The organism is Bacteroides sp. 3_1_13 (assembly GCF_001185845.1).
In the GTDB taxonomy this organism is placed as follows: domain Bacteria; phylum Bacteroidota; class Bacteroidia; order Bacteroidales; family Bacteroidaceae; genus Bacteroides; species Bacteroides xylanisolvens.
Map to the genome: position 1 here is coordinate 1,642,678 of NZ_KQ236956.1, position 57,671 is coordinate 1,700,348.

Here is a 57,671-nt window from a genome sequence, read left to right on the forward strand (position 1 = left end):
CTTTTTCTTTTGCCATAATCATTCTTGTTAAAGGTTACGGCGCAAAGATATGGCGGCTAACAACTTATGTCAAGGCGGAAAATAGAATGGTTACTTGCTTTATTTGCTCTTTCCAATATTTATCAATAGGTTTACTTATGTACTCAAACCATATCTGACGAATAGTTTTGTGTCCTACCCAATGATAATACGGACTATCAAAATGCTTAGCAGGAATAAAATCCACTTGATTTCCTGCCAGTACTTGCAACTCTTTTAAAATCAATTTATAAAGATCTAAATAGGAAGGAGCTATAAATAATATTCTTTTCATATTATAACCAACGTTTATTTACATTTTCTCTTTCATTACGATGCCATCCACACTAATATATACATTTCCCCCCCCCTGTTGTTGCCAATCAATTGGTAATTGATAGAAACCCGGATTCCAATAGTACTTAGAATTACTATAAATGTTTTTTTTGAAAAATAAAAAATGTAAATAAGGAAGCTCTAATCCATCATAACGATATACTTTGTTTTTATCAAAATCATATTCCCAATATTGACCTAAAGTCGGATTAGGACTAGTGTAATATTCGACAAAAGATCTACGAGTAAAACGATTACAAAACAATCGGTTAATTAAAGCTAAGTATTTGAAGTAATGTAAGCGAAATATCGGCTTAAAAACATAACGATACAGCCTACGTACCAATTTAATCTCCGGATAAACCATATCACTCCATATACCTTCATCTATTGCATAATTCTTTGTATCTAATATCAAAGACTGCCAATTTGGAATTTTCAAACACAACTTAGTAAATTTAGATTCCTTACGAATTACTGTAAAGTGACCGGCAATATGATAACTATGCGTAGTGAGTAATTCATATTTTTTAAGATTTCGGGTATTTGTTATTATATTAAGATTACCAAAGATAAGATCATTATCACCAAAAGCCCAATAATCATATCCTCTTAAATCTTCAGCATGAATCAATCCATAGAAAACCTTTAAATCACATAACTTATAGGCTTGTGTTGGTCGAAAATCAACATGTAATACTCGAGAAACATGCTTACAATATGTTTCAAAAGAGAGTGTTGTAAAAAGAGTGTTAGGATATACAGTCGCAGGCATCAAACAATCTGTAAAAAACAAAAAGTCTACTTGAGGATTCTTGCTACAGGAGTATAAATACAAATCCATCCATTCCGGCCATTTACCGAAGTAAGGCACTATCATTGCTATTTTTGCTTGCATATAAAAAAACTTATTAAAATCGAAGTAATTTCCTGGCTACAGGAAAGCATCCTAAAGCAAGGGCTATATATCCCACTTTCCAACGAATGCTTTTTGAATTGAAAAATGCAGCTTTTTTATTGTACATCCACAATAGTTTCCACGCTTCAATATTACTAAGAGCCCTATGCATATAACCTTCAACAAACACACTAAGGCGAGCATTTTCCAACTCCTTTTCAAAACCTATTGAAGGTAAATAGTTACAAAGTTGATTATAAAAGGCACAACGTACTTGATAAGTTTTACGAGTATAATTATGAGTGATAGAAGTCTCATTCATCACATAGTGATAATAAGCCTTATCTACATAGGTTATCTTTATTTTGGGGTGCTGCAGTAGCTGTACCCAAAAAAGAAGATCTTCACAATAATTTATCCCTTTTGGAAAATGACATCCATATTGACTATAACATGATCGTCGTACAAGCTTGTTCCAACAACTGCCATGTAGCCGCTGAAACATAGCGCGAAGTACCATTTCAGGACTAAAAGAAGGAGGTTCTTGCTTTCTATATACACTATTACCATTACTTTCCACGTAGTAATCACAAAATACCACATCTGCATTAGTTGATACAGCTTTTGCATAAAGATCCTGTAACATATCTGATTCTATCCAATCATCGGCATCTGCGTGGATTACATATACACCACTTGCTGCTTCTATACCAGTTTGACGAGCAGCACTAACCCCTTCATTTTGTTTATGAATTACCTTAAAACGATGATCCTTATCCGCATATTCTTCACAAATAACACCTGACTCATCCGTGCTACCATCATTTATCAGCAAAACTTCAAAATGACTCCACGTTTGTAATAATAAGCTATCTAAAAGGCAACGTATTTGGTGCTCTGCATTGTACACAGGGACCACAACCGATATTAAAGATTCGTTCACTGTCTTTTTATTTATTATAAGTTACAATCAGTATGCTATCTATATAATAATAGCTCATATTATTTTAAAAGGCTTAGTTTTGTCAATTGTCGCTTTACAATAACTCTAGTCTCATCATCTAAACCAATAGAATATAAAATAGTTAATGTACATATAACAGATAATGAACAAACAACAAGGAAACGTAACCATCCGATTTGCATTTGCTGCTGAACTAGCCAAGGAATAATAGTTGCTAAGAAAATAAGCATCAAGTTTTTCAAAAACACCATCACTATATATCTCATAGCAGGAAAATCGTAGTATTTGTGTATAATATAAAGATTCAATCCCATCGCTATGATTAAAGGAACAGCCGATACCCAATATACAGTTATTGGTCCAAACCCCATTTTTAAGAAAAAATAAGCTAACGGAAGAGTTAATAGATAAAGGGGCGCAACAAACAGATTTAATTCTTTAACACGTCCTATTGCCACAACACCTTGATCTACAAACTTATTAGAATAAGAAATAAAAGAGACAATCAATGAAATTCTTATAAATGAAGAGGTATAATCCGGTACTTCTGTCAACCATAGCGCAAGAACAAAATCAATCTCAAGTAATACAGGCGTAATAAAGACAGCAAGAAGAAACAAAGTATACTTACTCACATTGAAGATTAAACGATGAAATTTCTCTTTCTCACCGGCACCATACAGCTTTACCAATTGAGGTTCAGCAGCCATAACAAAACTGCTAACCAACTGATTTATAGTAAAAATGACAGTACTAGCTAATCCACGCGCAGCATTCATTATTGTATTAAAAAAAAGATTAATTAAAATAGACATACCTTGTCCATTGAGCACTGCAGACAAGTGACCTATTGTAGACCAACCAGAAAATTGTATCATCTCTCTAAAACTCAATTTGTCTATACGCAAAGAAAACGCACATTCTTGAAAATGCATAAAACAATACCACCGATAAACCACCATAACAATCAACCCAATAAGCATTTGTATTAATGCATAGATGATAAGTTTATCACCTGGTATAAATGTGAGTAATAACAACATAATGATACGACCAACAATATCGAAAATACTCATAAAAGCATAAATATTGAAATGTTCATGAGCAGTAACCGCAGCTGTAAAAGGAGTTTGCGTAATAGCCATCACTACACTAACAATAGAGCATTGAAAGACCCAATTTGCAGCCGATAGTCGTTCTTGATCAATATTAAGTTTATGATTAACAAAATAAAGTCCAATAGTTTCAAGAAGAATAAAGACGATTATAGCTATGCCTAAATGAATCACAAAAGCAGTAGAAAATGTATCTTTCAATTTTGAACAATCTCCTTCACCAATACGTAAAGCTAAAAATCGACGCGTTCCTCCTTGCAAGATACTATTCAGCACAGTAAAGAGTGACACAAATCCCCCCACTACATTATATACACCATAATCTGATGCACCTAACTTTTCAAGTACAATACGAGTGACAACGAATCCTAAAACCATTGTCACCATCATGCGTATATACAAATACGCTGAATTTTTTACGATTTTTCTATTATTTTCGTCCATAAAATAATAAATACAACAGTGTTATACTATTGATTTCTTATTAAAAAGCTTATTTAGTAGTACATTAAATAAAGCCTTGACTTTAAAAAGAAAAGTTATTTCTTTTTTATAATAGGGTAATAACTCTATAAGCATATCATCATGCTTAAAAGTACCATTTAGCCACATTCTGCGCAAGTATACCTTTTTATTATGCTTATAAAATTCTATATCAAAAACCGCATTATACTCATCGATTACACCAAGTGCGTCTAAAGTCAACAAAGTTCTTATACATTTAAAACACGTGTTATCATTTCCATCCCGAGGAGGTTTATTAACACAAACATTCAAATACTTCTTAGAAGGTTGATATAAGCTTACTACTTTTGTCTTTTCAAATCGACTTCTCTCACCACCTGTAGAATAGAAACGAAGAGTATCGGTAGAAGCCATAGAAAGTAACAATAAATCATATTTGGCCACAGTAAAATCATGTCCCGCTATTTTTTTTAATGAGAATTCTTCATAAGAGTAACCAGACGAATAATAATAAGTTGATATAGCACCTTGAAGATGAAGCATACAAAAAAGAGCCATATAAGTATGATTTTCGATGTGAGAATAAGGCAAATACTTATTCATCACCAAATGCAAATTAGTCTCTATATCAATAAAGTCAAATCCATACTCCTGGGCAAAACTCTTTGCATGAAGATAACGTCCTTTAGTGAGATCTGAATGTTGCTTATTACCAGGAGAACTACCCGCATTAAAGTATGCTAACGTATTTATTTTTCGACACTGTGGGATATACGAACCAGTATGAGTAGCGACAGTATATAACGAATCGACTCCACATGAGATACCAGTAGCTATACGATTACCCCTATTTTGTATCACCTCAACTAAAGGTGCTTTTATACGTATACGATGCAAGAAATTATTAGCAGAAACAATCGCATCAATAAAATGATATTCCAAATTATAATACAACTGATCAGATATTGGTAATTCGGAAACAATATCATAACCACCTTTCATTGCAAAGTACAATAAACCACAAACAAAAGCATCGATCCTATCAGCAACCACATTCACTCCAAATGAACAATTTATTGTTGTTTCTATTGTTTCATTGTATCCACCAATATTAATTAAAGAAGTGACTCTCCTCCCAGAAAATTGAATACTATTTATATATATTTCTCTCATTACTACTAATTGTTTTTTAAATAAATATTAAATGGAGCAGAATTAATAAGAGGATTCAAATCAATCGATCCTTTTTTATAACTTGATAGAGCAGCCATTATTTCATTCAAACTCATTCCCTCCTTAACAACATATGGTTGGGGACGATCTTGATCCATAGAAAGAAAAAAATCATGAAATTTAAAATGCCCTCCCATTAATTTACCTGAAAGTTCAATCCATAAATTGGGGATATCATAAGCTTCAGACATAATTAGCCCATGTAATGACGAAGAAGCTATATATTCACAACTACAAATTTGATCTAGTACTTCTAGCCAGTTTTTGTATCCTTCCATCTTTATCATAAGTACTTTAGGATCATTTTTAAATCCAACGAGAGCTGGATGATCGAAGTCGTCAAAATGAGGAATAATGCCTAATCTATACTTTTTTATAACATTAGGTCTATACCAATACTGCAACAAAAGAGCTGGATCGCCATAAACAGGTGCAACATCTACTCCATTATTTAGCAAATACTGGCGTGTCAGCGGCCCCCTTACAGCCAAAACTTTCAAAGGTTTAGCAGGTAATTCACTGTTACCATCAATAACACCAGCTCCCCATATAATAGTTTGTGAGTTACACAGTTGGTCAATGGTTGATCCAATCATTAAATAATTTATAGAATTCCTTCTCATTGAAAGAGAAGAATTATAGAGATAAGAGATTTTACGCCTAAATATGCATTCTATAAAGAAATAATTAATATCATCACCCCAATTACGATGAACTAACCTACCATAGGAATAAAATAAACAGGCATTAACCAATATAGGATTATGAAATAGATCAATCCACAATGTTTTTAGTTTGGTTATTATCCGATTAAAAAACGAATAGTTATATTTTTGCATACATTTTAGAATTCACTTAATCTCAATGGATTAAGCTTCTCTGATAATCTATTAATAACAATAGATTATCTCAATTATTATTTAATATTATATCCAGCATCATTCATCACTCCTACACAATTGAGAAAGTTACGAACAATACGTTTTGTTCTCCCCCACGCTGTCATTTGTTCAAAAATGGGGAATTTATACTCTTTCCAATCAGTCATAAGAAGATATCTTTTGTATAATATTTTATAAGGATGTTGACAATCGCGAAACCAAGGTTTAATAGGACAAGCAAAATGAATAATACCTGGAGCTTTTCGGGCATCAATTAATTGAGGTAGATATTTATTAAAAATCTTGGGTTGTCGCCTAAAATAAAAAGTGGTCATATTCCACTTGATAGGTAAACTAGTTATCTTTCCTTTAAAATACATTGCTATCACGTCTTGCTCATTGTTTATCTTATCAGCAACAGTACGAACAAATTCAAAGATAGGACGTTGTAATTCCATAGCCCTCCACTGTAAAAGGTCACAAACCATAACCCCTGAATTTATATAAAGATCTTCTACCTGTAAATGTAACCTAGGCTTATAAGTGACACAATCGGGGATATCCTCTGCTGCTGCTAGCACTTTGTTCTGTAAATCTATCTCATAAAGAGATTTAATATCGGCATTAATTATCATATCTACATCTAAGAAAAGACATCGTTCTACTTCGAGAGGTAGCACATGAGGTATAAAAAGTTTAAGATACATAATAATATTCCACTGCCCTACAGGTAAGTCGATAATATCATTAGTAGCACAGTTCCTGATTATAAATGTATTGCCATAATTACTACACAAAACAGAAAGTTTGCAAGCAGACTCTTTTAATATTCCTGTAGTTAAGAAATATACTTGAAACGATTTGTCGCGATTGGTCTCAAAAAGTGAGCACAACATTACAGCTGTATGCTGTACATAATCTTCATTGCTAACGCAAACGATATAATATGGATTTACCATTATGAATTACTAATTTGTTATCGTACGATGTTTTGGTAAATACTTAATCACCTTCACCATATAAAACTCGAAAAAACAATTCATAGCTATAAACTAAAGTATAAGGTTTAAAGATTTAGACTTTTTGCACATAATATCAAGACACGAGATCACAAATATCTATTTAAGCGTTAAAACTCCAGTTAGAGTCTATCAAGATAGTTTTAAGGGAATCTACTCTACAATTTAGCAGTTCTTATTACATAATTATATATCCCCATCATTATACATCTCTGCTAAGATAGAATAAATCCTCACCTTTTAGACGTTCATTCTTCCTTTACTCTATGTTCTCCATAGCCGTAACCGTAGCCATAACGTTTGCCATAGCCATAATACTTGCTATACTTACCGTAACCATAGTAGTAACCATACTTTTTCTTTTGAAGATCCAAACCATTAATTACAGTACAAAGATTAGGAAGTTTATTATTATCTGCCAGTTCATTGATCAAAGTAAACTCTGCTTTTCGAGTATAATCTGCACGACATACATAGACAGATAAGTCTGCAATACGACCTATAAGCAAAGTATCAGTCACCATACCAACTGGAGCTGTATCTAAAATTACATAGTCAAATTCTTTTCTCAATATAGCAATAGCCTTATCCAAGCCATCTCGAGCCAGTAATTCCGTAGGATTAGGTGGTACTGTCCCCCCTGGAATAATATACAAATTTTTACTTACATCTGAAGATTGAACAAAATCCATCAAATTCTTTTCCGGATTTGATAAATATTGAGTAATCCCCATCTCTTTTCTGGGAATATTAAAGATTTTATTCAAACCTGGCTTACGAATATCAAGCCCCACAATCACGACTTTTTTTCCCAACAAAGAAAGACTGATAGCAAGATTTGCTGATATAAACGATTTACCCTCACCACTGACTGTTGAAGTCACCAAAATTACTTTCTGGCTACTTTCAAGCATAAACTGTAAATTAGTACGGACATTGCGGAAAGTTTCACTCATTAAAGTATTCTGATTCTCAAACACAGTAATAGAACCTGTTTTTTCATCAGTCAATGGTACATCACCCACAATAGGTAACCTTGTTAATTTCTCGACATCACCACGCCCCTCTATTTTAAATTTAGTCAAACCGAGCAGAAAGATAAAACCAACAGGCAACCCCAATCCTACTGCTAAAGCAACCATATAAATCATTTTAGGTTTAGGAGAAACTGGTCCACCTTCAGCTGCTGGCTCATCGATAATCTTAGCATTATTTGCAGTAGCAGCCAAAGTAATAGCATTCTCTTCACGCTTCTGCAAAAGCATCAAATAAAGTCCTGCCTTAATTTCCTGCTGACGCGCAATACTTACATACTGACGTTCTTGGCCTGGAGCATCACTGATACGACGAGAGAAGCGACTAGCCTCACGATCCAAATCAGCCTTCACGATAAGCAAACCTTGCAAAGTCCCATCAATAGCTGCTTTCACATTCGCTTTCATGGCACGAATGCTCGTATCCAAATTCACAATCATCGGGTTATTCTCTGTAGAAGTGCGAAGTAAACGCTTGCGTTCAAAAATCAATTCATTATAACGATCTATCTGAGTAGTCAAACCATTATCAGATAAGCCTATATTAGCAGGTAACACCTCATACTCATTCGACGGATTATTAATATATTTGGTAAGATCACGAATCAAATTGATTTGAGTTCCATTCTCTACACGCTTTCTTTCATATTCTGCATTCCCTTCAACAGCTAATTGGGCATCACTGCCAATATTAGTTAATCCAGCATTTCTTTTAAATGCTTCCAGTTTATCCTCTGTACTTCCGAGTTCTTCATCAATTATTTTAATACGTTCATTGATAAACTCTCTAGTTTTCTTTGCAATCTCATTTTTATCATTATTCGTATTATGGTTATACATTTCCATCAACTTATTGATAAAATCCTGGCCACGCTGTATATTCGTATTCATCAGTGAAACAACAGCTACAGAAGTCGTTTTAGAAATTGGTTCAATATTTAATGCCCACTGATAACCTTTTGCCACTCCAAATGGTTGACTAACCACAGCACTGATATTTCGTACTATATTTTGTCCTTCTATCCTTCCATTTAACAAAGAATCTTTCAATGTAAACCCAAATGTACCTGCATCTGTAGGCAATACCGCTGGGAGCTTATCAAAATGTTTACTGTATTCGCTCAAACCGATCTTTAGATTTACATCCAAACTACCCTCTGGAGTTAGCTTCATATCAATCAAAGCTGCGCCCGGCAATTTATCAGCCTCTTGAGTTGTCAAATTCACGATTACCGGAGAGGTTTTATACAACTCTTTTTTAGGAAACTCATCCTCATCATAGTAAGTAATATAAAGTTCCAGATCATTAACGACCTCTTTCAGTATTGTTTTTGAGCGTATCACTTCTATTTCATTATCAATACTCTGCGTAGAAGTAATCACTCCACCTAATCCCAAACTTTCCAAATCAGTATTATTTCCACCACTATTCTTTTTATCATCCTTTATCATGATAGAAGCAGAAACCTGATACACAGGAGTCTGAAAATGTAAATACACCCAAGCGCTAATCAAACAAGCTAAAACCGAAGCAACAAACCAAGGCCAATGAATTATATACTTAAAGAGAAGTTCCTGATAATTTACTTTTTCTTCATCTAGTTCATTCATATTATTGTCGTACAAATTTTCTTTCATTATTGATCACTATTTTAATAAAATTACCAATATATTTGCAAGTGAAACCAGAATAGAGGTACTAGACAGCCATAATCCCGTATTAGTTCCTATATCCGAATTCTTAGCCTTAGTCTTATTAGGTGTCACATAAATTATATCATTCTGCTGCAGCTGATAATAAGGAGACAGCATCGTTTCAGTCTTATTCAAGTCCATAGTAATAATTTCCTGCTTGTTATCTTGCCCTGTCCGGATTAATTTCACATTGTCACGCATACCATAAATAGTTAGATCACCTGCCATAGCGAGTGCTTCCAGCAAATTAATCTTCTCGTTAGAGACTACAAAGCTACCTGGCTTGGTGACCTCCCCCAATACCGAAATTCGATAATTAACAATACGTACAGTTACAAGCGGTGCTTCTTTCAAATAAACCTTTAACTTGTCTATAATCAGGTTTTCTATTTCCAGTTTTGTCAACCCACCTACATGAATCTCGCCCAATACCGGAAAATTGATATTTCCCTGATTATCTACCAAATATTGCTGTAGAGCAGATGACGCAGTTCCTTGTCCCACCGTATTTCCCTCTACTCCACTAGCAGTACCCGAATTTACCAAATTAAAAGGTGCAGCCAGTTCCGGAGTAGAACAAGACACGGCAATCGTCAACAAATCCTTGGGCATTACCTTCACACCTGCCTGACGAACATTCTGTTCTGTATTATTCACAAAAGCTGTATCTTGTAAATAAGGTACTTTCTTGTATGATTGGCAGGATACCAGCAAAAAAGCAAGTAGCACACCCAAAGTCAATCGTTTCAGATTTCTCATTTTTTAATCTTTAATTTTTAATTTCTTAATAAGCCTCTTTATCTCCACGGATTACATTATACACAGTCTTATACATGATATATAAATCCAAAAGAAACGTCCAATGCTCGATATACCAGATGTCACGTTGCACACGTCCTTCCATCTGCCAAAGTTCCTTCGTTTCTCCACGAAAACCTGTCACTTGTGCCCAACCTGTAATACCAGGCTTTACAAAATGACGAACCATATATTTATTTATTAAATGAGAATATTCTTCTGTGTGCTTCAACATGTGTGGACGGGGACCCACTAAAGACATATCCCCTTTCAGTACATTAATAAATTGAGGAAGTTCATCCACATTTGTCTTGCGAATCAGGTTACCAATGCGCGTCTTACGAGGATCACATTCCGTAGCCTGTAACGTATCACATTGAGCATTCACCCGCATCGAACGGAACTTATAACACCAAAATTCACGACCATCTTCACCACTTCGTTTCTGTTTGAAAAAGACAGGTCCAGGAGAACTTATCTTTATAGCCAGTCCCACAATGATATATATAATCGGGAAAAAAGTACAAAGGAATAACAGGGAGCAAACTATATCAAAACCACGCTTCAAAATTCGATTCTCCTGAAGCTCTAGTGGCTCACGACGGATAGAAAGTACCGGAACATTACCTAACATTTCAAAATGCATCCTCCGTTTCAAATAATTCCGGACATTCGGAACACTGAAAAAACGAATCAGATGATTCTCACAATAGTTGATAATCGGTACAATTTCAGCACTACGGGCGGAAGGAAGACTACAATAGAGCTGGTCTACCTTTCCCGCATTACGGGCCAAATAATCAACGACTTCGCACGGCTGTCCCAAATAAGCAATATTCATAGGATAGCGGTCTGATGGAAAATCTTCAAAATATCCTAGTACACGATATCCGGATGTCGGATCATCCGTCATGGAATGATAAAGTTCCTGCATATTTTCATGGCTACCCACCAGCACTACCTTCCGGACATTTTCTCCGCTTTTACGATAAAGCTCCAAAATGTAACGGAAAGTCAAGCGGTAAGAAATAATGACAACAATGAGAACTACATAAAAAACTCCTAACTGACGCAGATTAACACATTCAAAATGGAAAATATACGAAAGCCCCAATACCATCAATACAAAAGGAATCATATTCCGGGCCACTCGAAGCATTATCTGTTCCGGGCGGACTACCGGACGATGAAGGATCACTCCAGAACGGATATTGCAAACCAGATAACATAAAGTCATTAGAGCCATGTTCTGGAAGAGAGACATAGAATACTCCGAGGAAGACTGATTATCCCCCCAAAAAGCAAACACCCATAACAGCAAGTTCAATAAGATAATGTCCCCTAGAAGGACAAAAGATTTTAGGACTTTATTGAAACGTTGGACTTCCTGCATAAAGCTATTTTTATCCTTGATTCATTTGTGACTTCATGTGGAGTTTTTCTACAAACTTCATATCATGAGCCATCATAATTTTTACTAACTCTTCAAAAGATGTTTTCCTAGGATTCCATCCTAATAAAGTTTTCGCCTTTGTAGGATCACCCAATAACTGGTCCACTTCAGAAGGTCGGAAGTATTTAGGATCTACTTCAACAAGTACTCTTCCGGTAGTAGTATCAACTCCTTTCTCATTTACCCCTTCACCTTCCCAACGAAGTTCAATGCCGATTTCTTTAAAAGCAAGTGTTGTAAACTCACGTACTGTATGATATTCACCTGTAGCAATTACAAAATCCTCCGGAGTTTCATGTTGTAGAATCAGCCACATACATTCCACATAGTCCTTGGCATATCCCCAGTCACGAAGAGAATTCAAGTTTCCCAAATAAAGTTTATCCTGCAAGCCTTGGGCTATACGTGCCGCCGCTAATGTTATCTTACGAGTTACAAAAGTTTCGCCACGGCGTTCACTTTCATGATTAAATAAAATGCCATTTACGGCAAACATCCCGTAACTTTCGCGGTAATTCTTGGTTATCCAGAAACCATATTGTTTAGCTACACCATACGGAGAGCGGGGATAAAAAGGAGTCGTTTCCTTTTGAGGTACTTCCTGAACCAAACCAAAGAGTTCGGAAGTTGAAGCTTGATATATCTTTGTCTTTTTCTCCATGCCCAAGATGCGTACGGCCTCCAACATACGGAGTGTACCTACAGCATCCGATTCTGCGGTATATTCAGGCACATCAAATGAAACTTTCACATGGCTTTGTGCTGCTAAGTTATAAATCTCATCAGGTTGCACTTGCTGGATGATACGAATCAAAGAACTACTGTCAGTCATATCCCCATAATGAAGATTCACTAAACGTTCTTTTTTCATATCACGTACCCATTCATCCAAATACAGATGCTCTATACGCCCCGTATTAAAGGACGAAGAACGGCGAAGAATGCCATGAACCTCATATCCCTTTTCTATTAAAAACTCTGCCAAAAATGAGCCATCCTGTCCTGTAATTCCCGAAATTAGTGCTACTTTTTTCATAATATGCTGTTATATTTATCTAATCATTGTATACTATTACTCTTCTACCAGTTCACCGGTATAGTTTCGTCATTTATTTATCATTGTTAGCAAGTTCCTCTTTCTTCTTTTTCCTGTATCGAAGATACATCAATGCCCACTTTTCTATTTTTTCAAGAATCTCTTCGTCGGTAAAAGCGTCACAATAGAAATCAAGGATACCTTCGTAATATTTCAGATGTTTATCAGAGCCCCCCTTAAATCAGAGCAAGTAGTATGCCCCATGTGCAACTCATCACACATTGCCATAATATTCACCTTCGCACGTCTCAACTCCTCCTCAATCAGGATTCCTAAAGCCTCGTGGCGAATTTCGTTTCGCATGTCCATTTCTTTATTTATTGTTAAATATGTAAGTTTCACGTTAATTATTTTCACATTGTTCCCGACATGTCAGGAACAGCACTTTAAAATCTTTCCCGATCTTCGCACACGCTTTTGAAAGACAAAGCAATTATTGAATTAAAAACTTAAAAAATTAAATGATGACAAACGATTTTAGAATGTCTTATTTCATGCCTCCCATTGCTCCCATCAAAAATGAACAGGGACGGATTGTTACTCCTGCAACACTGATTCCCTCCTGCGAAGTCTCCGTAGAACAAGTTTTTCAAATGATAACCTGCAACGAGAATCTCAAAATTCTGACCGAACAAGTACGCAATTCCGGAGATATACGGACAGCAAAAGCATCACTATTGCCTTATGTGACTCCCTGTGGTACGTTCTCGCGTCGCAACAGCAAATGTTTCGTAGCTTCTTCACATCTGGTGGTGGTAGATATCGACCATCTCGATTCCTATCAGGAGGCAGTGGAAATGCGCAGTACATTGTTTAATGACCACCTTCTGCATCCTGTACTCACGTTTATCAGTCCCAGCGGACGGGGTGTGAAAGCATTCGTACCCTACGATCATTTACCCATGGCTAACGACACAAACAGTATCATCGAAAATATGAAACTGGCAATGATGTTCACTGTGTTGCTCTATGGCACGGAAACACCTCCTCCATTCGGAGAAAAACGCAAAGGGGTAGACTTTTCCGGTAAGGACATTGTTAGGTCTTGTTTTCTTAGTCATGATCCGGGAGCGTTGTTTAGAAACAACAAATAATTAGATATTAAAAACTATAAATTAAAATTATGGACGAAATTGAATCGTTATGCCGCCTCTGTGAGGCGGTTGAAACTGCAGGAGCGGATATTGCCCCTACGTATGCTGAATATGTACAACTGGCGTTCGCCATCGCAACGGATTGCGGAGAAGCGGGACGCGAGTTTTTCCATCGGTTGTGCCGGGTGTCTGCCAAGTACGAACGGGAACATGCCGAACGGATATTCTCCAATGCACTTACTACCCGGCATGGAGATGTCCATCTGGGCACTGCATTCCATCTTGCTGAAAGGGCGGGTGTGACTCTCTGCAAAGAGGGAGTGATGAACCACCGGAAAAATGCAAAAAATGCAGGAAATGCACCGTCCAAAAATCTCACACACACGCACGTGTATAATAAGGTGGACAATGAAGAACCGGACGAATCCGAAGAGCTGCAGGACGGGAGTGACCCGAACCAGCCATTGCCCTCTTTCACCGAAGCGGACTGGCCGAAAATCCTGTCGCTCATCATGAGTTATGCCACCAGCCCCACACAACGCGATGTCATGCTGCTCGGAGCATTGACCGCCATAGGTGCCAGCATGGAGCGATATGTGAGATGTCCATACGCCGGCAAACTCCAGTCTCCTTGCCTGCAAAGTTTTATTGTAGCCCCTTCCGCCTCGGGTAAGGGAATTCTTTCGTTCATCCGGCTGCTTGTAGAGCCTATTCATGACGAGATCCGCCAAAAAGTAGCGGAAGAGGTCAAGGCCTACAAAAAAGAGAAAGCCGCCTATGATACCATGGGAAAGGAGCGCTGCAAAGTGGAAGCTCCTCAAATGCCCAAGAATAAAATGTTTCTCATCTCGGGCAATAACACCGGAACTGGTATTCTGCAAAATATCATGGATGCCAACGGCACAGGACTTATCTGCGAAACCGAAGCGGATACCATCTCCGCTGCTATCGGTTCTGAATACGGACACTGGAGCGATACACTCCGCAAAGCATTCGACCACGACCGCCTGTCGTACAACCGGCGCACCGACCAGGAATACCGGGAAGTAAAGAAAAGCTATCTCTCCCTCCTGCTTTCCGGCACGCCCGCACAAGTAAAACCACTCATTCCCTCGACAGAGAACGGTCTTTTCTCGCGCCAGCTGTTTTATTATATGCACGGTATATGGACATGGATCAACCAGTTTGAAAGTGGCGAAACCGATCTGGAAGCCATCTTCACAGGCATAGGCCTGGAATGGAAAAAGCAACTGGACCTGATGAAAGCACACGGGCTTCATACGCTCCGGCTCACTGATGAGCAAAAGCAAGAGTTCAATGCCCTCTTTGCCGATCTGTTTTTCCGCTCGGGACTTGCCAACGATAACGAAATGAGCAGTTCCATAGCCCGACTGGCTGTCAATACATGCCGTATCATGGCAGAAATAGCTATGATTCGTGCATTGGAATGCGACCAGCCTTATCAGTTCAAGGATTCTTCCTCCCCTCTGCTGACCCCTGACAAGGAGATTGCCGCCGATAATATCAAAGACGGCATTATCACCCGTTGGGATGTGACAATCACCGCTGAAGATTTCCATGCGGTGCTGGAGCTTGTAACTCCGCTCTATCGTCATGCCACACATATCTTATCTTTTCTTCCTTCCACAGAGGTCAAACATAGAGCCAATGCCGACCGGGATGCACTTTTTGAAATAATGGGCAACCAGTTCACCCGCACACAGTTGTTGGAGCAGGCTGAAAAGATGAAAATCAAACCTAACACTGCTCTTAGCTGGCTGAACCGTCTGATAAAAAAAGGATTGCTTATCAATACAGACGATAAAGGCGTTTATACGCGCACGCATGTGTGCGTGTGTTAGGGAACCCTCGGAAAAAGTGCATTTTTTGCATTTATATAACAACAGGACGTTTCATGAATCCTAAAGCGGCGCTTTAGAGGTGGTAAAGCATAGCTTTACGATTGCTAAAGCGGTGCTTTACTTTTCCGCTCTTCTAAGGTTCTCCCAAGGCATCTACAATCACTCTCACCTCCAACGGGGTGAATGAGCGGCGCTTTGATTCGTAACCTAAGTCGTACAGGCGTTGCAGAAGTCCGGGACATAAAGAGATCCATTTCTTCATCTTTCGATATGCAGCAATGTCAGTTAGTTCCGGAGAATAAAGTTGAGCCAGTTCCATGCGACCGTAGGCGCGTATTTTGAATTCGTTCATGATGAATAAGTTTCTGATTTACAATTACAAAAATAACAAAACATATTCACATATCCTACGTTTTTCCATTGAATAACCGACCGTTACTGCGCATAATTGACAACAATCGCGTGCAACTGTAGACTATTGATTTCTGCGGGTTTCAGGGTTGTATCTTTGTATCGTCGAAAGGGAAAAGAATCCCCCGGACACAATGTTTAACCCTTTAATTTATTGTTTTATGATTCGTTACAAAATTTATCAAAACCAACAGCAAAAAGGCCTGAATGCAGGCAAGTGGTTCGCCCGTGCGGTAAGCGACGAGACGTTTGATTTGGCTAAGCTTGCCGAACACATGTCAAAACACAATTCACCGTATTCCGGTGGTGTCATCAAAGGTGTGCTTTCCGACATGGTAGACTGCATCAAGGAACTGCTGCTCGACGGCAAATGTGTGAAAATCGACGACCTTGCCATCTTTGGTGTGGGCATCCGCAGTAAGGCAGCTGATACGCTGGAAGATTTCTCATTGGAGAAAAACATCACTGGTATGCGTCTGAAAGCTCGTGCTACCGGTAATTTGTCAACCACCAACCTGAAACTCGACAGCCAGTTGAAACAGCAGGCCGAATATCAGAAACCAACTACCCCCGGTGGAGGTTCCGATTCAGGCAATACGCCCAATCCGAATCCGGGCGGAAGCGGTGAAGCACCTGACCCGGCTGCCTAATTCCTATTCCTTAGTTCCTGTAAGTCCTTCATTTAGTGAAGGACTTATTTAAATCCAATTTTTAATCTTAAAAAAACAATGTCATGAGTAATTCATCTTCTCCCCGTTCCGTATGGAGCTTCATTATCAAAGTGATTATCACCGTTGCCACCGCTATCGGAGGCCTGATCGGAGTACAAAGTTGTATGTAGCCCCATGCGCACCATCACGCTGATTATCATTCATTGCAGTGCCACGCCGGAAGGAAAATTCCTTTCGGCGGAGGCTTGCCGACAAGATCATATCCAACACCGTGGATTCCGTGACATCGGTTACCATTTCTACATCACCCGCGATGGAGAAATTTGCCAGGGCCGTCCTCTGGAAAAGGTCGGGGCACACTGCCGTGACCATAACACCCATTCGATAGGTATTTGTTACGAAGGAGGGCTGGATATTGCCGGACGTCCCCAAGACACACGTACATTGGCGCAACGAGGTTCCTTGCTCGCTTTGCTCCGCGAATTGAGGAAAAGATTCCCCAAAGCATTGATTGTAGGCCATCATGATTTAAATCCGATGAAGGAATGTCCGTGTTTTAACTGTATCAAAGAATATGGAGAGTTGTAAGGATCATCTAAGTATATTGACCAACAGACTGGCAATTGACACTAAGATGGAAAATCCCGAAATCCACATCGTAGTACTTGTTCCGATGTCCGCGCTCTGTGCTTTGGTTTTATTGGGAGTGACATATAGGATGTCATTCTGTTGCAACTGATAGTAAGGAGATAACAACAAATCCGCGTCGTTCAGATTGAGTGTAACAAACTGTTTATGCCCGTTCTTGTCTTCGCGGATTAGTTTCACATTATCACGAACACCATAAATAGTCAAATCTCCTGCCATGGCAAGGGCCTCGAGCACATTGATCTGCTCATTCACTACCGGATAAACACCGGGAGAGGCCACTTCGCCCAAAACTGAAACTTTAAAGCCGGACATACGGACTACTACCGTAGGTCTTTCTTTCACGTAAGATTTCAGTCTATCCGTTATCAGGTTTTCAGCTTCACGACTTGTTAAACCGTTCAAAGGAAGTTTACCTAAAACCGGATAATTGATATTTCCCTGATCGTCCAATAGAAACGTACTGCCTTGCGCATTGAAAGGCTGCGAAACAACCGGATCGGAAGTGGAAACAAGAATGGAAACTTCATCACCCGGTATCAGCCTTGCGTCCTGAACAGGCGCAACTTGCGTATTCGCCTGTTTCAAAATCTCCGCATCCTGTAAGTAAGGTACTTTCTTATAGGACTGGCAAGCCGAGAGAAAGAAGAAAAAGAATATCAGTGCAAAAGCACCGGATAATTTCGTATTCATGTAAATGGTGGATAAATGATGACTGGATTAGTTTTTCTCACAGATAGCCTCGACATAACCAATAGGCATATTGACGCATGCGCATCCCAGCATATTCAGCCGGACGGCAATCTTGCTTTTGCCATCGACATTGACCAGTTCACCAACCAGCCCGGTCAGAGGTCCTTTCACAACACGAACCTTCTCACCACGTGCCAAAGGAGAGCTGTTCATACAAATAGCTTCCTCTGAATAGTCGAGCATGAAACGAAAACGAGCCATCTGCTCATCTGGAATCACCGCTGGAGAGCTCTCACCACGCATCACCATATAACGGCTCACTGTAGAAAAACTTAGAACTTCTTTGCGCTCTTTCGGATTAACGTGTACAAACACCATCATTGGAAGAAGGACAGACTCAACCATCTTGCGCCGGTCACTCCACTGATGAATTTCCTGCTGAACAGGAACAAAATTCTCAATCCCTATTTTATCTAAACGTTCGGCTACTTTCTTCTCGTGATGCATACGAACCAGAGCAACATACCAGCGTTTAGAGTGTGCTACGCCTTCCCCTGTCCCATCGCTAGGCCCAGCACTAATTGATTTCGGCTTTGTTAAAATCATGTTTTTTTACCTCATGTATGTCCGTTACTTCTTAGGTAACGGACAATACACACACAAGGCGCGCGTCTCTATAAAAATGGAAATCACATATAGGAATAGGGCACAAGAAAGGAACTGCCTAATACTCAACAGGAAAAATCCAGAGATTAGGCAATAAAAAGTTTAGAGCATGAAAACAAAGTTATTTCATGTTCGGATAGTTTTTTTCCTATATTTCAGATAAAACGAAAAAAAGTGGAAGAATATTTGCTTACTATTTATGTTTTTGTCTATCTTTGCGTCAAATTTAAGTTCCGTTACCTAAGAAGTAACACACATACTTTAGTTCTGAATACTAACACTTTGCACTTTTTACCCTGCCTACACAACAGTTTTTAATGTAAGATAAATTCCCTTTATTTACCTCCGTACGTTCTTTAAGTCCAAAGCCTTTCAAATAGATTTGTGTGGTTTTTATAGATTTATGGCCCAATGATTCACTAATCATTTCAATAGGTACTCCCCGATACTTCGCTGTCGTTGCCCAAGAATGGCGAAGTGTATAGGAAGTGACGGGAGATTGCAAATGCAAAGCTCTTGCCAAGTCCTTCAAACAATTATTGAATTGGCGAAGAGCGGACTGATATTCCCGGTACCCTCTTTCATCCAGACGTTTTTGATCGCCGCTAAGGATGTCAAACAGATAATCCGGACAATCGGGTTGTGCATCTTCCCTATTGCGAAGCTGGTTAATCATTTCCCTGGCTGTATCAAGTACTTCCACACTCATCGGGGTTTTAGTTTTGATACGGTTGTATCGCAACACATTCTGATCGAGTGCCGATTTCTCCAGGTGGGCTAAATCTGCGAACGACATTCCGCAAAACTGGAACATCAGGGCAGCAATAGCCTGTGTACGACGCAAACGCTCCGACTTGGGGTCCTCATACAGAAGCTTATACAATTCGACAGCAGGCAGGGCCTTCTTCTGGCGAACATCGACACCGGTATAAACATCATGAAACAATCGCGGCACGTATGGCGCAATGCCCGCTTCTACTCCCCGGTTATAAATACTACGAAGCATACGCATATACGTAGAGATCGTATTGGGCTTCAAGCCACACTTGTAAAGATACTGCCCGTAGCGTCGTAAACTTTCCCGGGTGACTTGTCTGAACGACACATTGAGCGTGCCGCAAAACTTGCTGAAAGAGAAGAGGGCATTCTTGTAGACATGCGCCGTAGAATAGCGTCCCTCCTTTCGCAAACGGCCGATGTAGAACTCTGCACATCGGCTAAATCCATTTTTGTTCCTCATTACATCACTAGTTATTTTATATATTATGCCATTTGGCAAGCGGCAAAAGAACGAATCTTTTTGTGTGTTCCAGATAAACTTTTTAATAAATATAGTTAAAGAGTTTTTTGCCGTTTTTATTCTATTAGTAATAAAAAAAGTCATCCGGCTTTGCCCATCATGAGGATGAAACAAAGTCGGATGACCTTCATTTTGTACGCTATTATCTTATACGTATGTTTCCAGCAATTTCACACTTCCTCCTTCGGGAGTGATAGTGACATCTTGCGTGGTAGCAGGCAACAGGATAGATTCTCCTGCACTAACAGTCAGTTCATTACCTTCATTGTCTCTCATCTTGCATGATCCTTCCATACAGATAAAAATCACGAATGAATCGAGTTCGGAATAGTCGCAACTGATTTCTTCAGTCATGTCATACAGAGAAGTCGTGAAGTAAGTGCAGGCAACCAGTTCTACCGGTTCGTCCTTCAACGGTTCGTATTTAGTACGATAGTCATCCAATACTTCGTAGTTGATGGCTTCACGGGCTAAATCGGTGTGAAGTTCGCGGGTTTTACCATTCGCATCTTTACGGTTGAAATCGTAGATACGATAAGTTATATCAGAAGTTTGCTGAATCTCGGCGATGAAAGAACCTGCCCCGATGCTGTGCACACGTCCGGCAGGAAGGAAGAATACATCACCCGGATGAATTTCATATTCCTGCAATACGTCGGTAATCGTATTGTTCAACACGCGTTCTTTATATTCTTTCGGGGTAATCTGTTCAGAGAATCCTGAACGCAATTTAGCTCCTTTGTCGGCATCTACCACATACCACATCTCGGTTTTTCCCATCGAATTGTGGCGTTTCTTCGCCAACTCATCTGTTGGGTGTACCTGGATTGACAAATCCTGTTTGGCGTCGATGAACTTAATGAGCAGTGGGAATTTATTGCCGAAACGGGCATAATTCGCTTCACCAACCAGTTCCTCACGATACTTTCTTACCATATCGGCCAAGGTTAAACCTTTATCCGGGCCATTAGCCACTACGGATTCATTGTTCTCAACACCGGAAATCTCCCAGCTTTCTCCTACTCCTTTCAAGTCTGAATTCAAATGCTTGAACGGAATAATTTTGTCGCCCCCCCAAAGCGTCTGCTTCAGAATAGGTTCGAATTTTAATGGATACATTTTTGTTTTTCTTGTTATAAACTTAGATTAAATTCGCTCGGATTGTTACAATCCGGGAACAAACATACAAAAAATAGTTCAGTTTTTAAGAAAAGGAGGATGAAAATTCATTTAAGAAATCATCTTTTGTCCTTGCATCCAAAGAAGATGAAGTAATAAAGCTAAACTTTCCTAAAGCACCTGTCATATTTAGTCGGAATAATTTGTGAGTAAGAAAGAATTTCCCTTTATTTGCAGGAAATTTTTAATAATACCAGACATGAATAACACATTCCCAACAGAAGGGAATCTATCAGGGCTCAGCCGGAAAGATTTCCAAAAGGATATAAATGATAAGAAAACTGATTTATTTATCCTCAAAAACACAAAGGGAATGGAAGTAGCTGTAACCAATTACGGATGCGCCATTCTTTCTATCATGGTACCGGACAAAAACGGTAAGTATGCTAATGTAATCCTCGGACACGACAGCATCGACCACGTCATCAACAGCCCGGAACCTTTCCTAAGCACTACTATCGGACGCTACGGCAACCGTATCGCGAAAGGAAAATTCACTTTGTTCGGCGAAGAACATGAACTCACGATTAACAACGGACCTAACTCTCTGCATGGTGGACCTACCGGTTTCCACGCCCGTGTTTGGGATGCTGTCCAGATTGATGAGAGCACAGTGCAATTCAACTATGTTTCTGCTGACGGCGAAGAGGGATTCCCCGGCAATCTGGAAGTGGAAATGACTTACCGCCTGGAAAATGAAGTAAATGCACTGACTATCGAATACCGCGCTACCACCGACAAAGCTACAGTCGTTAACTTGACTAACCACGGTTTCTTCAACCTCGCCGGTATTTCCAACCCTACTCCTACCGTTAACAACCACATCGTTACGATCAACGCTGATTTCTATACGCCTATCGACGAAGTTTCTATCCCTACCGGTGAAATTGCCAAAGTAGAAGGTACTCCGATGGATTTCCGTGCTCCGCACACTGTAGGCGAACGTATCGACGACAAATTCCAGCAACTGATTTTCGGTGCAGGATATGACCACTGTTATGTACTGAACAAGATGGAAAGCGGTTCGCTCGACCTGGCTGCCACTTGCAAGGACCCGGAAAGCGGACGTATCATGGAAGTATATACCACCGAAGCGGGTGTACAACTCTATACGGGCAACTGGCTCAACGGATTTGAAGGTGCACACGGAGCTACATTCCCTGCCAGAAGCGCTATCTGCTTTGAAGCACAGTGTTTCCCGGATACTCCGAACAAACCTCATTTCCCATCGGCTACCTTGCTGCCGGGTGATGAATACCAACAGATCACTGTCTACAAATTTACGGTAGAAGAATAAGATTTGAAAAATAACTAACCTAATTTTATAAACTAACATTTTTTTTGAACCATGACACAAGAAAAAAAGAACGGTAATCTCGTCGCAATTATCACGATGTTCTTCATCTTTGCGATGATCTCTTTCGTAACAAACCTCGCTGCTCCATTCGGAACAATCTGGAGAAATGAATATGCGGGTTCGAACACTTTAGGTATGATGGGAAATATGATGAACTTCCTGGCTTACCTGTTTATGGGAATTCCTGCCGGTAACATGCTCGTTAAGATCGGTTACAAGAAGACTGCTTTGATTGCAATGGCAGTAGGTTTCCTCGGTTTGTTCACACAGTATCTTTCCAGCTTATTCGGAGCAGGTGCTGAAGTATTCGCATTCGGTGAGTATGTTATCAAATTAAACTTTGTAATCTATCTGCTTGGTGCATTTATCTGCGGTTTCTGCGTTTGTATGCTTAACACAGTGGTAAACCCGATGTTGAACCTTCTCGGTGGCGGCGGTAACAAAGGTAACCAGTTGATTCAGACTGGTGGAGCTCTTAATTCTTTGTCTGGTACATTGACTCCGCTTTTCGTAGGTGCTTTGATCGGTACTGTTACTTCAAGTACTGCTATGTCTGACGTTGCTCCTCTGCTCTTCGTTGCTATGGGTGTATTCGTTGCTGCATTTATCGTTATCTCATTTGTTGCTATTCCTGAACCACACCTTCAGAAAGGTGGAGTGAAGAAAGAAAAATTCTCTCACAGTCCATGGAGCTTCCGTCACACTTTACTGGGTGTAATCGGTATCTTTATTTATGTAGGTATTGAAATTGGTATCCCGGGTACACTGAACTTCTATCTTGCCGATTCAAGCGATAAAGGTGCCGGTATCATGATGAACGGTGCTGCTATCGGTGGTGCTATCGCTGCTATCTATTGGTTGCTGATGCTTGTGGGACGTACTGCAAGTAGTGCTATCAGTGGTAAGGTTTCCAGCCGTGCACAGTTGATCGCTGTTTCTGCTACTGCTATCATTTTCGTATTGATCGCTATCTTCACTCCGAAAGATGTAACGGTTTCAATGCCGGGTTATACTGTAGGTGAAGGCTTTATGATGGCACAGGTTCCTGTGAGCGCCTTGTTCCTTGTACTTTGTGGTCTTTGTACTTCTGTAATGTGGGGTGGTATCTTCAACCTTGCAGTAGAAGGCTTAGGAAAATATACAGCACAGGCTTCCGGTATCTTTATGATGATGGTTGTTGGTGGTGGTGTATTGCCGTTGATCCAACAAAGTATCTCTGACTCTGTAGGTTATATGGCTAGCTACTGGTTGATTATCGCTGCTCTGGCTTACCTGTTGTTCTACGGCTTGGTAGGTTGCAAGAATGTAAATAAGGATATTCCTGTGGAATAATCACATAGAATAGAATTCAATTTATTCACCTTTAAAATATAAATATCATGGATACAGAATACGTAAGAAGTCGATTCATTAAACACTTTGACGGAACTACTGGATTTTTATATGCTTCTCCGGGCCGTATCAACCTGATCGGTGAACACACTGACTACAACGGTGGATTCGTTTTTCCGGGAGCGGTAGACAAAGGGATGATTGCTGAAATCAAACCTAACGGTACTGACAAAGTAAAGGCTTACTCTATCGACTTGAAGGATTATGTAGAATTTGGTTTGAATGAAGAAGATGCTCCACGCGCCAGCTGGGCAAGATATATTTTCGGTGTATGCCGTGAAATGATTAAACGTGGCGTTGATGTGAAGGGATTCAATACTGCTTTCGCAGGTGATGTGCCTCTGGGTGCAGGTATGTCTTCTTCTGCTGCTTTGGAAAGTACGTATGCTTTCGCACTGAACGAACTGTTTGGTGAAAACAAGATAGATAAATTTGAATTGGCTAAAGTTGGCCAGGCTACAGAACATAACTATTGTGGTGTGAACTGCGGTATTATGGACCAGTTTGCTTCCGTATTCGGTAAAGCTGGTAGCTTGATCCGTCTGGATTGCCGTTCACTGGAGTATCAGTATTTCCCATTCCATCCGGAAGGTTATCGTCTGGTTCTGATGGATTCAGTTGTGAAACACGAATTGGCTTCTTCTGCTTATAACAAGCGTCGCCAAAGCTGTGAAGCTGCTGTTGCCGCTATCCAGAAAAAACATCCGCACGTAGAATTCCTGCGCGACTGTACAATGGCTATGCTAGAAGAAGCGAAAGCTGATATCAGCGCTGAAGACTATATGCGTGCAGAATATGTAATCGAAGAAATCCAACGTGTACTCGATGTTTGCGAGGCATTGGAAAAGGATGATTACGAAACTGTAGGTAAGAAGATGTACGAAACTCATCACGGCATGAGCAAGTTGTACGAAGTAAGCTGCGAAGAACTCGACTTCCTGAATGACTGCGCTAAAGAGTACGGTGTAACCGGTTCACGCGTAATGGGTGGCGGCTTCGGTGGTTGTACAATCAACCTTGTTAAAGATGAGTTGTACGATAACTTCGTTGAAAAAACAAAAGCTGCTTTCAAAGCTAAATTCGGCAGAAGCCCGAAAGTGTATGACGTAGTAATCGGTGACGGTTCTCGTAGACTGGAATAAGAATTTATTCGAAATTAAATAAATAAGAAGGGCGGCTTCCGTGATGGAAGCCGCCCTTACTTTTTACAATTAACAAAAATCTAAAACCTATTGGTCTAATAACATTTAATTAGTTCTACTTATTTCTTCGTAAATTTATATACTGCAAACGTAGTGGGTTCCAATTCGGTAGTAAACACATTGCCTTCAATAGATACCGGAGTTTCCTGCGGAACGATGGCAAAAGGTTGTTCAAGTGTATTATCCTTATCCAAATCAAGCGAACGAAGTTTGATACAACGACCATTAGACAGTACATCTTGTTTCTTCAATCCTTCAAAATTCAAGGAAATCGGTTGAGCTGTGGCGGAGGTATTGGCAACCTTTACAATCAGTTCATTCTTATCCTTATCGTAAACAGCACTGGCAAAGAGTCCGTTCTGCCCTTCGGCTCCCGTTACATTTTTCTTATTCATGGTAAGGGGAAGCACATTTGTTCCTTTATTCTGCGCATACAGTTGTTGTACATAATAGCTAGTGGTACGCACAGAGTTCAGGTTATCGAACCAAATCATATCAGGACGCCATTGCCATCCTTCCACATGAGCGAAAAGCGGAGCATAGGTAGCCATGTGAACGATGTCAGCATTACGTTCCAATCCGGTCATAAAAGCAGCCTCTAGCAAAGCAGCATGGTAATGATTCCATTTCTTTCCTTTTCCATGGCAGGCATATTCACCGGCAAATACTTTCGGACCTTTACGGTCATAGTTGTCATAGCGGGCGCCTTGAGCCAGAAACCAGCTTTCAGGACGATAGAAATGTTCGTCCACCAAATCAACTTTCAGACGTTTCATTTCAGGCCACAGATAATCAAAATCTTTTCCTTCGGAATTCGGACCGGAGCTACCTACTATTTTGATTTCCGGGTGAGCTTTACGAATGGCTTTGATAAACGGTTCGAGACGTTCGGGATATTCTTTCCCCCATTGTTCGTTACCGATACCGATAAACTTCAGGTTAAACGGAGCAGGATGTCCCATATCGGCACGTACTTTTCCCCACGTAGTATTCACGTCTCCATTAGCAAACTCAATCAGGTCGAGTGCATCCTGAATATAGTTATCCAAATCACAAACTGCTACGTGAGCTTTCGGATCATTATTCTGATATTGGCAGGAAAGTCCGCAATTCAGAATCGGCAGAGGTGCCGCACCCATTTCTTCAGACAGCAGGAAATATTCGTAGAATCCCAATCCATAGCTTTGATAATAATCAGGGAAGAATCGGTGAGTAAAAGTATACTGCCAACGATTTTCATTTAAGGGACGGTTTTCTACCGGGCCAACTGATTTTTTCCAGTCGTAACGAGTTTCCAAGTCGGTACCTTCTACGATGCAACCACCGGGAAAGCGGAAGACTCCGGGATGAATATCCGCCAATGCTTGTGCTAAATCTTTACGAAGCCCATTTTCATGTCCTTTCCAGGTATCAACCGGAAAAAGGGAGACGTGCTCCAAATCTACTGTTCCTTTGGAGGTAAGGAAAATACGGAGTACGGATTTCGGATGAGTACTGCCGGGCTTCAAGATCATCTGGTATTTTTTCCAGTCCTTAGAATCAATCGTAAGATTCCCTGCAACAAGTGCCTGACGTTCGCCCATTGATTGGGTATCTACAAGTTCGATTCTCAATGTTTCTTTCGTACTTCCTTGCGGCAAACGCGCCCAAACAGAGAAACGATACTCCTCTCCCTTCTTGACACCGATGCCGAAGAAACCTTCGTTATCCAATCCGGTATGCTTATGTGCGTGTCCGGGGTCGGAAAGGCGCACATAATGCGGATTACGCTCAAAAGGACCATCGTTCATTAATGACACTTTTCCATACGTTTTCCATCCCATCAGGTGTTGTGGAAACTCAAAGGAACGATTCTTCACCAGTTCGGCATAAAGTCCGCCGTCGGCAGCGTAGTTGATGTCCTCAAAAAAGAGTCCATACATAGTAGGTTGGATTTCTGCACCCAGCTTCTTCGTCTGTATCACCAACTCATTGGTTTGCGCATGAAGGGCAAGGTTAGTAGACAAGGCTAATACTGCCAATAAATTTGCGTATCTTCTCATGGTTCTCAATAAAAAATTATATATAGTTAAAATGCAAAGATAATCAGATTCTCTATTTTCTCCGTACCCAAATTTATCATTAATAGGTGTTTATCGGTCAAAAAGGATCAAATTCCATTCATTTGCACAATTTTCCATCCGCATCTGATATTTATAATACGAAACCAGATTAAAAAGCACCTATTTGCACGCTCTATTATATGAAAAACAAACGGATGGAAAGCGTACATTTATATATAATAAGGTGTATGGAAAATCATAAAATACACCATTTATGCTGCACAACATATAAGAGTGTATTTGATACACCAAACGAAAGTGTTACTTTTACACCCAAAATAAGATAAGCATCTCATTTACATTAAAAATAAAACCATGAAAAAACATTTTCTACTTGCAGGATTTGCCGCGCTGATGCTGGCTGCGTGCAATAACAAGCCGGCTTCCGAGCTGACCTTGTCCGGTCTCGACCCGGTAAAATTTCAAACAGAAGTGAACAATGCCCAAACAGCTCTTTATACCTTAAAGAACAAGGCAGGTATGGAAGTATGCATCACTAACTTCGGAGGACGTATCGTGTCTGTCATGGTACCCGATAAGAACGGTAAGATGCAGGATGTAGTTTTAGGTTTTGACAGCATTGCTGACTATATTAATGTACCCAGCGACTTTGGTGCTTCTATCGGACGCTATGCAAACCGTATCAACCAGGGACGTTTCGCATTGGACGGTGATACCATCCAACTGCCGCAAAACAATTTCGGCCACTGCCTGCATGGAGGTCCGAAAGGTTGGCAATACAAAGTTTATGAAGCTAATCTGATTGATCCGACAACGTTGGAACTGACACTTGTCTCACCGGACGGAGACGAAAACTTCCCGGGGAATGTAACAGCTAAAGTGACCTATAAACTAACTGAAGACAACGCTATCGACATCAAATATAGCGCAACTACCGATAAAAAGACGATCATCAATATGACCAACCATTCTTACTTCAACCTGGCTGGTGATCCGTCAAAAGCTTCAACTGACAACATACTGTATGTGAACGCAGACTATTATACTCCGGTAGACAGTACTTTTATGACTACAGGCGAAATCGCTCCGGTAAAAGACACTCCGATGGACTTCACCACTCCGAAAGCGGTAGGCAAAGAGATCAACAATTATGATTTCGTTCAACTGAAGAACGGAAAAGGGTATGACCACAACTGGGTGCTCAACACTAAGGGAGATCTTTCTCAAGTAGCAGCCAAACTAACTTCACCTGAAAGCGGCATCACTCTGGAAGTATATACCAACGAACCGGGTGTACAGGTTTACACAGGAAACTTCCTTGATGGAACCGTAACCGGAAAGAAGGGTATCGTATACAACCAACGTGCTTCTGTCTGCCTGGAAACACAACACTATCCAGATAGCCCCAACAAGGCAGACTGGCCTTCTGTTGTACTGGAACCGGGACAAACTTATAATAGCGAATGTATTTTCAAATTCTCTGTAGAGAAATAATATTAACTTATAAATCATATTTATTGTGGAAGCATTAGATTGGCTAGTAATCGGAGTCTTTTTTCTGGCTCTGATCGGTATTATTGTTTGGGTAGTCAGACAAAAACAAAATGACTCGGCGGATTATTTTTTGGGTGGACGCGACGCAACATGGCTTGCAATCGGTGCCTCTATCTTTGCATCAAACATTGGTTCGGAACATTTGATCGGACTGGCAGGAGCCGGAGCATCCAGTGGTATGGCTATGGCACACTGGGAAATCCAGGGATGGATGATCTTGATTTTGGGATGGGTATTCGTTCCTTTCTATACACGAAGCATGGTATATACAATGCCGGAATTCCTGGAGCGTCGTTATAATCCTCAATCACGTACTATTTTATCTGTTATTTCTCTTGTAAGTTATGTATTGACCAAAGTAGCCGTAACTGTTTATGCCGGTGGCCTCGTATTCCAACAAGTATTCGGTATCAAAGAGCTTTGGGGAATTGATTTCTTCTGGATTGCAGCTATCGGTCTGGTAGTGTTAACTGCGCTTTATACTATCTTCGGTGGTATGAAATCAGTTCTTTACACTTCTGTTCTTCAAACCCCTATCCTACTGCTAGGATCATTAATAATTCTAGTGCTCGGTTTCAAAGAATTAGGTGGATGGGACGAAATGATGAGAGTCTGCGGCGCTGTTACTGTAAATGATTACGGTGATACAATGACTAACCTGATTCGTAGCAACGATGATGCAAACTTCCCTTGGTTGGGTGCTTTGATCGGTTCGGCTATTATCGGTTTCTGGTACTGGTGTACCGACCAGTTCATCGTACAACGTGTACTTTCAGGTAAAAATGAAATGGAAGCTCGTCGTGGTACTATTTTCGGTGCTTATCTGAAACTGCTACCCGTATTCCTTTTCTTGATTCCTGGTATGATTGCATTTGCATTACATCAAAAATATATCGGTGCCGGTGGTGAAGGTTTCTTACCGATGCTGGCTAACGGAACAGCAAATGCTGATGCCGCCTTCCCGACATTAGTAGCCAAATTACTTCCTGCGGGCGTGAAAGGTTTGGTAGTATGTGGTATTCTTGCCGCTTTGATGAGTTCCCTTGCATCTCTGTTTAACTCATCAGCCATGTTGTTTACTATCGACTTTTACAAACGTTTCAAACCGGAAACTCCGGAAAAGAAGCTGGTGGGTATCGGTCAGATTGCAACAATTGTAATCGTTGTTTTAGGTATTCTTTGGATTCCTATCATGCGTAGTGTAGGTGATGTACTTTATACTTACTTGCAGGATGTTCAGTCTGTATTGGCACCAGGTATCGCTGCCGCTTTCTTACTGGGGATCTGCTGGAAACGTACTTCCGCCCAGGGTGGTATGTGGGGATTGATCTCCGGCATGGTAATCGGGTTGACCCGCCTCGGCGCAAAAGTATATTATAGCAACGCAGGTGAAGTAGCTGATTCTACATTCAAATATTTGTTCTATGACATGAACTGGTTATTCTTCTGTGGATGGATGTTCCTGTTCTGTATTATTGTAGTAATCGTAGTCAGTCTGGCAACAGAAGCTCCAACTGCAGAAAAGATTCAGGGACTAGTATTCGGTACGGCTACTAAGGAACAAAAAGCCGCTACACGTGCAAGCTGGAATCACTGGGATATTATTCATACGGTAATTATTCTGGCCATTACTGCTGCTTTCTACTGGTATTTCTGGTAAAAATAAGCTTCTCTTTCAACCCTCCTCTTGGGGAAGGGTTGAAAGAGAAGCCTGAAAATAGTCTTATCTACGGAAAGACTGTTTTATTATAACTAAAATCACAATCTAAATGGATAAAGATAATTCACAAGAGCCAATGATAACCTCTAATTCCCCCTCTTTGGAAAAGGGGCGGGAAAAGGTTTATTATAGCTCGAATCCGGCCTTCTATGTCGGCATAGACTGTATCATTTTCGGTTTCTACGAAGGGGAAATCAGCCTGTTATTGTTAAAGAGAAACTTCGAGCCGGCAATGGGTGAATGGTCACTGATGGGAGGATTTGTACAAAACAATGAAAGTGTGGATGATGCCGCTAAACGTGTATTGCATGAGCTTACCGGACTGGAAAACGTTTACATGGAACAGGTGGGAGCTTTTGGAGCTATCGATCGCGATCCGGGTGAACGGGTTATCTCCGTGGCTTATTATGCATTGATTAACATCAATGAGTATGACCGGAAACAGGTTCAGAAACACAATGCTTACTGGGTGAATATAAATGAACTTCCCCCGCTTATCTTCGACCATCCTGAAATGGTAGAAAAAGCACGGGAACTGATGAAACAGAAAGCATCTGTAGAGCCCATCGGTTTCAATCTATTGCCGAAGCTATTTACATTATCCCAATTACAAAGTTTATATGAAGCCATTTACGGTGAAACAATGGATAAACGGAATTTCCGTAAAAGAGTAGCTGAAATGGATTATATAGAAAAGACTGATAAAATTGACAAACTGGGTTCGAAACGTGGTGCTGCCTTATATAAGTTCAATAGCAAGGCTTACCGCAAGGACCCGAAATTTAAATTATAATCATTATGCTGGAAGAACTAAAAGAAAAAGTATTTCATGCCAATCTCGAATTGGTAAAGCATGGATTAGTCATCTTTACTTGGGGAAATGTTTCTGCCATCGACCGTGAAAGCGGATTGGTAGTAATCAAACCCAGTGGTGTAAGTTATGATGATATGAAAGCCGAAGATATGGTAGTAGTGGATCTGGATGGCAAGGTCGTTGAAGGACGACTGAAGCCATCCTCGGATACTCCTACTCACGTAGTACTTTACAAAGCATTTCCGGAGATTGGCGGAGTGGTTCATACTCACTCTACTTATGCTACTGCCTGGGCACAGGCGGGATGCGACATTCCGAACATCGGAACGACTCATGCGGATTATTTCCATGATGCCATTCCCTGCACAACGGATATGACAGAAGCGGAAGTGAAAGGTGCTTACGAGCTGGAAACCGGTAATGTGATAGTGAAACGTTTTGAAGGCTTGAACCCTGTACATACACCGGGAGTATTGGTGAAAAATCATGGTCCTTTCTCTTGGGGAAAAGACGCGTATGATGCCGTACACAATGCTGTGGTTATGGAACAGGTAGCTAAAATGGCAAGTATCGCTTATGCGGTGAATCCCAATTTAACAATGAATCCGCTGCTGATAGAAAAACATTTCAGCCGCAAGCATGGTCCGAATGCTTATTACGGACAGAAATAATTAAAGATTAAAGATTAAAAATTAGAACAATAACAATTAAAGCAATAACATTATGAACGCATTTAATCAATATGAAGTATGGTTCGTAACAGGAGCACAGCTTTTGTACGGAGGTGACGCAGTAATCGCAGTAGACGCACACTCTAATGAAATGGTTAACGGATTGAACGAATCCGGTAAACTTCCTGTAAAGGTGGTATACAAAGGAACAGCTAATTCTTCTAAAGAAGTGGAAGCTGTTTTCAAAGCAGCCAATAATGACGAAAAGTGTGTCGGTGTTATCACTTGGATGCATACGTTCTCTCCTGCTAAAATGTGGATTCACGGCTTGCAACAGTTGAAGAAGCCTTTGTTACACCTGCATACTCAATTCAACAAGGAAATTCCTTGGGATACAATGGACATGGATTTCATGAACCTGAACCAGTCTGCTCACGGTGACCGCGAATTCGGACATATCTGCACCCGTATGCGTATCCGTCGTAAAGTAGTGGTAGGTTACTGGAAAGAGGAAGAGACTTTGCATAAGATTGCCGTTTGGATGCGTGTTTGTGCCGGTTGGGCAGATTCACAGGATATGCTGATTATCCGTTTCGGCGATCAGATGAACAACGTAGCTGTAACCGATGGTGATAAAGTGGAAGCTGAACAACGTATGGGTTACCACGTAGATTACTGTCCGGTAAGCGAATTGATGGAATATCACAAGGATATCAAAAATGAAGAGGTAGATGCATTGGTAGCTACTTACTTCAAGGAATACGATCACGATGCTTCTCTGGAAGATAAATCAACTGAAGCTTACCAGAAAGTATGGAATGCTGCCAAGGCTGAACTGGCTATACGCGCTATCCTGAAAGCAAAAGGTGCCAAAGGATTTACTACCAACTTCGACGATTTGGGCGACATTGAATACAATGGTTTCGATCAAATCCCGGGTCTTGCTTCACAACGTCTGATGGCGGAAGGTTATGGATTCGGTGCTGAAGGTGACTGGAAATCGGCTGCTCTTTACCGTACTGTATGGGTGATGAATCAAGGTCTCCCTAAAGGCTGTTCATTCCTGGAAGATTACACACTGAACTTCGATGGTGCAAACAGCTCTATCCTTCAGTCACACATGTTGGAAATCTGTCCGCTTATCGCAGCCAACAAACCTCGCCTGGAAGTACATTTCCTCGGTATAGGTATCCGCAAGAGTCAGACTGCACGTCTGGTCTTCACTTCAAAAGTAGGTACAGGCTGTACTGCTACTGTTGTAGATATGGGTAACCGTTTCCGCCTGATCGTGAACGACGTAGAATGTATCGAGCCGAAACCGCTGCCTAAGTTGCCGGTTGCTTCTGCTCTCTGGATTCCGATGCCAAACCTTGAAGTAGGTGCAGGTGCATGGATTCTGGCTGGTGGAACTCACCACTCTTGCTTCTCTTACGACCTGACAGCAGAATATTGGGAAGATTATGCTGAAATCGCAGGTATCGAAATGGTACATATCAACAAGGATACTACGATCAGCTGCTTCAAGAAAGAATTGCGCATGAACGAAGTTTATTACATGTTGAATAAAGCACTTTGCTAAAAACAATTATTCAAGTTTCGCATGGCTTAATTATTTCGTTAAGTTTTTGCGAAACTTGATTTTTTTATAATGATCGTTATACCTTAAAATATTGATTTCAACATGAAATTAGATGCAAAATCAACCATCGAGGCAGGTAAAGCAATTCTTGGTATAGAACTCGGTTCTACACGAATAAAAGCTGTCTTGATCGACCAGGAAAACAAGCCTATTGCTCAAGGTAGCCACACTTGGGAAAACCAGTTAGTTGACGGACTTTGGACGTATAGCATTGAAGCCATCTGGTCAGGGCTGCAAGATTGCTATGCCGATCTTCGTACTAACGTAAAGAATGCATACGGCATAGAGATCGAGACTCTGGCTGCCATCGGTGTCAGCGCTATGATGCATGGTTATATGCCATTCAACAAAAAAGAAGAAATCCTCGTGCCTTTCCGCACTTGGAGAAACACCAATACAGGTCGCGCAGCGGCTGCTTTATCCGAACTATTTGTCTATAATATCCCTCTGCGTTGGAGCATTTCCCACTTGTATCAGGCTATTTTAGACAATGAATCACACGTTAATGAAATCGACTTCCTGACCACTCTGGCAGGTTATGTGCATTGGCAGATCACAGGCGAAAAGGTGCTGGGAATAGGTGATGCATCAGGTATGCTTCCTATTGATCCGACTACCCATAACTATTCGGCTGAAATGGTGGCTAAGTTCAACAAACTGATTGCTCCGAAAGAATATAACTGGAAACTAGAAGAGATTCTGCCTAAAGTATTGTCAGCTGGTGAAAATGCCGGTGTCCTCACTCCGGAAGGAAGTAAAAAACTCGATGCATCGGGTCATTTGAAGGCAGGAATACCGGTTTGTCCGCCGGAAGGAGACGCAGGTACCGGAATGGTTGCGACTAACGCAGTCAAACAACGTACCGGAAATGTATCCGCAGGTACCTCTTCATTCTCAATGATTGTATTGGAGAAAGAACTGTCGAAGCCATACGAAATGATTGACATGGTGACAACTCCTGACGGAAGTCTGGTAGCCATGGTGCATTGCAACAACTGCACTTCTGATCTCAACGCATGGGTTAACTTGTTCAAGGAATACCAGGAGCTTCTGGGCATACCTGTAGATATGGATGAAATCTATAGTAAACTCTACAATATTGCGCTCACTGGTGATACTGATTGTGGAGGTTTGCTTTCATACAATTATATTTCAGGCGAGCCTGTAACAGGACTTGCTGACGGAAGACCTTTGTTTGTACGTTCGGCAGATGACAAGTTCAACCTGGCAAACTTTATGCGGACTCACTTGTATGCTTCGGTAGGAGTACTCAAGATTGGTAACGACATCCTGTTCAACGAAGAAAAAATCAAAGTGGACAGAATTACTGGTCACGGAGGATTATTCAGAACAAAGGGAGTAGGCCAAAGAATACTTGCTGCAGCCATCAACTCGCCTATTTCCGTGATGGAAACAGCCGGTGAAGGTGGTGCCTGGGGTATTGCCCTGTTAGGTTCTTACCTCGTGAACAATGAAAAGAAACAATCTCTTGCCGATTTTCTGGATGAAAGCGTATTTGTCGGTGACGCGGGTATCGAGGTATCACCTACGCCCGAAGATGTAGCCGGCTTCAATACATACATCGAAAACTATAAGGCAGGATTGCCTATCGAAGAGGCAGCAGTCAAATTTAAATAATTGACAGTCGGCAATCCATTGTTGTTCATCAGAGATTGCCGATAAATCGCTGTTTATCAAGAGTCAATTCTAACTAAGTACAAACATTAATTATCTCCACCCCTCTCCTCTTTTGGAGAGGGAGATGGGGAGACTATTATCATGAAAACCACCTCGTTCATACTTGCACTTGTCCTGTCCACCTCACTGGCCAAAGCTCAAAACGCTCCACAGGTGTCTTACTTCCCTTTACAAAATGTGAAACTATTGGATAGTCCGTTTCTGCAAGCTCAACAGACTGATCTACATTACATACTTGCATTAGACCCCGACCGTCTGCTCGCTCCTTTTCTCCGCGAAGCAGGGTTACAGCCTAAAGCCCCCAGCTACACCAATTGGGAAAATACCGGATTGGACGGACATATCGGCGGACATTATTTATCCGCACTTTCCATGATGTATGCCGCCACCGGAGATACCGCAGTCTATAATCGCCTCAACTACATGCTGAATGAGTTGAATCGGGCACAGCAAACTGTCGGCACAGGATTCATCGGAGGAACTCCGGGAAGCCTTCAACTTTGGAAAGATATAAAAGCAGGAAAGATCCGTGCCGGAGGTTTCGACCTTAACGGCAAATGGGTACCTTTATACAATATACATAAGACTTACGCCGGATTGCGGGATGCATATATCTATGCAGGAAGCGACCTTGCACACCAAATGCTTATCGCTTTTACAGACTGGATGATCGATATCACTTCCGGCTTGAGTGACGAACAAATGCAGGATATGCTTCGTAGCGAACATGGCGGATTAAACGAAACGTTCGCTGACGTGGCCGAAATCACAGGCGACAAGAAGTATCTGGAACTGGCACGCCGTTTCTCTCACAAGCTTATCTTAGACCCGCTTATCAAAGAGGAAGACAAATTGACGGGGATGCACGCCAACACACAGATTCCGAAAGTGATCGGCTACAAGCGAATAGCCGAACTTTCACAAGACGACAAAAATTGGAATCATGCTGCAGAATGGGATCATGCCGCCCGTTTTTTCTGGAACACGGTAGTCAATCACCGTTCCGTCTGCATCGGAGGAAATAGTGTTCGTGAACATTTCCATCCGTCGGATAACTTCACGTCCATGCTGAACGACGTTCAAGGACCGGAGACCTGTAATACTTACAACATGCTCCGTCTTACCAAAATGCTTTATCAGAATTCTCACAATCCCAATCATACGAACGAACCCGATCCCAACTACGTAAATTATTACGAACGTGCGCTTTACAATCATATCTTAGCGTCACAAGAGCCGGATAAAGGTGGATTTGTCTACTTCACTCCTATGCGTCCGGGACACTATCGTGTGTACTCACAACCGGAAACATCCATGTGGTGCTGTGTAGGTTCAGGCTTGGAGAATCATACCAAATACGGCGAATTTATCTATGCGCATCGGAAAGACACTCTTTATGTCAATCTCTTCATTCCTTCACAACTGACCTGGAAAGAGCAAGGCATTATTTTGACACAGGAAACCCGTTTCCCCGATGACGACAAGGTAACTTTGCGAATAGATGAAGCGCCTAAGAAAAAACGTACTTTAATGATACGTATCCCGGAATGGGCTAACCAATCCAAAGGTTACAGCGTCAGCATCAATGGAAAAAGAAAAATATTCGTTATGGGAAAAGGAAATCAGTACCTTCCTCTTTCCCGAAAATGGAAGAAAGGAGATGTCGTTACTTTCAACTTGCCGATGAAAGTCACCATGGAACAGATTCCCGACAAGAAAGATTATTATGCTTTCTTATACGGTCCTATCGTTCTTGCTGCTTCCATAGGCACTGAACATCTTGATGGTTTATATGCCGATGACAGTCGTGGCGGACATATCGCCCATGGCAAACAAATTCCTTTGCAAGAAGTTCCGATGCTGATAGGAAATCCTGATTCAATCTGCAAGTCTCTTCAGAAAGAACAGAATAGCCGGATTACTTTCAGCTATAACGGAAAGGTTTATCCTGCACAAGGCAAAGCATTGGAACTCGTTCCATTCTTCCGCCTGCATAATTCCCGTTATGCCGTTTATTTCCGGCAGGCAAGCGAAGAGCAGTTTAAAGCGATTCAGGAAGAGATGGCAACGGCTGAACGAAAAGCAACGGAATTAGCTAATCAAACCATTGACCTGATCTTCCCCGGCGAACAGCAGCCGGAGTCTGACCATGGCATCCAGTATGAGCAGGCAGAAACAGGGACGAATAAAGACCGGCATTTCCGACGTGCCAAAGGTTGGTTCGGCTATCAATTGAAGGTAAAAGAGGAAGCAAGCCGCCTCCTGATTACGGTACGGAAAGATGATCGCAATAAAGTGGCTATTCTTTTGAATAACGAAAAATTGGCTATTCATCCAACTGTCAGTGAAGCAGACCAAGACGGTTTCATTACTCTTTCTTATGTTCTGCCTCAAAAACTGAATACGGGTAGTTGTCCGATACGTTTTATCCCTGACGGGACGGAATGGACCTCTGCCGTTTATGAAGTTCGTTTACTAAAATAGAAGTCACCACAGATTACACGGATTAACACAGATTATTTATTGATAGTAGTCAGAATAAAATCAATCTGTGATAATCTGCGTAATCTGTGGTAAAAAATAATCATTAAACAAATACCATTTATGAAAGCAAAACTATTAGTCAGCACGGCTTTTCTGGCAGCATCTGTATCTCTTTCTGCACAAAAGAGTGCTACCATAACCGTACATGCCGACCAAGGCAAAGAAATCATACCGAAGGAAATTTACGGCCAGTTTGCCGAACACTTGGGTTCATGTATCTACGGCGGTCTTTGGGTAGGCGAAAACTCGGATATTCCTAATATCAAGGGATATCGCACAGACGTATTCAATGCACTGAAAGACTTGTCCGTTCCCGTTCTTCGCTGGCCGGGCGGATGCTTTGCCGATGAATACCACTGGATGGACGGCATTGGTCCGAAAGAGAACCGTCCGAAGATGGTGAACAACAACTGGGGCGGTACCATTGAAGATAACAGTTTCGGAACGCACGAGTTTTTGAATCTTTGCGAAATGCTGGGTTGCGAACCATACGTGAGTGGAAATGTAGGTAGCGGCACAGTGGAAGAGCTTGCCAAATGGGTGGAATATATGACTTCTGACGGAGACTCGCCTATGGCCAACCTTCGCCGTAAGAATGGTCGCGACAAAGCATGGAAATTGAAATATCTCGGCGTAGGAAATGAAAGCTGGGGGTGCGGTGGCAGCATGCGTCCGGAATATTACGCAGACTTATATCGTCGTTATTCTACTTATTGCCGCAATTATGACGGCAACCGTCTGTTCAAGATTGCCAGTGGCGCAAGTGACTATGATTACAAATGGACAGATGTATTGATGAATCGTGTAGGACACCGGATGGACGGTCTTTCTCTGCACTATTATACCGTAACCGGATGGAGTGGCAGCAAAGGATCAGCCACTCAATTCAACAAGGATGATTATTACTGGACGATGGGCAAATGTCTGGAAGTGGAAGATGTACTCAAGAAACATTGTACCATCATGGACAAATATGACAAGGACAAGAAAATCGCTCTCTTATTGGACGAATGGGGAACCTGGTGGGATGAGGAACCCGGAACCATCAAAGGACATCTGTATCAGCAAAACACGTTGCGTGATGCTTTCGTGGCTTCTTTAAGTCTTGATGTATTCCACAAATATACAGACCGCTTGAAGATGGCAAATATCGCACAGATTGTCAACGTACTTCAATCGATGATTCTGACAAAAGACAAAGAAATGGTGCTCACTCCTACTTATTATGTCTTCAAGATGTATAAAGTACATCAGGATGCCACTTATCTTCCTATCGACCTGACTTGCGAAAAGATAAGTGTACGTGATAACCGCACTGTACCGATGGTGAGCGCCACAGCTTCCAAAAATAAAGATGGGGTGATCCATATTTCTCTTTCCAATGTAGATGCTGATGAAGCACAGGAAATCACCATCAATCTGGGTGATACGAAAGCCAAGAAAGCTGTCGGAGAGATTCTGACCGCTTCCAAACTGACCGATTACAATTCTTTTGAAAAACCTAATATTGTAAAACCGGCACCTTTCAAAGAGGTAAAAATCAATAAAGGTACAATGAAGGTAAAACTTCCTGCTAAGTCCATTGTTACTTTAGAGTTACAGTAATTTTAGAGCAATTACTTATTGTATCACAAACAAGAAGACCGTAGAATTGTCGATAAAAAAGATAGCTCTTTTGGATTGTTAAATCCACATAAAGAGTTATCTTTGCGAACAATCTGACAGAAATCAATTAAATTTTAATGATATGAACGATAACAAACTTATGAATCGTGCAGCGGATAACATCCGTATTCTTGCTGCTTCAATGGTTGAGAAAGCCAATTCCGGTCACCCGGGTGGCGCCATGGGTGGTGCTGATTTTGTAAATGTACTCTTCTCTGAGTTTCTAGTATACGATCCTGAAAATCCCCGTTGGGAAGGACGTGACCGCTTCTTCCTCGACCCGGGCCACATGTCTCCGATGCTTTATTCTACGTTGGCATTGACAGGAAAATTCACGCTGGACGAGCTGAAAGAATTCCGTCAATGGGGAAGCCCTACTCCGGGACACCCTGAAGTGGACATCATGCGTGGCATCGAAAATACTTCCGGTCCGCTGGGACAAGGACACACTTTTGCAGTAGGTGCTGCTATCGCTGCCAAATTCTTGAAAGCCCGTTTCGACGAGGTGATGAATCAGACCATTTACGCTTACATCTCTGACGGTGGTATTCAGGAAGAAATCTCTCAAGGTTCCGGACGTATTGCCGGTGCACTGGGATTGGACAACCTGATTATGTTCTATGACTCCAACGATATTCAGCTTTCTACAGAAACGAAAGACGTAACCGTTGAAGATACTGCCATGAAATATGAAGCATGGGGATGGAACGTACTTAGTATCAACGGTAATGATCCTGACGAAATCCGTGCAGCAATCAAAGAAGCACAGGCTGAAAAAGAACGCCCGACGCTGATTATCGGTAAAACCGTAATGGGTAAAGGTGCACGCAAGGCAGACGGCAGCAGCTATGAAGCTAACTGCGCTACACACGGTGCTCCTCTCGGCGGCGACGCTTATGTAAATACAATCAAGAATCTGGGTGGTGATCCTACTAACCCGTTCGTTATATTCCCGGAAGTAGCCGAACTGTATGCAAAAAGAGCAGAAGAACTGAAAAAGATCGTTGCTGAAAAGTATGCAAAGAAAGCTGCATGGGCGAAAGCAAACCCGGAACTGGCAGCAAAACTGGAACTCTTCTTCTCGGGCAAAGCTCCGAAAGTGGATTGGGCTGCTATCGAACAGAAAGCAGATAGCGCTACTCGTGCTGCATCTGCAACCGTATTGGGCGCACTTGCTACACAGGTAGAAAACATGATCGTTGCTTCGGCCGACCTTTCTAACTCTGACAAGACTGACGGTTTCCTGAGAAAGACTCATTCTTTCAAGAAAGGTGATTTCAGCGGAGCATTCTTCCAGGCAGGTGTATCTGAATTGTCAATGGCTTGTATCTGTATCGGTATGTCTCTCCACGGTGGTGTGATCGCTGCTTGCGGTACCTTCTTCGTATTCTCCGACTACATGAAACCTGCCGTACGTATGGCTGCTTTGATGGAACAACCGGTGAAATTTATCTGGACACACGACGCATTCCGCGTAGGTGAAGACGGTCCTACTCACGAACCGGTAGAACAGGAAGCTCAAATCCGCCTGATGGAAAAACTGAAAAACCATAAGGGACACAACTCTATGTTGGTACTTCGTCCGGCTGATGCAGAAGAGACAACCATCGCTTGGAAACTTGCTATGGAAAATATGTCTACTCCTACAGGATTGATCTTCTCTCGTCAGAATATTGCCAATTTACCGGCAGGAACAGATTACGAACAAGCAGCCAAGGGTGCTTATATCGTAGCAGGTTCCGACGAAAATCCGGATGTTATCCTGGTGGCTTCAGGTTCTGAAGTGTCTACATTGGTAGCCGGCACAGAGTTACTTCGCAAAGAGGACGTGAAGGTACGCATTGTATCTGCTCCTTCTGAAGGTCTGTTCCGCAACCAACCGAAAGAATATCAGGAAGCTATTCTTCCGGCAGATGCGAAAATTTTCGGTATGACTGCCGGTCTGCCTGTCACTCTTCAAGGTCTGGTAGGTTGCCACGGTAAAGTTTGGGGATTGGAATCTTTCGGTTTCTCTGCTCCTTACACTGTATTGGATGAGAAACTTGGATTTACTGCCGAGAACGTATATAACCAAGTAAAAGCAATGCTCTAATGAAAACAATCGGATTAGCATGCGACCATGCCGGTTTTGAACTGAAAGAATATGTTCGCGGCTGGCTGGAAGCAAAAGGCTGGGCTTACAAGGATTTCGGAACTAACTCTACCGCAAGCGTAGACTATCCGGATTATGCTCATCCGCTGGCTCTTGCAGTGGAATCGGGAGAATGTTATCCCGGTATCGCTATCTGTGGCAGTGGAAACGGAATCAATATGACGCTGAACAAGCACCAGGGAATTCGTGCTGCTCTCTGCTGGAATGCAGAAATCGCACACCTAGCTCGTCAGCACAATGACGCTAATGTACTGGTTATGCCGGGACGCTTCATCAGCACTGAAGAAGCGGACATGATTTTGACAGAGTTCTTCTCTACCAAATTTGACGGTGGCCGTCATCAGAATCGTATTGATAAGATTCCGGTAAAATAAAGCTCGAAGATAAATCAAATAGGTGTAAAGCTGTTCTTCTTTTTGAAGGACAGCTTTATTTTTATACCGGTATCAGATTTTATCATATACGAGATTACAAAAGAGGGGTAACTTCGTCTTTATTACAAGACGATATTAAAAACTAAAATTATGGGTAGACTGAATATGAAAGAATGGATCAGCCAAACGATCCAACGTAAGGAAACGATTGCCATTCCGATCATGACACATCCGGGTATCGAGTTTATCGGGAAAACGGTGCATGATGCAGTGACAAACGGGCAGGTTCATTATGAGGCAATCAAGGCTCTTTGTGGCAAGTACCCGGCGGCGGCCGCAACCGTCATCATGGATCTGACAGTAGAAGCGGAAGCTTTCGGGGCAGAGATTATCTTTCCGGAAAATGAGGTGCCCAGTGTATCTGGTCGTTTACTGGCAGACGAGGCAGCTATTGAGAAACTGGAGATTCCGGCATTAAACAAAGGAAGAATCCCGGAATATCTTAAAGCGAATATGCTGACAGCCAGAAATATTACAGACCGCCCGGTTTTTGCCGGTTGCATCGGTCCTTATTCGCTGGCCGGACGTTTGTATGATATGTCGGAAATCATGATGCTGATTTATATTAATCCCGATGCAGCCAATACGTTGTTAAGAAAATGCAGTGATTTCATCACCCGCTATTGTATGGCATTGAAAGCAACCGGTGTGAACGGTGTAATCATGGCTGAACCTGCTGCGGGATTGTTATCCAACGAAGATTGCCTGCAATATTCTTCTTTATTTGTGAAAGAAATAATAGAGAAGGTACAGGATGATCACTTTGCTGTAGTGCTTCATAATTGCGGAAACACAGGGAATTGCACACAAGCGATGGTTTATACCGGTGCAGCTGCTTACCACTTCGGGAATAAAATTAAGATGGAGGAAGCGTTGAAAGAGGTTCCGACCGATGCACTGGCAATGGGAAATCTGGATCCGGTGAGCCTTTTCAAGATGGCAGGTCCGGAGACTATGAAGGAAGCGACTTTGCAACTATTGGAGGCTACCCGTGCATATCCGAATTTCGTATTGTCAAGTGGTTGTGATATTCCGCCACATACGTCTTCTGTTAATATAGATGCATTTTATACTGCATTGGAAAAATTCAATAAGACACAAGTTTAATTCTGCGTCCGCAGGATTACAACAACCTATATATTTCAATGCATCCACCAATGGTTGAACTGGAACTTACTTACCAGAAACTGCAAATCCCATCGTCCGATATATACGAGGCGATGGGATATAAAGATTCTATGCCGGATGGAATGGTCATAGAAGAAATAAATACGTTACTTGACCGTATCACTCCCCTTCTTCGTCCCCGTTTTTTCTTTTTCCTCACTGACGGACTGCTTGACACTGAAAAAGCAACACTGACTGTAAAAGATACGGTTCTCTCAATCGGTAAAACCATTGCCCGCCAACTACGGGGTTCGGAAGCCTTTGCCTTTTTTACCGCCACTGCGGGAGTTGAATTTGAGGAGTTTCAACATCTGCTTCAGCAAGAGGACGACATGGTGAAAGTATATATAGCAGACTCATTGGGGAGCATCATTGCAGAAAAGGCTGCTGATTGCATGGAAGAGGAGTTGGCTGCATTTATCGAAAAGAGAGGTTGGAAGCACACTAACAGATACAGCCCCGGTTATTGCGGATGGCACGTATCGGAACAACAAAAACTATTCTCCTTATTTCCGGTCGCTTCGCCCTGTGGTATTCAGTTGACAGATTCCAGCCTGATGATTCCCATCAAATCTGTAAGTGGTATTATTGGAGTGGGTTCTCATGTCCGTAAGCTGGAATATACTTGCGGGCTGTGTACGTACGAAAATTGCTTTCGTAGAAAATAGTTTCACCACAGAGGACGCAGAGACACGGAGTCTTTTTATTATTAGATAATAATCTCTGCGTCCTCTGCGTCCTCTGTGGTGAATAAAAACTAGTGGCCATTGAAGAAGATGTAAAGCCCAATCATGGTCACAATAAGTAATCCCCATAGAATAAGAACAATTCGTGCAGGTTTGTCCTCTATCTTTTCCATATTCAAGATGCCCAATTGCGGAGACTTATCCCACAGGCTGACTACTATCATGCCTATTCCGATGATAACGAATAAGTAGAAGGAAAGCAGCATAAAATGAGGCCATGCATCATATTGTTCTGCCGGAAACACCCATAAATACAAGATTCCTACTCCGATACTGAACACTGTTCCCAATGTTAGAGCCATATTAGCTGCCAGAGTAGTGGTGCGTTTCCAGAACACGCCAAAGAGAAATACAGCTGCCATCGGAGGAGCTATAAATCCCAGTACAGACTGGAAAACATTAAATAGATTCAGTCCTTTGATGCTGTCGATCGCTATGGTTATTATCACAGAAATCAGTGCACCGACTACCGTAACCACTTGTCCCACCCTGATAATCTCTTTCTGCTTGGCCTGCGGTCGGATTTTCTTCACATAGATATCCATCGTGAATACCGTACTTAATGCATTCAATGCAGAGCCGACAGTACTTACCAATGCTGCTGTCAATAGAGCCAATACCAAGCCGACCATTCCTGTCGGGAACAGATGAGTCACCATTGTCATATAAGCCTCATCGGGATTCTCCAATTGTGGGAATAAAGCGAGGCAGATAATGCCGGGAAGAATGTAAAGAGGTACATCTAATATTTTCAACCATCCGGTAAAGTTGGTTCCCATCTGTCCTTCTTTGAGATTCTTGGCAGCAAGAACCGGTTGCACCATCGACTGATCCGTACACCAGAACCAAACTCCCATAATAGGATAACCCAGGATAATAGGTAGCCAGGGAAAAGCCGGGTCATCATTTGGATAGAAAAGATTCCAGTAATCCGCCGGAACGGCATCCACCAGTGCTCCTACACCACCCACTTTATAGATTCCCATGATAGCCAGTGTGGCTGATACTACAATCAACAGTATCATTTGATATACATTCGTGTAGGCCACAGCTTTCAGTCCGCCGAGCATCGTGAAGAAAGCGGAGATGACAAGTAACAGCAATGCCGATTGCCACATAGGAATATCGAAGACCTGACGGATCAGGACTCCACCGGCAAATAAAGTCAATGCAAGCCATGAAATAAGAATGGTAATAATGGTATACCAGGCAAGGATGTTACGGGTAGATTGTCCGAAACGTTTTCCCATAAATTCGGGCAATGTCGTGATGCGACTACCCAAATATCGGGGAGCAAAGACAAAAGCAAGCAGACATATAAAGACAAATGCATACCAGGCATAATTCCCCGAAACAATACCAGTAGTAAATCCGGCACTTGCGGAAGCTATCAACATGGAAGGTCCGACATTCGTCCCCCACATGGAGAAGCCGATATGATACCATCTCAACGAATTCTCCGCAAGGAAAAGACTACTCCCCTTTTTTCGTTTAGAACTTGCCCATATACCAATAGCTATCAAAATAAGGAAGTAGGCAATCAGAATACTCCAATCTAATGTCTCTAAGAATTTCACATGCATAATTCAAGTATTAAATAAGTAACGTAAGTTTAAATCTAATTTTCTTTAGGCAAAGATTACATGGATTTCACGGTTTTAATAGGCTATGTAATTAAAAGCCGTGTTTATCCGTGTAATCCGTGCCTTTTTATTCTATTTTTTATTTCCAATCAGTTCTTTGGCAACTGCTACGGCTGTATTCGCATTATCACTATATCCGTCCGCACCGATTTCGTCAGCAAACCCCTGACTGACGGGTGCTCCGCCAATCATCACTTTCACTTGATTACGAATACCGGCCTCTTCTAATGCCTGGATAACCTCTTTCATATACGTCATGGTAGTAGTCAGCAATGCGCTCATGCACAAGATGTCAGCATGGTTTTCCTTCACAGCTTCCACAAACTTGTCACAAGTCACATCAATACCAATATTAATGACTTCAAAGCCACAACCCTCCAGCATGGAAGCCACCAGGTTTTTACCAATATCATGGAGATCTCCTTTCACTGTACCGATGACAATCTTACCGATTGTAGTGGAAGCAGTTCCTGCCAATAAAGGTTTCAGTAGCTCCAAAGCCCCTTTCATGGCACGTCCTGCCATCAACAGTTGAGGAACAAAAGCTTTTCCATCCTGGAAACGTTGTCCCACTTCGCCCATTGCTTTAATCATATAATTATTGATAATCATTTGGGGAGATACTCCTTCCGCAATGGCTTGCCGGGTGATTTCAACCGCAGGTTCCAGTTTCCCGGCAACAATGGCTTCATACAGAGGTTTCAGTTTATCCTCTTCCTGGTGTTGTTCTTCCCGTATACAAATACGTTCCTGTCCGGTAGCTGCCAAGTCGGCATCCTGTTGATGTTCATTGGTATTTACAGCGGTAGAAGAACCGGTATATTCTTCGACAATCCGCATGGCCTGTTCCACTTCCTTTTCGTTATGGAAATCCATTTCCAAATGTACACCGTCCGCGCCGATATGATCCAATAGAGGTTTTAGTTCGTCTAATGTCACCCAGCAAGCCATCACGCTCTTTCCTCCTGCCAGAATCTTCTTATACAGATCGTACCATTTGGGAGATCCTCCTTGTGGTTCGCCCACTCCGGGAGTCCATTGAATCGCATTCAATTCTTCAATTTCAAGCAAGGCAGGCAGGTGATGCATGGCTCCCACTCCATCCAGATGATAAAGGGTATAATCAATCTTCTGACATTGTTCACGAATAAAAGGTTGCACGAACCGGCGATAATCATCCTGACTAATCATGGTTGAAATATCACTTTGCAGTTTACTCATCTTTCCGGGAGCCCAGGACGAGAAATAACAGAAAGCCATCTCGTCGCCTTCACGGATGATGTCGTATAGTTCATCAAATACTTTGAAGTAGATGTCGTTGATTTGCTGCATCTGTTGTTCCAAGATTTCGGGCTGCATCACTGTGTCCAATAATACCCTATCCGTTCCTTTCAGTGCGGCCAGGACATCCAGTCCTTCCATCAGGTCGGGCATACCGACAAAGTAGTGTCCGTTGGCTTTCGCTTTACAGGCTTTCAGGAGTTCTTTATGAAGAATCCAGTTCGGGTGTTCGGGGTTAAAGACTATTTCATCGGTGAAATCCGGGTTGGGATGAATCCAAATGGTATCTTCCCCACCTTCAAACACTCCGCCTAAGATGGCGACCAGTGAGCCGGGGCCCAGTTGGGTATTCGCAACCGGAAGAATATCCGCTTTCAGACTGCTGTGCGCTACGTACCAGTCCAGATATTCAGCTCTCCATTGAGGGTCGAACCACTTTTGCGACAAATCTTTTGCCGGTGCGGGAGGTGTTATCTCTGCATGTGGTTGCACTCCTTCCTGGAAGTGCTCCCACATATTGAGAATGATTCCTTTATGGTTCCACCAATTTATATAACGTTGTTTTGTTTCTTCTAAATTACTCTTCCATGTTTTCATACTATACTAAATTAATTAATTTTCTACCACAATCTATCATAGTCCACCACAGATTACACAGATTAACACAGATATGATTTATCTCCCCTTATCATCTGTGTCAATCTGTGTAATCTGTGGTGAACTATTCCAAAATCCTTTATAATCATTATCTATGCGTAAAGCCATGCTCTTGCTTAAATCCATTTCATCCGTACAGTCCACGTCTTCCGAATAGATGGGTATCACGGCATTTGCACGCACATATACGGGCATTTCTTCCAACGGAACATACACGTCTCTCAACCAGCATGCTCCTTCCAAATGTTCTCCCGTAAAGAAGTTCACCCATTTTCCTTCGGGAAGATAGATATCCCGACGGTTTTCGCTGTTCATCACCGGAGCTACCAGGAAATCATTGCCGAAATAGTATTCATCATCTATATGCCAACAAAGTTTATCTTCCGGATGATGCAGAATGAGTGCCTGCAAGAGCGGATAGCCGCTTTCTATGGCTAGTTTACTTTGTTCTACGATGTATGGAATGAGCGAATAACGCAATTTCCACCACTTTTTCACCAACGGAGCTATGGCCGGATAGTGCCAGGGTTCACGCTTATTGGTTCCGTGATAACGGATATGCGATGTGAATACGCCAAATTGGGTCCAACGCATGTACACATCATCTGCTACTACCGAGTTCATAAAATTGGGCAATGTATGGAAGCCGGGAACATCATGACTCCAAAAAGCAAATCCCGACAGACCGAAATGCAGACCACCTTTCAGAGAACCTGCCATTCCATCCCAAGAGCTACAGGAATCGCCTCCCCAATGCAAAGGATAACGCTGGCATCCCGCCCATGCGGAACGTGCCCAGACAATACCGTCACCTGTCACTTCTTTCGTAATTTCGTAAGCAGCCTTTTGATAAAGCAGGGCATACAGGTTGTTCAACAATTCCGGCTTCATACCTTTATAGAAGGCGTCCATGTGAATGTTTTCACCGAAATCGGTTTTGATACAGGTTACTCCCATATCCAGGAGTTGTTTCAATAGTCCTTTGTACCATTCGGTTGCTTTCGGATAAGTAAAGTCGATTGTTCCGGCATAATCCAGGGCGGAGAAGTTGGAACCATCGGTCGCTTGTTGTTTGGTCAATGGGGCTATATAATCATTGGCTCTGGCTTCATCAATCTGCTCTGCATTTTCCGCAACGTATGGAAGTTGCCATAAAGAGACACGATAGCCGTTCTTTTTCAACCGCCCGATGAATCCTTTCGGATCGGGGAACCGTTCTTCATTGAATTTCCATTCGCAGAGCCAATCGGTACGGAACCAGCCCGTATCCAGATGAATTACATCACAGGGATAGTGTTCGGCACGCATGCGGTCGCATATTTCGTCTACTTCATCGGCACTGAAATAAGTCATACGGCTCATCCAAACGCCAAAACTCCAAAGAGGAGGCATAGACGGATAGCCGGTCAGGTCACGATAACCGCGAAGAATATCTTCCATCGTATCACCGCCTATTACAAATACATCCAGCAATGCCTGGTCGCTTAGAAACTGTACGGAACGAGTGGAATGTCCGGCCAGCGAGAGCTTGCTATGAGCACATGTATGGTAGAATGTTCCATACATGCGGCTGGATAGATAGAAGGGGATATTCTTATAAGTACGCCGGTTATTGACTCCTTGCCCGTCCTGGTTTTTCAGGAAGAAAGTCTGTCCGCTTAAGTCCATTTTAAAGAAACGTTCTCCGGTTCCGGCAAAACATTCATCGGGCTTACATTCAAAAGAAAGCGTTGCACGTTCTTTCCGACCGTCGCGTTTGCAAAAGGCAACAGGTAACGCATCGTAGCGGGGAGGCGAAAAATGGTCATAGGCTGACAAGCGGATTTCACGCTTTCCGTCAGGGTATAAAGTGATGTCAAGCGTTTCTTGAGGGTCGGGAAGCAATTCGCTCCATCGGTCTAATAGAGGCTCTTCCACATTGATAACGGCACGCTTCGTTCCGTCTTCCGTCGAAAGAATCCATTTTCCTTTTTGTTCTTTTATAAACAGGGGCACTTTCTGAATCCGGTCACTGAATTGCAGCATTTCCGACTCATCTGTCAGTACATAATCGCCGAAGCCAAGAAACAGACGGGTGATGCCGATGTTATACTGACGGATGATTAACGTATATTCCTCCTGGGGAACATCGGTATCCGCCATCATATCGTTAGCCAGCTTTTGCTTCTGAAAGGGAACTGTTACGTAAATATCTCCTTCCTTTTCATAAACAGCCGTTGGCTTGTATGCTTTCCAAAGCGACTCATTCCTTGATAACTCGGTATCGAAATCAAGGAAATCAAATAAATGGTAGTTCGTTGGTTTCATCTATTTTATTGATTAAATATCGTTTATTGATTACTATAATTATCAGATTAGTTGGAATAATTACCATACTAGTCTAGTTCTAATGATTATTACACTAGTTTATTGATTGCTATACTAGTACATTGATGACTATGTTAATCCATTGATTTGTTTCAATCTTGCTTTATTCTTCCAGCTTTGTATTTAATACTGTCCGCCACTTGAGGCCCGTTATTCTTCCACACGTTCTTTTTCCCGGGGCGGTTCGAATCAAAACGTTCAGTGGGACACCAGTTGTTTTCCATTGTATATCCGTCCGTAGCTTCATCCAGATAGATATAAAAAGCCCGGTCATTCGTAGCGTAGGGGGCTTCGATTAAATGTTCGATCCGGTTATTTCGCATGACGGAACCCGGCTGGTTGGAAAGAGTATACAGACCGCCTGCATCGTATAGCCGACGGGCAAAGTGATGTACATAGTTTGCTTCTATCCGGTTGTTGCACATTCCGCTCTCCAGCGATGTCCATCCCCAGCCTACACAAATCCCTGAATAGTTCAGATGGCAGACTTCATTATGAGAAATATCCATGTTTCTGACATATCCGGCGCCGATACCTACACATCCCCAGTCTTCATTAGTCACATTACTGATGAAATTGTTTCTGATAGTAATATGGGAACATAATTCCCGTACGTCAGCAGGAATAAAAGGGATGTGCGTCTCAAATCCTCCGTCCGGAAATGCGCCAACCAGTAAAGCCGTTCCTCCAATATCCGTAAATTGACAATCTTCGACGCTCGATGCTGTGACTGCCCATTCATAATCCAGTCCGGTGGATGATAAATGACGAAACGTGCAATGCTTGAAATCAATATGTTCGGCACCTCTTACACGTATCGCTGTTTCGGGACGGGTGATCCAGGCTTGGTTCTCCAGTTCCGCTTTTTCCGGAAGCCCCGGTTCTTGTAGTTTATAGGCATCCAATAAAGGAAATCCCCCTTGCAAGGTGACGTGTCCCTGATAAGAAGGACGCATCCAGGAGGTATGCGCAAAAGTAATTCCGTTAAATTGTATATGTTTTACCGGACGGGACAATGTACCGTCTATGGTCACTAAAGTTTCCAAAGCAGGGATAATCACTTCAGCTGTTTCCATATTTTCGTCCGCCTGCGGATAATAGTAAATCGTGCCGGAAGGATATTCCTGAAACCATTCACCGGGTTGGTCCAGCAATTCCAGTGCATTGGTCAGACAAAAGGAAGAATTTCCTTTCTCTCCTCCGATGACGGGTTGCGGCCAGGGATGCGCAAACTCCAAGTGACTTTCGGGTTCATGGAAGCGAACTACAGCTTGTCCGTCTTTCACGTCTATACTTTTCACGCGCAAAATAGCAATCGCCCAGCGTTGATGGACAATCATTTCCAGTTGGCCGGCATTTTGTAGTCTTTTCGGATTTACACTTTGAGAAACGGGGATCGTTATTGTCTGCTCTTCCGGATTGAAGTCAATCATTCGTTCCAATCCTCCGTCAGGAAATTGCGCAGCTCTTTGAACTTTATGACCGTTCACCCACATTTGCCGGGTTTCTACTCTTCTATTTCCTATTAGGGGAGCCTCTGCCGACCATATCTTCTGCCTTAGCTTTTCAGGAATTGCCGGATGATTGCATCCACGCTTCCACCCCGTAACAGCAACTCCACCACTAATTACAGGGTGAGCACCATCTACTGCACAAATCACCGTTGGAGAATCGGGTGTCCCACTATCTTCTGGACGAAGAAACAGAGAATTGCGCTGGGCATAAACACCCTCTTCCAAACGAATATAAATTCCTCCGGCTACTTCCGGCCGATTCAGTCTACGCCATTCACGAGCCTGCTTGATTGCCCGGTTTAATGTATAAAACGGAGCTTCCTTTGTCCCGGGATTCTTATCATTCCCCTGCAGGGATACATAAATTTCTCCCGCAAAAAGCGAGGGAAACCACCCCAAGAAAATGATAAAAGAAAGATAAATAAAAGTCTTTTTCATGGTACTACCTCAATGTGCTACTTCAATAAAGACGAACACACATCGATTTAGTACTCTATGTAAAGGCAATAGATAGGTTATTCTTACGAATGTTTTACAACATCAAATAGGTTACCGAATAAGACCTATGATAAATTGATAGCAAAAATAACCGCAGACAACGAACTTCAGTAAAGTTCCGAATATAAATCCGAGTAAAGAGCCCACACCTGATTTGAGTGCCTGCGAGAACTCTTTATTTCCTAATAGTTCACCAATCACCGCCCCTAGAAACGGACCGAGAATAATGCCCCAAGGCAAGAAAAGAAGACCGACAAGAGTTCCTATGATACATCCCCAATTACCCCATTTACTACCGCCACTATATTTACTTCCCAGCATCGGAGTGAAATAATCCAATACCTGCAAAACAGCTACAATCAATAGCCATACGATTAATTGTGTCGTAGAATATTGTACCTTATCTGTGAAGTGCAGAATGACCAACCCCACATAAGCAATAGGAGGACCAGGAAGAAACGGCAGAATACAACCTGCTAACCCGGCTATCATACAAAGGGCACCAATTACGATCAAAATAATGTCCAACATAATCTGTTTTTTAGTTCTGCACAAAAATACAGTATCTTTCAGTAAATACAAGCTAACCTCGAGAATTATTTCCGCCCCTTCACTGCTGTTTCAGAAGAGTTTTGCCAAGGCTGCAATTCTTAGTGTGAATGAGTTTTTCCAATACTTTTTTGAGGATGCCTCGTACCCAACAAGAACTTTTACTATCTTTGTGTCGTTAACGCTAAAGAAGCAAGTTGTTAAATAAGAAATCAGCAGGAGGACATGAAATGGATCCAATGGAATATATAGTACCCAACAGAAAGCGTTTACCTTACGGTATGATGAACTTCGCAGTCATCCGCCGCGAAGACTATTATTATGTAGACAAAACCCGCTTCATTCCTATGATAGAGCAGGCAGACCGGTTCTTTTTCTTCATCCGTCCTCGCCGCTTCGGCAAAAGCCTCACGCTGAACGTACTGCAACACTACTACGATGTGCGTACCCGCGATAAGTTCGACGACTTATTTGGCGACCTCTACATCGGGAAGCATCCCACAGCAAACCGCAACAGCTATCTGGTGCTTTACCTCAACTTTTCAGGCATCACCAGCGAACTGAACGATTATCGAAAAGGACTGGATGCACATTGCCAAATTCGCTTCGACTTCTTCTGTGAAGTCTATTCCGACCTCCTGCCACAAGGTATCAGAGAACGATTGGACGAAAAGGACGGGGCTGTCAACCAACTGGACTATTTGGTTTCGGAGTGCGAACGTGCCGGACAGAAAATGTATCTCTTCATCGACGAATACGACCACTTCACCAACGCCATCCTTTCCGATGCGGAAAGCTTGCACCGCTACACTGATGAAACGCATGGCGAAGGTTATCTACGTGCTTTCTTCAATAAGGTGAAAGCAGGAACTTATTCCAGCATAGAACGTTGTTTCATCACCGGCGTAAGCCCCGTAACGATGGATGACCTGACGAGTGGCTTCAACATCGGCACGAACTACTCACTTACCCCCCAATTTAACCAAATGATGGGATTCACCGAAGAAGAAGTGCGCGAAATGCTGACTTACTATTCAACCAACAGCCCTTTCCGCCATACTGTTGACGAACTGATGGAAATAATGAAACCGTGGTACGACAATTATTGCTTCGCGCAGGATTGTTACGGTGAAACTACCATGTACAACTCCAACATGGTGCTCTATTTCGTGAAGAATTACATAGATAACGGCAAAGCACCACGAGAAATGATAGAAGATAATATACGTATCGACTATGAAAAGCTGCGTATGCTCATTCGAAAGGATAAGGAGTTTGCACACGATGCTTCCGTCATTCAGACTTTAGTGAGTCAAGGTTATATCACTGGCGAACTGAAGAAAGGTTTCCCTGCCGTCAACATCACCAATCCGGACAATTTTATAAGCCTGCTCTACTATTTCGGAATGTTGACCATTAGCGGAATAGATAAAGGCAAGACCAAACTGACCATTCCGAACCTGGTGGTTCAAGAGCAGCTCTACACTTATTTGCTGAATACCTACAACGACGCAGACTTGAATTTCAGCAGCTACGAAAAGAGCGAACTTTCAAGCCAGCTCGCCTATGATGGCAATTGGCAAGCCTATTTCGGTTACATTGCCGACTGCCTAAAACGTTATGCATCCCAGCGTGACAAGCAAAAGGGCGAATTCTTCGTTCACGGCTTCACCTTGGCCATGACTGCGCAAAACCGCTTCTACCGTCCTATCTCCGAGCAAGATACACAAGCGGGTTACGTCGATATTTTCCTCTGTCCCATGTTGGACATATATTCTGACATGAAGCACAGCTACATCGTTGAGTTGAAATACGCCAAATATCGCGATTCCGAAAACCGTGTGGAAGAATTGCGTCAAGAAGCCATCGCCCAAGCCAACCGCTATGCCGACACGGACACGGTGAAGCAAGCTATTGGCTCCACGCAACTACACAAGATTGTAGTGGTATATAAAGGTATGGAAATGCGGGTATGCGAAGAGTTATAATGAACAATCTCTTCACCCTTCACTTTTCCTTGTATTATCCTATCTATTAGCAATTTATAGGTGAAGGGTGTTCCCTTCACCCATCCTTTCACGTTTTTTCTTTTTCAAACTGTACCTTTCCACAATAAAAGCACTACCTTTGTCAATTATGTATGTAATATACAATATAAAATGAACGACAATAAATCAAAAAACAAAACAGTCCCTTTCAACTACGCCCGCTGCTACAACGAGCAATGTCCGAAAGCTTGTAACTGCCTGCGTCGGGTGGCTGCACTTCTCACTACCGCTGACACGTCCTACATCAGCATCGTAAACCCAATGTGTATTCCGGCCACCGGCATTGACTGTCCCCACTTCCAAAACGCAGAAAAGATACATGTGGCATGGGGTATCAGCCACCTGCTGGACAACGTACCTTATAAGGACGGAACAAATATCAAGCAACAACTGATTGGACATTTCGGAAAAACGCTTTACTATCGCTTTTATCGCGAAGAACGCTTCCTAAGCCCCGCAGATCAAAACTATATCCGCCAACTTTTTCACCGGAAAGGTATCACCGAAGAACCGGTCTTTGACAGTTACACGGATGAGTATAATTGGTAAAGCCGCGTTCTAACCAGTTTCCAGCCTGCTGAAACTTTTTGTTTCAAGCGCTAGAAACTAAAAGTTTCAAAGGGTGAAACGATTCGTTTCACACCGAGAAACAAACTGTTTCACTACGGGAAACCATTCGTTTCAAGGTATGAAACAAAAAATGGAACTAGTTAATGAAAGCAGAAGAAGTATCAGTGAAGGATATATCGTCTAAAAGTTATATGTAATACAAGTGTTATTGGTGAATTTTCAGAATGTATGTGAAAGATCAGAATAAAGAGTTGAAGTGTACAGCGTAAAATTCTCCAATATTGTAATCAAATAGACAAGAACGGAGTGAAAAAATATTTAGAAAAAATAAATATGGAAGAAGTAATAAGAAAATATGTAGATGAATGTTGGGGCTTTGTGCAAGAACACAGAGAATATCTTATGTATGTCCCTTCTTATGAAGAACACATAGAGCCTGAAATGCAGGACACATTTGATAATATTATACCACAAGGGAAATCGGTTAAGATATATGTCACTCAACCGGAACATACTAATTATATGGTGGACATTATTACGGAAAAAGACCATGTATGGAAAGCGATAGATAATCAAATTTCAGACGAGGATATTTCCAAATTAGAAAGTAAATTAAATGTTATTCTTCCGCTTTCATATAAGATCTACTTGAAATACAAACACTTTTATGAAATATTTTGGGATTTAGATGTTCGTCTATATCCAAAGCCCATTCATTCATGGAATAAAATCTTAATTGAAAATAATGAGGAACTGCAAGAAGAAATTCTTAACAAAGGGTATTTTGCAATAGGTCGATATTCTGATTATGGCGTGATAGCTCTTAAATTGACAGATGATGAGAATAAAGAAGGTGAAATCCTTCTCTTTGATTACGAAACGCCTGAAACAGAAGTATTAGCACCCAACTTTATAGAATTTCTTAATCAGATATTACAAAATCCTAAACCTGTTCTTCAAGAATTAAAAGGTTGGGAGAAAAAAATGTATAAAATGGAATGATGCTACTAACAAGCACCTGTACCACATAAACGGCAGCAAGCCGCAAACCATTACCGATAGTGCAATAATAAAATGAAAAAGAATGATTTTATAAATAATCAACTGCTATCAATGGGCTATTTGCCATTGCCATACAATAAAGACCGCAATAAAGTCTTTTATAAAGAAATGGATAATGGCTTAATAGTCTGTGTAGGTATTGAGTCTTCTTCTTTGTATCAAGACAGAAGAAAAACTGTTTCATTTTATACAGCATTGTCATATACATGGGCGATGTATTCACCTATATTATTGCCACAGGATTGTTACTTACGAATAGGTGAAATATTGGGTAAGAATGATTTGTGGCTTCAAACTACCACAAAAGAAGAAAAAGATTTTATGTGCCAATCGATACAGCAAGCGGCAAGAATCTGCGAAAAGCAAAGTAAAATCATATTGCACTATATCTTAAAAGAAAATCAATATGTGGAGTATAAAGAATATATATGCAGATTGAACTGCATAATAGATTTTGTTAAAAAGCAGGGAATCACCAGTAATGCAGATATAAGTATCATTTATGAAGTGATTAAACCAGTATTAAAAAGAATAGGTGTACCGCTTTCCAAGCATACTACAAAACTATATGCAGTGGATGCCATGAATTGCATCCACTGCTCTTCGGACATAAATAAGCAACAAAGAAAAATAATAGCAAGCGAAATAATATCAGTAACAAACGGGTAAATTGTCCTAAAAGAAATGATCCGTCTGAGATTAACATTTATCAAAATAAAAAAATAAACGAGGAAACAGCAGTTAGCTGAAACACATTAACAGTAGTACAACAAAATCAATATGGAAGTAATAGAAAGTAAATGGTATAATAAAGAATGGTGCAAATACAGCGTCTATTGAAGACGTAGAAAAACTTCTAAATACAACCTTGCCCTATCAGTACAAAAGATTTCTGTTATGGAGCAATGGTGGCGAGGGTAAATTAGGAGATAACTACATCTATATATGGGCTATTGAAGATATTGTTGCTTACAATAATGACTATGGAATACACAAATATCTTCAAAAAGAGTATTTAGCATTTGGCATGGATGGTGATATTGGATATATTTTCCACCTGCCAAACAATAGTATATATAGGGTAGATTTAGGAGATTTAGATATAGCTTCTATTAAGTATATAGCACCCTCTTTT

Annotated in this window: 48 protein-coding genes (1 of these 48 running past the window's edge); 25 read left to right on the forward strand and 23 right to left on the reverse strand. The window is 41.6% G+C overall.

The window, feature by feature from the left end; genetic code table 11:
• Positions 1-64 precede the first annotated feature (64 nt).
• The 12 genes from HMPREF9009_RS19190 to HMPREF9009_RS19245 all read right to left on the reverse strand — a co-directional run bounded on the left by HMPREF9009_RS19190 (position 65) and on the right by HMPREF9009_RS19245 (position 13,308).
• The gene (locus HMPREF9009_RS19190; RefSeq protein WP_049703016.1) at positions 65-313 is read right to left on the reverse strand and encodes a hypothetical protein; all 249 of its coding nucleotides are present in this window, start codon (positions 311-313) and stop codon (positions 65-67) included.
• Positions 314-331: 18 nt separating this feature from the next.
• The gene (locus HMPREF9009_RS19195; protein WP_118032733.1) at positions 332-1,252 is read right to left on the reverse strand and encodes a DUF6625 family protein; all 921 of its coding nucleotides are present in this window, start codon (positions 1,250-1,252) and stop codon (positions 332-334) included.
• A 13-nt stretch (positions 1,253-1,265) separates the two neighbouring features.
• Positions 1,266-2,195, reverse strand: a complete 930-nt coding sequence (locus HMPREF9009_RS19200; protein ID WP_198154759.1) for a glycosyltransferase family 2 protein — start codon at positions 2,193-2,195, stop codon at positions 1,266-1,268.
• A gap of 59 nt (positions 2,196-2,254) precedes the next feature.
• Positions 2,255-3,775, reverse strand: a complete 1,521-nt coding sequence (locus HMPREF9009_RS19205) for a lipopolysaccharide biosynthesis protein (protein WP_049703385.1) — start codon at positions 3,773-3,775, stop codon at positions 2,255-2,257.
• A 21-nt stretch (positions 3,776-3,796) separates the two neighbouring features.
• Positions 3,797-4,969: a hypothetical protein gene (locus HMPREF9009_RS19210; protein ID WP_049703018.1), complete on the reverse strand. Its 1,173-nt coding sequence runs from the start codon at positions 4,967-4,969 to the stop codon at positions 3,797-3,799.
• 5 nt (positions 4,970-4,974) lie between these two features.
• Entirely contained in the window at positions 4,975-5,868 is an 894-nt protein-coding gene (locus tag HMPREF9009_RS19215; protein ID WP_049703019.1) for a polysaccharide pyruvyl transferase family protein, read from the reverse strand.
• A gap of 77 nt (positions 5,869-5,945) precedes the next feature.
• Complete coding sequence (locus tag HMPREF9009_RS19220) at positions 5,946-6,869, reverse strand: glycosyltransferase family 8 protein (protein ID WP_049703020.1); 924 nt, start codon at positions 6,867-6,869, stop codon at positions 5,946-5,948.
• A 308-nt stretch (positions 6,870-7,177) separates the two neighbouring features.
• Entirely contained in the window at positions 7,178-9,601 is a 2,424-nt protein-coding gene (locus HMPREF9009_RS19225; RefSeq protein WP_049703021.1) for a GumC family protein, read from the reverse strand.
• A gap of 9 nt (positions 9,602-9,610) precedes the next feature.
• On the reverse strand, positions 9,611-10,417 hold the full coding sequence (locus tag HMPREF9009_RS19230) for a polysaccharide biosynthesis/export family protein (protein WP_049703022.1): 807 nt from the start codon (positions 10,415-10,417) through the stop codon (positions 9,611-9,613).
• A 25-nt stretch (positions 10,418-10,442) separates the two neighbouring features.
• A complete protein-coding gene (locus HMPREF9009_RS19235; RefSeq protein ID WP_049703023.1) occupies positions 10,443-11,849 on the reverse strand; it encodes an undecaprenyl-phosphate glucose phosphotransferase in 1,407 nt (468 codons plus the stop codon).
• A 10-nt stretch (positions 11,850-11,859) separates the two neighbouring features.
• Complete coding sequence (gene gmd / locus HMPREF9009_RS19240) at positions 11,860-12,945, reverse strand: GDP-mannose 4,6-dehydratase (protein WP_181983694.1); 1,086 nt, start codon at positions 12,943-12,945, stop codon at positions 11,860-11,862.
• A 213-nt stretch (positions 12,946-13,158) separates the two neighbouring features.
• Positions 13,159-13,308, reverse strand: coding sequence for a hypothetical protein (locus tag HMPREF9009_RS19245; RefSeq protein ID WP_157446489.1), 150 nt, complete (start codon positions 13,306-13,308; stop codon positions 13,159-13,161).
• A 161-nt stretch (positions 13,309-13,469) separates the two neighbouring features.
• On the opposite strand from HMPREF9009_RS19245, the gene HMPREF9009_RS19250 reads away from it, so the two are divergent.
• Both HMPREF9009_RS19250 and HMPREF9009_RS19255 read left to right on the forward strand, forming a co-directional pair.
• Positions 13,470-14,099 carry a BT4734/BF3469 family protein gene (locus HMPREF9009_RS19250; RefSeq protein ID WP_049703026.1) on the forward strand — a complete coding sequence of 210 codons (630 nt, stop codon included), beginning with the start codon at positions 13,470-13,472 and terminating at the stop codon, positions 14,097-14,099.
• Positions 14,100-14,128: 29 nt separating this feature from the next.
• Positions 14,129-15,961 carry a DUF3987 domain-containing protein gene (locus tag HMPREF9009_RS19255; RefSeq protein WP_049703027.1) on the forward strand — a complete coding sequence of 611 codons (1,833 nt, stop codon included), beginning with the start codon at positions 14,129-14,131 and terminating at the stop codon, positions 15,959-15,961.
• A 133-nt stretch (positions 15,962-16,094) separates the two neighbouring features.
• Here HMPREF9009_RS19255 and HMPREF9009_RS19260 read toward each other — a convergent pair whose 3' ends face one another.
• Complete coding sequence (locus HMPREF9009_RS19260; protein WP_004297475.1) at positions 16,095-16,313, reverse strand: DUF4248 domain-containing protein; 219 nt, start codon at positions 16,311-16,313, stop codon at positions 16,095-16,097.
• A 220-nt stretch (positions 16,314-16,533) separates the two neighbouring features.
• Between HMPREF9009_RS19260 and HMPREF9009_RS19265 the strand changes: the two genes are divergently transcribed.
• The 3 genes from HMPREF9009_RS19265 to HMPREF9009_RS19270 all read left to right on the forward strand — a co-directional run bounded on the left by HMPREF9009_RS19265 (position 16,534) and on the right by HMPREF9009_RS19270 (position 17,631).
• Positions 16,534-17,022 (forward strand): HU family DNA-binding protein, encoded by a 489-nt coding sequence (locus HMPREF9009_RS19265; RefSeq protein WP_049703386.1) that lies wholly within the window; start codon positions 16,534-16,536, stop codon positions 17,020-17,022.
• A gap of 83 nt (positions 17,023-17,105) precedes the next feature.
• Positions 17,106-17,213 (forward strand): smalltalk protein, encoded by a 108-nt coding sequence (locus HMPREF9009_RS25855; RefSeq protein WP_004297473.1) that lies wholly within the window; start codon positions 17,106-17,108, stop codon positions 17,211-17,213.
• A 4-nt stretch (positions 17,214-17,217) separates the two neighbouring features.
• The gene (locus HMPREF9009_RS19270; RefSeq protein WP_004313206.1) at positions 17,218-17,631 is read left to right on the forward strand and encodes an N-acetylmuramoyl-L-alanine amidase; all 414 of its coding nucleotides are present in this window, start codon (positions 17,218-17,220) and stop codon (positions 17,629-17,631) included.
• Positions 17,632-17,634: 3 nt separating this feature from the next.
• On the opposite strand, the gene HMPREF9009_RS19275 is transcribed toward HMPREF9009_RS19270, so the two are convergent.
• From HMPREF9009_RS19275 to HMPREF9009_RS19290, 4 genes are all read right to left on the reverse strand, one after another.
• Positions 17,635-18,384 carry a polysaccharide biosynthesis/export family protein gene (locus tag HMPREF9009_RS19275; protein WP_004319269.1) on the reverse strand — a complete coding sequence of 250 codons (750 nt, stop codon included), beginning with the start codon at positions 18,382-18,384 and terminating at the stop codon, positions 17,635-17,637.
• A 27-nt stretch (positions 18,385-18,411) separates the two neighbouring features.
• Entirely contained in the window at positions 18,412-18,990 is a 579-nt protein-coding gene (locus tag HMPREF9009_RS19280; protein ID WP_008018120.1) for a UpxY family transcription antiterminator, read from the reverse strand.
• A 334-nt stretch (positions 18,991-19,324) separates the two neighbouring features.
• A complete protein-coding gene (locus HMPREF9009_RS19285; RefSeq protein WP_004319272.1) occupies positions 19,325-20,290 on the reverse strand; it encodes a tyrosine-type DNA invertase cluster 3b in 966 nt (321 codons plus the stop codon).
• Between the two features lie 207 nt (positions 20,291-20,497).
• Complete coding sequence (locus HMPREF9009_RS19290; protein WP_004297466.1) at positions 20,498-21,469, reverse strand: type I phosphomannose isomerase catalytic subunit; 972 nt, start codon at positions 21,467-21,469, stop codon at positions 20,498-20,500.
• A gap of 259 nt (positions 21,470-21,728) precedes the next feature.
• Here HMPREF9009_RS19290 and HMPREF9009_RS19295 point away from each other — a divergent pair, with 259 nt between their 5' ends.
• Genes HMPREF9009_RS19295 through galK form a run of 3 tightly spaced genes read left to right on the forward strand, consistent with a single transcriptional unit; the run spans position 21,729 to position 25,420 of the window.
• Positions 21,729-22,826, forward strand: a complete 1,098-nt coding sequence (locus HMPREF9009_RS19295; RefSeq protein WP_004307294.1) for an aldose epimerase family protein — start codon at positions 21,729-21,731, stop codon at positions 22,824-22,826.
• A 51-nt stretch (positions 22,827-22,877) separates the two neighbouring features.
• Complete coding sequence (locus tag HMPREF9009_RS19300; protein WP_004309167.1) at positions 22,878-24,218, forward strand: MFS transporter; 1,341 nt, start codon at positions 22,878-22,880, stop codon at positions 24,216-24,218.
• A 47-nt stretch (positions 24,219-24,265) separates the two neighbouring features.
• Complete coding sequence (galK, locus tag HMPREF9009_RS19305; protein ID WP_004297463.1) at positions 24,266-25,420, forward strand: galactokinase; 1,155 nt, start codon at positions 24,266-24,268, stop codon at positions 25,418-25,420.
• Between the two features lie 119 nt (positions 25,421-25,539).
• Here the strand turns inward: galK and HMPREF9009_RS19310 are convergent, their stop codons facing one another.
• Positions 25,540-27,522, reverse strand: coding sequence for an alpha-L-arabinofuranosidase C-terminal domain-containing protein (locus HMPREF9009_RS19310; RefSeq protein ID WP_008648244.1), 1,983 nt, complete (start codon positions 27,520-27,522; stop codon positions 25,540-25,542).
• A 375-nt stretch (positions 27,523-27,897) separates the two neighbouring features.
• Between HMPREF9009_RS19310 and HMPREF9009_RS19315 the strand changes: the two genes are divergently transcribed.
• The 12 genes from HMPREF9009_RS19315 to HMPREF9009_RS19370 all read left to right on the forward strand — a co-directional run bounded on the left by HMPREF9009_RS19315 (position 27,898) and on the right by HMPREF9009_RS19370 (position 44,269).
• Positions 27,898-29,037, forward strand: a complete 1,140-nt coding sequence (locus HMPREF9009_RS19315; RefSeq protein ID WP_004297460.1) for an aldose epimerase family protein — start codon at positions 27,898-27,900, stop codon at positions 29,035-29,037.
• A gap of 25 nt (positions 29,038-29,062) precedes the next feature.
• Positions 29,063-30,757, forward strand: a complete 1,695-nt coding sequence (locus HMPREF9009_RS19320; protein WP_004297459.1) for a sodium:solute symporter — start codon at positions 29,063-29,065, stop codon at positions 30,755-30,757.
• A 136-nt stretch (positions 30,758-30,893) separates the two neighbouring features.
• Positions 30,894-31,610 carry an NUDIX hydrolase gene (locus HMPREF9009_RS19325; protein WP_049703387.1) on the forward strand — a complete coding sequence of 239 codons (717 nt, stop codon included), beginning with the start codon at positions 30,894-30,896 and terminating at the stop codon, positions 31,608-31,610.
• Between the two features lie 5 nt (positions 31,611-31,615).
• Complete coding sequence (locus HMPREF9009_RS19330; protein ID WP_049703028.1) at positions 31,616-32,302, forward strand: L-ribulose-5-phosphate 4-epimerase; 687 nt, start codon at positions 31,616-31,618, stop codon at positions 32,300-32,302.
• A 52-nt stretch (positions 32,303-32,354) separates the two neighbouring features.
• Positions 32,355-33,881: an L-arabinose isomerase gene (gene araA / locus HMPREF9009_RS19335; protein ID WP_009041110.1), complete on the forward strand. Its 1,527-nt coding sequence runs from the start codon at positions 32,355-32,357 to the stop codon at positions 33,879-33,881.
• A 102-nt stretch (positions 33,882-33,983) separates the two neighbouring features.
• Positions 33,984-35,579, forward strand: coding sequence for a xylulokinase (locus tag HMPREF9009_RS19340; protein WP_049703029.1), 1,596 nt, complete (start codon positions 33,984-33,986; stop codon positions 35,577-35,579).
• Between the two features lie 141 nt (positions 35,580-35,720).
• Positions 35,721-38,123: a beta-L-arabinofuranosidase gene (locus tag HMPREF9009_RS19345; protein ID WP_049703030.1), complete on the forward strand. Its 2,403-nt coding sequence runs from the start codon at positions 35,721-35,723 to the stop codon at positions 38,121-38,123.
• A gap of 120 nt (positions 38,124-38,243) precedes the next feature.
• Positions 38,244-39,788, forward strand: a complete 1,545-nt coding sequence (locus HMPREF9009_RS19350; protein WP_008644038.1) for an alpha-N-arabinofuranosidase — start codon at positions 38,244-38,246, stop codon at positions 39,786-39,788.
• Between the two features lie 142 nt (positions 39,789-39,930).
• Positions 39,931-41,940: a transketolase family protein gene (locus HMPREF9009_RS19355; RefSeq protein WP_049703031.1), complete on the forward strand. Its 2,010-nt coding sequence runs from the start codon at positions 39,931-39,933 to the stop codon at positions 41,938-41,940.
• A complete protein-coding gene (rpiB, locus tag HMPREF9009_RS19360; protein ID WP_004307308.1) occupies positions 41,940-42,374 on the forward strand; it encodes a ribose 5-phosphate isomerase B in 435 nt (144 codons plus the stop codon). The genes HMPREF9009_RS19355 and rpiB overlap by 1 nt, the downstream gene beginning before the upstream one ends.
• 150 nt (positions 42,375-42,524) lie before the next feature.
• Positions 42,525-43,541 (forward strand): methylcobamide--CoM methyltransferase, encoded by a 1,017-nt coding sequence (locus HMPREF9009_RS19365; RefSeq protein ID WP_049703032.1) that lies wholly within the window; start codon positions 42,525-42,527, stop codon positions 43,539-43,541.
• 50 nt (positions 43,542-43,591) lie between these two features.
• Positions 43,592-44,269: a vitamin B12 dependent-methionine synthase activation domain-containing protein gene (locus HMPREF9009_RS19370; RefSeq protein ID WP_049703033.1), complete on the forward strand. Its 678-nt coding sequence runs from the start codon at positions 43,592-43,594 to the stop codon at positions 44,267-44,269.
• 89 nt (positions 44,270-44,358) lie between these two features.
• On the opposite strand, the gene HMPREF9009_RS19375 is transcribed toward HMPREF9009_RS19370, so the two are convergent.
• From HMPREF9009_RS19375 to HMPREF9009_RS19395, 5 genes are all read right to left on the reverse strand, one after another.
• A complete protein-coding gene (locus tag HMPREF9009_RS19375; protein WP_049703034.1) occupies positions 44,359-45,930 on the reverse strand; it encodes a sodium:solute symporter in 1,572 nt (523 codons plus the stop codon).
• A 132-nt stretch (positions 45,931-46,062) separates the two neighbouring features.
• The gene (locus HMPREF9009_RS19380) at positions 46,063-47,868 is read right to left on the reverse strand and encodes a corrinoid protein (RefSeq protein ID WP_049703035.1); all 1,806 of its coding nucleotides are present in this window, start codon (positions 47,866-47,868) and stop codon (positions 46,063-46,065) included.
• 78 nt (positions 47,869-47,946) lie between these two features.
• Positions 47,947-50,235, reverse strand: coding sequence for a glycoside hydrolase family 31 protein (locus HMPREF9009_RS19385; protein ID WP_049703036.1), 2,289 nt, complete (start codon positions 50,233-50,235; stop codon positions 47,947-47,949).
• A 152-nt stretch (positions 50,236-50,387) separates the two neighbouring features.
• A complete protein-coding gene (locus tag HMPREF9009_RS19390) occupies positions 50,388-52,247 on the reverse strand; it encodes a right-handed parallel beta-helix repeat-containing protein (RefSeq protein WP_049703037.1) in 1,860 nt (619 codons plus the stop codon).
• Positions 52,248-52,358: 111 nt separating this feature from the next.
• On the reverse strand, positions 52,359-52,838 hold the full coding sequence (locus HMPREF9009_RS19395; RefSeq protein WP_049703038.1) for a DUF456 domain-containing protein: 480 nt from the start codon (positions 52,836-52,838) through the stop codon (positions 52,359-52,361).
• A gap of 248 nt (positions 52,839-53,086) precedes the next feature.
• Between HMPREF9009_RS19395 and HMPREF9009_RS19405 the strand changes: the two genes are divergently transcribed.
• The 5 genes from HMPREF9009_RS19405 to HMPREF9009_RS19425 all read left to right on the forward strand — a co-directional run.
• Positions 53,087-54,844, forward strand: coding sequence for an AAA family ATPase (locus HMPREF9009_RS19405; protein WP_049703388.1), 1,758 nt, complete (start codon positions 53,087-53,089; stop codon positions 54,842-54,844).
• A 171-nt stretch (positions 54,845-55,015) separates the two neighbouring features.
• On the forward strand, positions 55,016-55,453 hold the full coding sequence (locus tag HMPREF9009_RS19410; RefSeq protein WP_049703040.1) for a DUF6078 family protein: 438 nt from the start codon (positions 55,016-55,018) through the stop codon (positions 55,451-55,453).
• A gap of 354 nt (positions 55,454-55,807) precedes the next feature.
• Positions 55,808-56,476, forward strand: a complete 669-nt coding sequence (locus HMPREF9009_RS19415; protein ID WP_015531590.1) for an SMI1/KNR4 family protein — start codon at positions 55,808-55,810, stop codon at positions 56,474-56,476.
• Positions 56,477-56,548: 72 nt separating this feature from the next.
• Positions 56,549-57,205 (forward strand): hypothetical protein, encoded by a 657-nt coding sequence (locus HMPREF9009_RS19420; protein WP_049703041.1) that lies wholly within the window; start codon positions 56,549-56,551, stop codon positions 57,203-57,205.
• A gap of 139 nt (positions 57,206-57,344) precedes the next feature.
• Positions 57,345-57,671: the 5' portion of an SMI1/KNR4 family protein gene (locus HMPREF9009_RS19425; protein ID WP_225449825.1), read on the forward strand. It continues 78 nt past the right edge of the window; 327 of the gene's 405 nt are visible here — the first part of the coding sequence; it begins with the start codon at positions 57,345-57,347; its stop codon lies beyond the right edge, outside the window.

Bases quoted from the DNA above. Each gene is read 5' to 3' on its own strand.
- HMPREF9009_RS19190 (WP_049703016.1), bottom strand. From the start codon at position 313: ATGAAAAGAATATTATTTATAGCTCCTTCCTATTTAGATCTTTATAAA.
- HMPREF9009_RS19195 (WP_118032733.1), bottom strand. From the start codon at position 1,252: ATGCAAGCAAAAATAGCAATGATAGTGCCTTACTTCGGTAAATGGCCG.
- HMPREF9009_RS19205 (WP_049703385.1), bottom strand. From the start codon at position 3,775: ATGGACGAAAATAATAGAAAAATCGTAAAAAATTCAGCGTATTTGTAT.
- HMPREF9009_RS19210 (WP_049703018.1), bottom strand. From the start codon at position 4,969: ATGAGAGAAATATATATAAATAGTATTCAATTTTCTGGGAGGAGAGTC.
- HMPREF9009_RS19215 (WP_049703019.1), bottom strand. From the start codon at position 5,868: ATGCAAAAATATAACTATTCGTTTTTTAATCGGATAATAACCAAACTA.
- HMPREF9009_RS19220 (WP_049703020.1), bottom strand. From the start codon at position 6,869: ATGGTAAATCCATATTATATCGTTTGCGTTAGCAATGAAGATTATGTA.
- HMPREF9009_RS19225 (WP_049703021.1), bottom strand. From the start codon at position 9,601: ATGAAAGAAAATTTGTACGACAATAATATGAATGAACTAGATGAAGAA.
- HMPREF9009_RS19230 (WP_049703022.1), bottom strand. From the start codon at position 10,417: ATGAGAAATCTGAAACGATTGACTTTGGGTGTGCTACTTGCTTTTTTG.
- HMPREF9009_RS19235 (WP_049703023.1), bottom strand. From the start codon at position 11,849: ATGCAGGAAGTCCAACGTTTCAATAAAGTCCTAAAATCTTTTGTCCTT.
- gmd (WP_181983694.1), bottom strand. From the start codon at position 12,945: ATGAAAAAAGTAGCACTAATTTCGGGAATTACAGGACAGGATGGCTCA.
- HMPREF9009_RS19245 (WP_157446489.1), bottom strand. From the start codon at position 13,308: ATGCGAAACGAAATTCGCCACGAGGCTTTAGGAATCCTGATTGAGGAG.
- HMPREF9009_RS19250 (WP_049703026.1), top strand. From the start codon at position 13,470: ATGACAAACGATTTTAGAATGTCTTATTTCATGCCTCCCATTGCTCCC.
- HMPREF9009_RS19255 (WP_049703027.1), top strand. From the start codon at position 14,129: ATGGACGAAATTGAATCGTTATGCCGCCTCTGTGAGGCGGTTGAAACT.
- HMPREF9009_RS19260 (WP_004297475.1), bottom strand. From the start codon at position 16,313: ATGAACGAATTCAAAATACGCGCCTACGGTCGCATGGAACTGGCTCAA.
- HMPREF9009_RS19265 (WP_049703386.1), top strand. From the start codon at position 16,534: ATGATTCGTTACAAAATTTATCAAAACCAACAGCAAAAAGGCCTGAAT.
- HMPREF9009_RS25855 (WP_004297473.1), top strand. From the start codon at position 17,106: ATGAGTAATTCATCTTCTCCCCGTTCCGTATGGAGCTTCATTATCAAA.
- HMPREF9009_RS19270 (WP_004313206.1), top strand. From the start codon at position 17,218: ATGCGCACCATCACGCTGATTATCATTCATTGCAGTGCCACGCCGGAA.
- HMPREF9009_RS19275 (WP_004319269.1), bottom strand. From the start codon at position 18,384: ATGAATACGAAATTATCCGGTGCTTTTGCACTGATATTCTTTTTCTTC.
- HMPREF9009_RS19280 (WP_008018120.1), bottom strand. From the start codon at position 18,990: ATGATTTTAACAAAGCCGAAATCAATTAGTGCTGGGCCTAGCGATGGG.
- HMPREF9009_RS19285 (WP_004319272.1), bottom strand. From the start codon at position 20,290: ATGAGGAACAAAAATGGATTTAGCCGATGTGCAGAGTTCTACATCGGC.
- HMPREF9009_RS19290 (WP_004297466.1), bottom strand. From the start codon at position 21,469: ATGTATCCATTAAAATTCGAACCTATTCTGAAGCAGACGCTTTGGGGG.
- HMPREF9009_RS19295 (WP_004307294.1), top strand. From the start codon at position 21,729: ATGAATAACACATTCCCAACAGAAGGGAATCTATCAGGGCTCAGCCGG.
- HMPREF9009_RS19300 (WP_004309167.1), top strand. From the start codon at position 22,878: ATGACACAAGAAAAAAAGAACGGTAATCTCGTCGCAATTATCACGATG.
- galK (WP_004297463.1), top strand. From the start codon at position 24,266: ATGGATACAGAATACGTAAGAAGTCGATTCATTAAACACTTTGACGGA.
- HMPREF9009_RS19310 (WP_008648244.1), bottom strand. From the start codon at position 27,522: ATGAGAAGATACGCAAATTTATTGGCAGTATTAGCCTTGTCTACTAAC.
- HMPREF9009_RS19315 (WP_004297460.1), top strand. From the start codon at position 27,898: ATGAAAAAACATTTTCTACTTGCAGGATTTGCCGCGCTGATGCTGGCT.
- HMPREF9009_RS19325 (WP_049703387.1), top strand. From the start codon at position 30,894: ATGATAACCTCTAATTCCCCCTCTTTGGAAAAGGGGCGGGAAAAGGTT.
- HMPREF9009_RS19330 (WP_049703028.1), top strand. From the start codon at position 31,616: ATGCTGGAAGAACTAAAAGAAAAAGTATTTCATGCCAATCTCGAATTG.
- araA (WP_009041110.1), top strand. From the start codon at position 32,355: ATGAACGCATTTAATCAATATGAAGTATGGTTCGTAACAGGAGCACAG.
- HMPREF9009_RS19340 (WP_049703029.1), top strand. From the start codon at position 33,984: ATGAAATTAGATGCAAAATCAACCATCGAGGCAGGTAAAGCAATTCTT.
- HMPREF9009_RS19345 (WP_049703030.1), top strand. From the start codon at position 35,721: ATGAAAACCACCTCGTTCATACTTGCACTTGTCCTGTCCACCTCACTG.
- HMPREF9009_RS19350 (WP_008644038.1), top strand. From the start codon at position 38,244: ATGAAAGCAAAACTATTAGTCAGCACGGCTTTTCTGGCAGCATCTGTA.
- HMPREF9009_RS19355 (WP_049703031.1), top strand. From the start codon at position 39,931: ATGAACGATAACAAACTTATGAATCGTGCAGCGGATAACATCCGTATT.
- rpiB (WP_004307308.1), top strand. From the start codon at position 41,940: ATGAAAACAATCGGATTAGCATGCGACCATGCCGGTTTTGAACTGAAA.
- HMPREF9009_RS19365 (WP_049703032.1), top strand. From the start codon at position 42,525: ATGGGTAGACTGAATATGAAAGAATGGATCAGCCAAACGATCCAACGT.
- HMPREF9009_RS19370 (WP_049703033.1), top strand. From the start codon at position 43,592: ATGGTTGAACTGGAACTTACTTACCAGAAACTGCAAATCCCATCGTCC.
- HMPREF9009_RS19375 (WP_049703034.1), bottom strand. From the start codon at position 45,930: ATGCATGTGAAATTCTTAGAGACATTAGATTGGAGTATTCTGATTGCC.
- HMPREF9009_RS19380 (WP_049703035.1), bottom strand. From the start codon at position 47,868: ATGAAAACATGGAAGAGTAATTTAGAAGAAACAAAACAACGTTATATA.
- HMPREF9009_RS19385 (WP_049703036.1), bottom strand. From the start codon at position 50,235: ATGAAACCAACGAACTACCATTTATTTGATTTCCTTGATTTCGATACC.
- HMPREF9009_RS19390 (WP_049703037.1), bottom strand. From the start codon at position 52,247: ATGAAAAAGACTTTTATTTATCTTTCTTTTATCATTTTCTTGGGGTGG.
- HMPREF9009_RS19395 (WP_049703038.1), bottom strand. From the start codon at position 52,838: ATGTTGGACATTATTTTGATCGTAATTGGTGCCCTTTGTATGATAGCC.
- HMPREF9009_RS19405 (WP_049703388.1), top strand. From the start codon at position 53,087: ATGGATCCAATGGAATATATAGTACCCAACAGAAAGCGTTTACCTTAC.
- HMPREF9009_RS19410 (WP_049703040.1), top strand. From the start codon at position 55,016: ATGAACGACAATAAATCAAAAAACAAAACAGTCCCTTTCAACTACGCC.
- HMPREF9009_RS19415 (WP_015531590.1), top strand. From the start codon at position 55,808: ATGGAAGAAGTAATAAGAAAATATGTAGATGAATGTTGGGGCTTTGTG.
- HMPREF9009_RS19420 (WP_049703041.1), top strand. From the start codon at position 56,549: ATGAAAAAGAATGATTTTATAAATAATCAACTGCTATCAATGGGCTAT.